Annotated in this window: 40 protein-coding genes, 1 tRNA gene and 1 pseudogene (1 of these 42 cut by a window edge); 17 read left to right on the forward strand and 25 right to left on the reverse strand. The window is 45.6% G+C overall.

Features of this window, described 5'->3' with window-relative positions; translation table 11 throughout:
- Nucleotides 1-7: 7 nt before the first annotated feature.
- Nucleotides 8-92, forward strand: a tRNA-Tyr gene (locus AB4180_RS07550).
- 180 nt (nucleotides 93-272) lie between these two features.
- Here AB4180_RS07550 and AB4180_RS07555 read toward each other — a convergent pair.
- Together AB4180_RS07555 and AB4180_RS07560 are read right to left on the reverse strand one after the other, a co-directional pair.
- Entirely contained in the window at nucleotides 273-428 is a 156-nt protein-coding gene (locus tag AB4180_RS07555; RefSeq protein WP_198592260.1) for a hypothetical protein, read from the reverse strand.
- Nucleotides 429-761: 333 nt separating this feature from the next.
- Nucleotides 762-1685 carry a Tim44 domain-containing protein gene (locus AB4180_RS07560; RefSeq protein WP_009847262.1) on the reverse strand — a complete coding sequence of 308 codons (924 nt, stop codon included), beginning with the start codon at nucleotides 1683-1685 and terminating at the stop codon, nucleotides 762-764.
- 197 nt (nucleotides 1686-1882) lie between these two features.
- Between AB4180_RS07560 and AB4180_RS07565 the strand changes: the two genes are divergently transcribed.
- From AB4180_RS07565 to AB4180_RS07575, 3 genes are all read left to right on the forward strand, one after another.
- Nucleotides 1883-2473 (forward strand): TetR/AcrR family transcriptional regulator, encoded by a 591-nt coding sequence (locus tag AB4180_RS07565; RefSeq protein WP_012604487.1) that lies wholly within the window; start codon nucleotides 1883-1885, stop codon nucleotides 2471-2473.
- 17 nt (nucleotides 2474-2490) lie between these two features.
- Nucleotides 2491-4365 (forward strand): MFS transporter, encoded by a 1875-nt coding sequence (locus tag AB4180_RS07570; protein ID WP_017100593.1) that lies wholly within the window; start codon nucleotides 2491-2493, stop codon nucleotides 4363-4365.
- A 143-nt stretch (nucleotides 4366-4508) separates the two neighbouring features.
- Complete coding sequence (locus AB4180_RS07575) at nucleotides 4509-5429, forward strand: YeiH family protein (RefSeq protein WP_029224038.1); 921 nt, start codon at nucleotides 4509-4511, stop codon at nucleotides 5427-5429.
- A 161-nt stretch (nucleotides 5430-5590) separates the two neighbouring features.
- Here AB4180_RS07575 and AB4180_RS07580 read toward each other — a convergent pair whose 3' ends face one another.
- The 7 genes from AB4180_RS07580 to AB4180_RS07610 all read right to left on the reverse strand — a co-directional run bounded on the left by AB4180_RS07580 (nucleotide 5591) and on the right by AB4180_RS07610 (nucleotide 13305).
- The gene (locus tag AB4180_RS07580) at nucleotides 5591-5758 is read right to left on the reverse strand and encodes a hypothetical protein (protein ID WP_009847266.1); all 168 of its coding nucleotides are present in this window, start codon (nucleotides 5756-5758) and stop codon (nucleotides 5591-5593) included.
- Nucleotides 5759-5923: 165 nt separating this feature from the next.
- Nucleotides 5924-7354, reverse strand: a complete 1431-nt coding sequence (menE, locus tag AB4180_RS07585; RefSeq protein WP_102249855.1) for an o-succinylbenzoate--CoA ligase — start codon at nucleotides 7352-7354, stop codon at nucleotides 5924-5926.
- 51 nt (nucleotides 7355-7405) lie between these two features.
- Nucleotides 7406-8413 carry an o-succinylbenzoate synthase gene (gene menC, locus AB4180_RS07590; protein WP_102249856.1) on the reverse strand — a complete coding sequence of 336 codons (1008 nt, stop codon included), beginning with the start codon at nucleotides 8411-8413 and terminating at the stop codon, nucleotides 7406-7408.
- 75 nt (nucleotides 8414-8488) lie between these two features.
- Complete coding sequence (gene menB, locus AB4180_RS07595; RefSeq protein ID WP_010439547.1) at nucleotides 8489-9355, reverse strand: 1,4-dihydroxy-2-naphthoyl-CoA synthase; 867 nt, start codon at nucleotides 9353-9355, stop codon at nucleotides 8489-8491.
- Between the two features lie 102 nt (nucleotides 9356-9457).
- Nucleotides 9458-10258 (reverse strand): 2-succinyl-6-hydroxy-2,4-cyclohexadiene-1-carboxylate synthase, encoded by an 801-nt coding sequence (menH, locus tag AB4180_RS07600; RefSeq protein WP_102249857.1) that lies wholly within the window; start codon nucleotides 10256-10258, stop codon nucleotides 9458-9460.
- Between the two features lie 9 nt (nucleotides 10259-10267).
- Nucleotides 10268-12001, reverse strand: a complete 1734-nt coding sequence (gene menD / locus AB4180_RS07605; protein WP_102249858.1) for a 2-succinyl-5-enolpyruvyl-6-hydroxy-3-cyclohexene-1-carboxylic-acid synthase — start codon at nucleotides 11999-12001, stop codon at nucleotides 10268-10270.
- A complete protein-coding gene (locus AB4180_RS07610; protein ID WP_102249859.1) occupies nucleotides 11998-13305 on the reverse strand; it encodes an isochorismate synthase MenF in 1308 nt (435 codons plus the stop codon). Before AB4180_RS07610 ends, menD begins: the two co-directional genes overlap by 4 nt.
- 296 nt (nucleotides 13306-13601) lie before the next feature.
- Here AB4180_RS07610 and AB4180_RS07615 point away from each other — a divergent pair, with 296 nt between their 5' ends.
- The 3 genes from AB4180_RS07615 to AB4180_RS07625 all read left to right on the forward strand — a co-directional run bounded on the left by AB4180_RS07615 (nucleotide 13602) and on the right by AB4180_RS07625 (nucleotide 16986).
- Nucleotides 13602-14834 carry a pyridoxal phosphate-dependent aminotransferase gene (locus AB4180_RS07615; RefSeq protein WP_017110067.1) on the forward strand — a complete coding sequence of 411 codons (1233 nt, stop codon included), beginning with the start codon at nucleotides 13602-13604 and terminating at the stop codon, nucleotides 14832-14834.
- Between the two features lie 168 nt (nucleotides 14835-15002).
- The gene (gene yfbR / locus AB4180_RS07620; protein ID WP_065113353.1) at nucleotides 15003-15587 is read left to right on the forward strand and encodes a 5'-deoxynucleotidase; all 585 of its coding nucleotides are present in this window, start codon (nucleotides 15003-15005) and stop codon (nucleotides 15585-15587) included.
- A gap of 55 nt (nucleotides 15588-15642) precedes the next feature.
- Nucleotides 15643-16986, forward strand: coding sequence for an anti-phage deoxyguanosine triphosphatase (locus AB4180_RS07625; RefSeq protein ID WP_102249860.1), 1344 nt, complete (start codon nucleotides 15643-15645; stop codon nucleotides 16984-16986).
- A gap of 26 nt (nucleotides 16987-17012) precedes the next feature.
- On the opposite strand, the gene AB4180_RS07630 is transcribed toward AB4180_RS07625, so the two are convergent.
- Nucleotides 17013-17612, reverse strand: a complete 600-nt coding sequence (locus tag AB4180_RS07630) for a tRNA-uridine aminocarboxypropyltransferase (protein WP_102249861.1) — start codon at nucleotides 17610-17612, stop codon at nucleotides 17013-17015.
- A 9-nt stretch (nucleotides 17613-17621) separates the two neighbouring features.
- On the opposite strand from AB4180_RS07630, the gene rrtA reads away from it, so the two are divergent.
- Nucleotides 17622-18170, forward strand: coding sequence for a rhombosortase (gene rrtA, locus AB4180_RS07635; protein ID WP_102249862.1), 549 nt, complete (start codon nucleotides 17622-17624; stop codon nucleotides 18168-18170).
- Here the strand turns inward: rrtA and AB4180_RS07640 are convergent.
- The 8 genes and pseudogenes from AB4180_RS07640 to AB4180_RS07675 all read right to left on the reverse strand — a co-directional run.
- Nucleotides 18161-18460 carry a ComEA family DNA-binding protein gene (locus tag AB4180_RS07640; RefSeq protein ID WP_102249863.1) on the reverse strand — a complete coding sequence of 100 codons (300 nt, stop codon included), beginning with the start codon at nucleotides 18458-18460 and terminating at the stop codon, nucleotides 18161-18163. The two genes, rrtA and AB4180_RS07640, sit on opposite strands and share 10 nt — an antisense overlap.
- A gap of 225 nt (nucleotides 18461-18685) precedes the next feature.
- Nucleotides 18686-20551, reverse strand: a complete 1866-nt coding sequence (gene ppiD / locus AB4180_RS07645) for a peptidylprolyl isomerase (RefSeq protein WP_102249864.1) — start codon at nucleotides 20549-20551, stop codon at nucleotides 18686-18688.
- A gap of 220 nt (nucleotides 20552-20771) precedes the next feature.
- Nucleotides 20772-21065, reverse strand: coding sequence for an HU family DNA-binding protein (locus AB4180_RS07650; RefSeq protein ID WP_012604504.1), 294 nt, complete (start codon nucleotides 21063-21065; stop codon nucleotides 20772-20774).
- 171 nt (nucleotides 21066-21236) lie between these two features.
- Nucleotides 21237-23588, reverse strand: a complete 2352-nt coding sequence (gene lon, locus AB4180_RS07655; RefSeq protein ID WP_017110085.1) for an endopeptidase La — start codon at nucleotides 23586-23588, stop codon at nucleotides 21237-21239.
- A gap of 132 nt (nucleotides 23589-23720) precedes the next feature.
- Nucleotides 23721-25001, reverse strand: coding sequence for an ATP-dependent protease ATP-binding subunit ClpX (gene clpX, locus AB4180_RS07660; protein WP_017110086.1), 1281 nt, complete (start codon nucleotides 24999-25001; stop codon nucleotides 23721-23723).
- A gap of 81 nt (nucleotides 25002-25082) precedes the next feature.
- Nucleotides 25083-25709, reverse strand: coding sequence for an ATP-dependent Clp endopeptidase proteolytic subunit ClpP (clpP, locus tag AB4180_RS07665; RefSeq protein WP_004736080.1), 627 nt, complete (start codon nucleotides 25707-25709; stop codon nucleotides 25083-25085).
- 105 nt (nucleotides 25710-25814) lie between these two features.
- On the reverse strand, nucleotides 25815-27113 hold the full coding sequence (tig, locus tag AB4180_RS07670) for a trigger factor (protein WP_017110087.1): 1299 nt from the start codon (nucleotides 27111-27113) through the stop codon (nucleotides 25815-25817).
- Between the two features lie 293 nt (nucleotides 27114-27406).
- A pseudogene (locus AB4180_RS07675) lies at nucleotides 27407-27589 on the reverse strand (hypothetical protein); the annotation flags it as partial.
- A 161-nt stretch (nucleotides 27590-27750) separates the two neighbouring features.
- Between AB4180_RS07675 and AB4180_RS07680 the strand changes: the two are divergent.
- The 3 genes from AB4180_RS07680 (at nucleotide 27751) to AB4180_RS07690 (ending at nucleotide 31221) form a co-directional block, all read left to right on the forward strand.
- Nucleotides 27751-29559 (forward strand): ATP-binding protein, encoded by a 1809-nt coding sequence (locus AB4180_RS07680; RefSeq protein ID WP_102249865.1) that lies wholly within the window; start codon nucleotides 27751-27753, stop codon nucleotides 29557-29559.
- A gap of 60 nt (nucleotides 29560-29619) precedes the next feature.
- Nucleotides 29620-30969, forward strand: coding sequence for a sigma-54 dependent transcriptional regulator (locus AB4180_RS07685; RefSeq protein WP_102249866.1), 1350 nt, complete (start codon nucleotides 29620-29622; stop codon nucleotides 30967-30969).
- Nucleotides 30970-31047: 78 nt separating this feature from the next.
- Nucleotides 31048-31221 (forward strand): hypothetical protein, encoded by a 174-nt coding sequence (locus tag AB4180_RS07690; protein ID WP_170960631.1) that lies wholly within the window; start codon nucleotides 31048-31050, stop codon nucleotides 31219-31221.
- A gap of 61 nt (nucleotides 31222-31282) precedes the next feature.
- On the opposite strand, the gene AB4180_RS07695 is transcribed toward AB4180_RS07690, so the two are convergent.
- From AB4180_RS07695 to AB4180_RS07705, 3 genes are all read right to left on the reverse strand, one after another.
- Nucleotides 31283-32644: a TRAP transporter large permease gene (locus tag AB4180_RS07695; protein ID WP_004736074.1), complete on the reverse strand. Its 1362-nt coding sequence runs from the start codon at nucleotides 32642-32644 to the stop codon at nucleotides 31283-31285.
- A gap of 2 nt (nucleotides 32645-32646) precedes the next feature.
- A complete protein-coding gene (locus tag AB4180_RS07700) occupies nucleotides 32647-33402 on the reverse strand; it encodes a TRAP transporter small permease (protein WP_102249867.1) in 756 nt (251 codons plus the stop codon).
- Between the two features lie 65 nt (nucleotides 33403-33467).
- Nucleotides 33468-34463, reverse strand: coding sequence for a TRAP transporter substrate-binding protein (locus tag AB4180_RS07705; RefSeq protein ID WP_102249868.1), 996 nt, complete (start codon nucleotides 34461-34463; stop codon nucleotides 33468-33470).
- A 346-nt stretch (nucleotides 34464-34809) separates the two neighbouring features.
- Between AB4180_RS07705 and AB4180_RS07710 the strand changes: the two genes are divergently transcribed.
- Nucleotides 34810-35217 carry a thioesterase family protein gene (locus AB4180_RS07710; protein WP_102249869.1) on the forward strand — a complete coding sequence of 136 codons (408 nt, stop codon included), beginning with the start codon at nucleotides 34810-34812 and terminating at the stop codon, nucleotides 35215-35217.
- 20 nt (nucleotides 35218-35237) lie between these two features.
- Here the strand turns inward: AB4180_RS07710 and AB4180_RS07715 are convergent, their stop codons facing one another.
- Complete coding sequence (locus tag AB4180_RS07715; protein WP_102249870.1) at nucleotides 35238-36074, reverse strand: 4'-phosphopantetheinyl transferase superfamily protein; 837 nt, start codon at nucleotides 36072-36074, stop codon at nucleotides 35238-35240.
- 527 nt (nucleotides 36075-36601) lie between these two features.
- On the opposite strand from AB4180_RS07715, the gene AB4180_RS07720 reads away from it, so the two are divergent.
- The 5 genes from AB4180_RS07720 to pfaD are packed head-to-tail and all read left to right on the forward strand — an operon-like array spanning nucleotide 36602 to nucleotide 54322.
- The gene (locus tag AB4180_RS07720; protein WP_017098773.1) at nucleotides 36602-36793 is read left to right on the forward strand and encodes a hypothetical protein; all 192 of its coding nucleotides are present in this window, start codon (nucleotides 36602-36604) and stop codon (nucleotides 36791-36793) included.
- Nucleotides 36793-44637, forward strand: a complete 7845-nt coding sequence (locus AB4180_RS07725) for a type I polyketide synthase (RefSeq protein ID WP_102249871.1) — start codon at nucleotides 36793-36795, stop codon at nucleotides 44635-44637. Before AB4180_RS07720 ends, AB4180_RS07725 begins: the two co-directional genes overlap by 1 nt.
- A complete protein-coding gene (locus tag AB4180_RS07730; RefSeq protein WP_102249872.1) occupies nucleotides 44637-46685 on the forward strand; it encodes a PfaB family protein in 2049 nt (682 codons plus the stop codon). Before AB4180_RS07725 ends, AB4180_RS07730 begins: the two co-directional genes overlap by 1 nt.
- Nucleotides 46682-52654, forward strand: a complete 5973-nt coding sequence (locus AB4180_RS07735) for a beta-ketoacyl synthase N-terminal-like domain-containing protein (protein ID WP_102249873.1) — start codon at nucleotides 46682-46684, stop codon at nucleotides 52652-52654. The genes AB4180_RS07730 and AB4180_RS07735 overlap by 4 nt, the downstream gene beginning before the upstream one ends.
- A gap of 30 nt (nucleotides 52655-52684) precedes the next feature.
- Complete coding sequence (gene pfaD, locus AB4180_RS07740; protein WP_102249874.1) at nucleotides 52685-54322, forward strand: eicosapentaenoate synthase subunit PfaD; 1638 nt, start codon at nucleotides 52685-52687, stop codon at nucleotides 54320-54322.
- A gap of 94 nt (nucleotides 54323-54416) precedes the next feature.
- On the opposite strand, the gene rnd is transcribed toward pfaD, so the two are convergent.
- The 3 genes from rnd to AB4180_RS07755 form a co-directional block, all read right to left on the reverse strand.
- Nucleotides 54417-55535 carry a ribonuclease D gene (gene rnd, locus AB4180_RS07745; protein WP_069591626.1) on the reverse strand — a complete coding sequence of 373 codons (1119 nt, stop codon included), beginning with the start codon at nucleotides 55533-55535 and terminating at the stop codon, nucleotides 54417-54419.
- 144 nt (nucleotides 55536-55679) lie between these two features.
- Nucleotides 55680-57374 (reverse strand): long-chain-fatty-acid--CoA ligase FadD, encoded by a 1695-nt coding sequence (gene fadD, locus AB4180_RS07750; RefSeq protein ID WP_009847299.1) that lies wholly within the window; start codon nucleotides 57372-57374, stop codon nucleotides 55680-55682.
- Between the two features lie 106 nt (nucleotides 57375-57480).
- Nucleotides 57481-57671, reverse strand: partial view of an alpha/beta fold hydrolase gene (locus tag AB4180_RS07755; protein WP_102249875.1) — the end only. Its footprint extends 661 nt past the window's final position; the window shows 191 of its 852 coding nt (coding positions 662-852); its start codon lies beyond the right edge, outside the window; its stop codon occupies nucleotides 57481-57483.

Here is a 57671-nt window from a genome sequence, read left to right on the forward strand (position 1 = left end):
ACACCCTGGAGGGGTTCCCGAGTGGCCAAAGGGAGCAGACTGTAAATCTGCCGGCACTGCCTTCGATGGTTCGAATCCGTCTCCCTCCACCATATTCTCCTTAATTGGAAAATCGAAAAGCCAACTCATTGAGTTGGCTTTTTTCGTTTCTGAGCTTTATATCTTTCTAAACGTATCTTGCCGAACCTATCTTTCTAAACACGGTCCTCAACTTCCTAAACACTAACCCGTTACAACCCAAGAAAGGCTAAGCGATCTAGCCCATTCAAACATCAGTGTTCCCATACTTCTGCATGACGCTGACAAGCCAGATAAGCAGCGCAGCCTAAGCAATTGGTCGATACATGTTCTTGGCATTCATTCGCTATTCTCTGTTTCTGCTGCAAAGTAATTTCAAGCTCCAATACGGGTTCAAAGAACTTGGTCATTACTCATCACATCCAAATAGAATCAATTAGTTAGCTCTAGGTTAATCCAACCTTTGAGCAAGATACATCTCTTAATATTTGTCGTGATGACACATTTCCGCTACTCATGTTCTTTGTCGGCTCACCACGTGTTAGTCATATTGGCATTGTTCCTTGAATCTAAACCCCTTCCCCCCACCCAAAAAAAGCTCAAAGCCAATTTCCCTGCTGCGACTTATAGATACATATCATTAGACGCAAAAAAGCCCCTGCTAATTTCTCAGCAGGGGCTTTCAATTATTTGGTGTCATTCCGAATAACTACATCATATTGATGTTGAGTCAAATCGTGGAATTAACCTTGAATACCAACAATTAACCAAGGTGCATTTTGAGTCGTTAGGTCACGCTCTAAGTGCCAGATATCAGTGATATCTTCTTCAATGCCGTCTGCGGTGTCACGGTAGCGACCGCTAAACTGAAGGCTTAGCTGTGCTTTACTACCATCGTGATCTGCGCGAACGATTTCAGCATCAACGTACATTACGTCTGTATGCTGATCACCGTCTAGCTTGTTACGCTCAGCTTTTAGGTCTTCAAATAGGCTTGGAGATACGTATTCTTCAATCGTGTTTAGCTCGTTGTGATTCCATGCACCTTGCAGTGTACGGTAGTGCTCACGAGAACCGTTGATGAATGCCGCTTGATCAAAACCTGGTGGGTAGTTATGTGGAACATCGCTTTGTGCACCAAAACCGAAACCACCAGCGCTATTTTGCGAATGAGGTTGTGATTGAGGCTGTGCTTGCTCGAAGTTATGAACATTTGGTTGTTGCTTAGGTTGTTCAAACTTGTTCTGACCCATGCCGCCGAATGCTGGCTGTTGGCCACGTGCATTCTGCTGATTCATTGAGCCCTGCTTCGCGCCCAACATTCCGCGTAGGAATTTAAACGCTAGGAAAGCAATCAGACCCATGATCAGAATATCCATGAACTGGATACCTTCAAATGCGCCACCAAAGAATGCAGCTAAAAGACCACCAGCAAGTAAACCACCTAGCAGACCGCCCATAAGGCCTTTCTTGCTAGAGTTAGCTGCTGCTGTTTTCTTGCCAGTTTGATCTTGTCGGATCGAATTTGTGTTTTGTTGTTTTGGTGCTGGAGCCGTTTTAAAGCTTTTGCCAAATGACTTACCACCACCAAACTTTTTCGCTTCCGCGATTGGCGTCACCGCGACTGTTACCAACAGGATCGCGACTAGTGAGAAAAATCGTTTCATTATTATCCTTTATAGGTTTTTTTATCTTTCGACACCTTAATCATACTCGTTAACAAAGAACAATGAAATATTCACGACGTTTACACATGTATCATAATATTGCGGCTATTAATTGATTACTAAACTAGCGAAGGGATTGACGGCACTCTGGGGCAGCATTAAAATATTGAACGATGTTCATTTAATAGAAAGTACTCATGGCAAGACGAAACGATCATACTCGCGAACAATTAGTGCAATTAACCTTAAAGACGGTAACCGACTTCTTAGAAGAGCACTCTTATCACGAGCTAAGTCTACGTAAAATTGCCAATATGATTGGTTATGTCCCTAGCACCTTGGTGAATGTATTTGGTAACTACAACCTACTCCTTTTACACGTTGTTGCTCAAACATTAGATGAACTGTCGTCCCAATCTGCTTCTGCGGTTGAACAATCGAGCAACCCTCAACAGGCTCTTTTCAATCTTGCATACTGCTATCACGATTTTGCACAAAAACACCCTCACCGTTGGCAGCTTATCTTTGAGCACAACATGAATGGTGAAAACCTTCCTGAATGGCAATCGAACCGTATTGATAGAATGACAGGTATGTTAGAGCAATTGCTGGTAGCTATTGCGCCTGAACACACAGAAAGCGAAGTCATTAAAGCCAGCCGTGTATTATGGTCTGGAGTACATGGAATTACTCTACTTAGCGTTGATGATAAATTTTTCGCCTCTGAACCTATCGATGGTAAAGAGTTGATCAATAACCTAATCTCAAACTACTTAACCAACTGGTAATCATTCAAGGAAAGACAATGAACAACAGCAGCCAATCTTCGCTGTTAACTCAAAAAAGGTTCCTACCCTACTTTATTACTCAATTTCTAGGCGCCTTTAATGACAACATATTCAAAAATGTTCTGTTACTGTTTGTTGCTTTCGCAAGCGTAGATACGCTGCCTATTTCCAGCAATCTATTCATTAATTTGGCCGCTGGTCTTTTTATTCTGCCCTTCTTCCTGTTTTCTGCTTTGGCTGGTGTACTGGCTGACAAATACGAAAAATCTTGGTTTATACGTAAAGTTAAGCTCCTTGAAGTGGCGATCATGTCACTGGGCGCGATCGGGTTTATCTACGAAAGCTACGGGATACTACTCCTACTTCTGTTCCTAATGGGAACGCAAAGTGCCTTCTTTGGCCCGGTGAAATACGCACTGCTTCCACAACAGTTAGAAACAAAAGAGCTGGTATCCGGCAACGCTTTAGTCGAAACCGGCACATTCTTAGCCATCCTTATTGGTACTCTTGGTGCCGGTATTATTGCATCTGAAGAAAGCGCGAAGCTCATTGCTGCGGTATGTATTGTTTCTTTCGCCGTGCTTGGCTATGTATCAAGCTGCTTTATTCCACAAGCGCCAAGTAACGCACCAGATCTGAAAGTGAAGTGGCAGCCAGTAAAGCTAACCCGCGCGACACTGGCGATTGCAAAAAAAGATCGCCCAACGTTTCAAGCACTGATGTCTATCAGCTGGTTCTGGTTCCTTGGCGCTGCTTACCTAACTCAGTTTCCAAACTTCACAAAGCTCCACTTGAACGGCACTGAAAGCTCGGTTGCCTTTTTGTTAGCTCTTTTCTCGGTCGGTATTGCGATAGGTTCTTTGGCTTGTGATAAGTTGTCAAATCACAGAATTGAAATCGGCATCGTACCAATGGGTAGCCTAGGTATGTCGATTTTTGGGCTATTGATGGCGATATCCATTCCTGAGTCCTTGCCTGAATTTACTTCTTTCCATCAATTCGTGACGTATTCAGAGCTGTGGCCGCTGTTTGCTTATCTTCTGCTCTTAGGTGTCTCTGGCGGTATCTTCATTGTTCCTCTGTATTCTCTGATGCAGTTACGAGCGAAACCAGATGAACGCGCTCAAGTGATTGCCGGGCTCAACATTTACAATTCACTATTCATGGTGGGAAGCGCCGTTTTGGGTATTGTTTGCCTGAGTGTTCTCGATCTTTCTATTCCACAGCTGTTTGTGTTGCTCGCGATAGGGAATACTTTGGTTATGCTGTACCTGTTTTATCAGGTGCCTATCTACGCTTTCCGTTTCTTTACATGGGTGGTCACTCACACTATGTACCGAGTTAAGCACAAGAACTTACACCATCTTCCAGAGAATGGCGGTGCACTGATCGTTTGCAACCATGTGAGTTATATGGATGCACTGCTTCTAAGTGCGGTTTGCCCTCGCTTGATTCGGTTTGTGATGGAAGAGGATTACGCCAAACTTCCTCCACTACGTCGATTCTTAAAAAGAGCAGGAGTTATTCCAATCTCCGCAACCAACCGAAACTCGATTAGAAACGCTTTCAAAGAAGTTGAACGAGCCCTAGATGAAGGGCACATCGTCTGTATTTTCCCTGAAGGTAAGCTAACCGCTGATGGCGAAGTAGCCGAATTCATGCGTGGCATGGAGTTGATTATCAAACGTTCTCCTGTACCTGTGATTCCAATGGCACTTAAAGGGCTATGGGGCAGCTACTTCAGTCGTTATAAAGGTCAAGCTTTTAAGGGGCTACCCACCCGTTTCAGGGCCAAGTTAGAGATAGAAGCTGCCGAACCTATGCTAGCCAAGGAAGCTTCATGCGACACGCTTCGACAGTCAGTCTCTGATCTTCGCGGCTCACTACGCTAAATAACCAACCTTTATTCATATCAGCTGAATAAACGTTTAGTTTTACTTAACGTTTGTTCAATTCATTTAGACTTACTTACCATTGCGTTAAGCGTATAGTCTTCCACTACGCTGCCAATACTAGACGCGACGAATTAAATATAATGAATCTAAAAAAGTCTGTTCCATTTTATCTTGCTGCTCTGTTTTGCTTAACCCCATGGGTGAGTTCACCGACGGCACTCGTGATCGGTTTCCTTCTTGCGAGCTTAGGTTTAGTCCCTGAGCATCTAGAAGTAGGCAAACTCACCAAGAAGCTACTGGCCTACTCGATTGTCGGCTTAGGCTTTGGCATTCAGTTTGAGAAAGCATTAGCGGTCACAGGCGATGGTATTGGCCTCATTGTCACGACGATTATTGGTACCTTGGTCATTGGTTGGTTCTTGGCAAAACGCATGGGATTAGATCGCACCACGGGTTACCTTATCTCTTCTGGTACCGCAATTTGTGGTGGTAGCGCCATTGCCGCCGTAGCACCGGCCATCAAAGCTGATGATGAACAGATTGGCTTGGCGTTAGCCACTGTATTTGTGTTGAACTCGGTCGCCCTTTTCTTGTTCCCAATGATTGGCCATGCACTAGAGTTAAGCCAACAAACTTTCGGAACATGGGCAGCCATCGCGATTCATGATACCTCCTCTGTAGTCGGCGCAGCATCAGCATATGGCGAAGAAGCACTGACCACAGCAACCACATTGAAGCTCGCTCGCGCACTTTGGATTATCCCAATCGCGTTAGTCAGCGCAATGATCTTCAAGAACGATCAAAAGAAGATTACGATTCCTTACTTCATTTTCTTCTATTGCGCTGCTATTGCTGTTAGTGACTTATTGCCACAATTTGAGATGGTCTATCAAGGTATCTTTGATGTGTCTAAGCGTGCATTGGTGGTGTGTCTATTCTTGATTGGTTGCGGTATTTCAGTTGAGAAGCTTAAAGCTGCTGGGCCGAAGCCATTGATGTTTGGTATTACAATGTGGACGATGATTTCGACAGGCTCATTAGCGTGGTTAACGCTTACCTGATGCATCTAATACGTAAAGAAGCGCTGTAGATTGGTTAACTTGTTAAGCAGACAAACAGATTAGCGAATGACAAAATAAAAAGGCAAAGCTCTAATGGGCTTTGCCCCTATCGTTTTTAGTGAAAATATCGTTTGTAGTAAAGATTTTCTTTATTGCAACAATCACAAATCAAACAGGGGCTTATCACTCTTTTTGCTCTCTCTTTTCATTAAAACAAGTACCACAACCAGCACAAATGCAGTGAGTTCAGCCAATGAACGAGTCAGTCCTGACGAAACGAGCGCTTGGCCTATCTGCAGTAAAACCGCAATGATGAGGGCAACTTTCATAATAAGACCTTATTCTATAATCCGTTATTTATAGAGCTTATTATGATGGATGGTTATAAAGATAATAAATTCTGTTTTGAACTATCTAATTGCTAAATTAACTAACCGCCTGACAACTTAGTCACCTAACAACTTCGCAAATAACGTCGAGGTAAGCGCTTACCTTTAACTCCTATGCTGAGACAACCAAGATGCCAATCCAGCGCGTGAAACCTTAATACCCTGCTGTTCTTGCTTAGGCATTCGATAATACTCAACAGGAAATTTGAACCGCTCAAGACGGCCATTCAATTGCTCGGCAAACCATTCTTTGGTTGGTAAATCCGTACAATCCACAATAGCGACAGGTCGAAACCCGAATTCATCATCTTCAATCGGAACGATAAACGCCTGATTGATTAAAGACAACTGATTCAGTGCTCGTTCAATTTCTTCACAGTGGATATTCTCTCCCCCAGAAATAAACTGATTATCAGCACGACCAATTATCGACACTTGTTCGCCATCCCATTCGCCGAGGTCTTTACTGTCGAACCAACCGTTCTCATCCACCAACGGTGTTAACTCGCCCTGATAGTAATAACCAGCAGCAAGCGTATTGCCGCCAATAAAGATACGTTGATCTTCAATTTTTAACTGGCGTTGGTCGAGAACAAAACCTGCAGTATTACTAGAATCGACTGGCTTCGCGGTCACTGTTGAAGCCGCTTCTGTCATGCCATATCCAAGCCAAGTTTCAATGCCCATTTGTTGAGCTTCAAGCCCTAGCGCTTCTGGGATATGGCTACCGCCTAAAAGCACATGAGTTAAAGTAAGTGCTTGCTTACTCTGCAATAACCTATGTAGTTGAGTAGCCACTAAAGAGGCATGACTGCAACCTTCGATGTCTGACTCAAGCTTACCTGACCCTATTTTGATGCAGCCACCAGCCGCCAACCAACGATGGACAATCGCCAATCCCGACACATGGTACATCGGCAAGCTAAGCAACCAAGTGTCAGCTTGTTCAAAGTTGAAAACGTCTAATAACCCCTGAGCTGAACATAAGTGTTGCTGCAATGTGTGAGCCACCGCTTTCGGGTTTCCGGTAGAGCCAGAAGTGAATACGATGCTCGCAAGGTTTTGAGGATTAAAGTTAGGATTTTGCGATGTTGTTGGTTTGTCATCACCATCGACCTTAACTTCGTTCAAGCAAGGTAGCGTCACCAATACCGTCTTGAGGTCAACAGCATCAGAATGATCTAACCCACAGCTATCTAATAGCCAAAGGTAACGTCTGTCTAGCTGACCATAGAGGGATTCAAGCTTCTGCGTTAAACGAGCTTTCGGCTGAGGCATGGTAAACGCACAAACCACACCTAAATTGAGTGCGGCAAGATAAGCCGGAATCACTTCAGCTTGATTCTTACCGACAATCGTCAGTACATCACCTTCAGATAGGCCTTGATGAGATAGCTGTTGTTGGTACTCACTCACCAGCACAAACACTTGCTGCCAAGTGTAAGCACGGTTAGGAGTCACTAACGCTGTTTGATGTGGGTTCTGCTGCGCCCACTGTACCCAGAGCGGGTGATGATTAGATTGTGGGCGCATCATAAGATAACCAAGTTATAAATTGAGAACGGTCTAAGCCAATCGAACGCCAGCCTAAGAGGACCAAATCAATTGCTGCTGTTCAAGCGTTGAAACTGGAAGCTGACAACCCGGCCAAGAGACTTCTAGCTGTTGCTGATACAAGCCAATCGTATCAAGCCCCGGAACTTCATTAGGCAAGTACTGCTGTGCCAATCGAGCAATCTGAGTTAAGCCAAGGCTAGACTCTATGCTTGAGCTTAGTACAGGTTTAATACCAAGTTGTTGCGCGCGTTCAATGATAGCAACACAACGCTCTACTGAACCAATTAAGGTTGGTTTAATCACAACCGCCTTAACACCTGTTAAATCACTAAGATTAAACTCAGGGCTTCGCACCGCTTCTTGCAGTGTTTCGTCCCATGCAATCGCAACACCGTGGTCAATAGCAAAAGCTAAGCTATCTTCTGGCTTCTGACAAGGCTCTTCAATAAAGCTAATACGTTGACGCAGTGAAGGCGAAATGTACTTGATGAACTGCTTGGCTTTTTCTGGTTTCCACGCACGGTTGGCATCAAGCCTTAGGGTCAAATCAGGGATCGACTCAAGGAATAAGCTGACAAGCATGCCATCACGAATCGCTTCGTAGAGGCCGACTTTTACTTTGGCGACCTTCTCGCCTTTCATCTCATTCAGCACAGGGATCAATTCATCTGGATCTCCTGTACACAACGGTGCCGCTTGGTAGTTACCTTCAGCGCTGAGTTCGCCTCGTAATTCCATCATCGCCATCGAAAAACCGAAGGCAACAGAAGGATATAACTCATCAAAAGGCGTTTGAGGGTTATTGTGGCTCCAAAGCTCTAATTCGTGTTGCAGCTGAATGCCAGCTTGTTCGGCATCTTCTTGGCTAAAACCCGGCAGAGGCGCAACTTCACCAAAACCAGTTTTACCATCACACTCAAGTTGGATGATATAGCCAACGCGTTCGTTCAACTTATTGTCACGAAGAATCACACCACTATCCATAGGTAATTGATAACGGTAGAGTTTAGCGTGACGCTGAGAATTCACTGAGTTCATAAAGTTTCCTAAAAAACGGGGAACATCAAAACAAAACGAGCCGCTATTAGCGACTCATTTTAAAGAAGAGAAAGACTATGGGTTACGCGGGAATTTGTCGAAATCAGGTCGACGCTTCTCGTTAAATGCGTTTCGGCCTTCTTGACCTTCTTCTGTCATGTAGAACATCATGGTTGCGTTACCCGCCAACTCTTGTAGACCGGCTTGGCCGTCACAGTCTGCGTTTAGTGCGGCTTTCAAGCAACGCAGCGCCATTGGGCTGTGTTGAAGAACTTCACGACACCAACGAACCGTTTCTTTTTCTAGGTCAGCAACAGGCACGACTGTGTTTACCAGACCCATGTCCAATGCTTCTTGAGCATCGTAGAAACGACACAAGAACCAGATTTCACGCGCTTTCTTTTGGCCAACGATACGAGCCATGTAAGAAGCACCCCAACCGCCATCGAATGAACCTACTTTAGGACCCGTCTGACCAAACTGTGCGTTTTCAGCTGCAATGGTCAGGTCTGCCATCATGTGAAGTACATGACCGCCACCGACTGCCCAACCCGATACCGCTGCGATAACCGGTTTTGGACAAGTACGAATTTGACGTTGGAAATCAAGTACGTTCAGGTGATGTGTACCTGAATCATCTTGATAACCGCCGTAGTCACCACGGATACTTTGGTCACCGCCAGAACAGAACGCCTTCTCACCAAGACCCGTCAAAATGATTACGCCAACTTTCTCGTCATAACGAGCATCAGCCAGTGCATTGATCATCTCTTTTACGGTTTGTGGACGGAACGCATTGTGGACTTGAGGACGAGCAATCGTGATTTTCGCAATACCGTCGTCAGACTTATGGTACTGAATATCTTCAAATTGACTGCTTTCATCGCGCCAGTTAACTGCTGCGTAAAGTTCTTCTTCTGTGATGCCTACTGTTTTAGCCATGGTGATTCCCATTGTTCTATTAGAGACCACGACTAACGAATAGTCGTGACGGTGTTGCTCTGCTTTTGATAGTGCTTGATACGAGAGAACCGCTCAGTCAGTTTAACGACGACTGGCGATACATTGGATGATCAGGTTTGAAAACAACTCTGGTTGCTCAAAATGAACATTATGACCAGCGTAATCAACCTGACTATATTCAAAGCCACTATTCTCAGCTAGCTCCATGAATTTACGATCTTTTTCACCACACACATAATGCAATTGATGCTCATGAGATTTCAATGTGGCACGTAAATCCGGTTGCTTAGCTAACGAAGTAGATAACAACATATTTGCTACGGATACTCCAAGGTTACCACTACGCTTTATGACCAAAGTTTGTCTTTGCTCATGATTTAGTGAAGAAAAGACGCTTTGTTGATACCAATCGTCTAAAACATCTTCAATCGACTGCTGCGCAAAGCGGACAGCCCATTGCGTATCATGTACTAACCTTTGTGCTCGTTCTTCATCACGCTCCAGACCAAAGTTGCCACCTTCAATAATGACTTTCTCAAGATTGAGCGTTTCGAAGCAAGGGCTTGTCACCCCATACATGGCAAGCCTGCCACCCATAGAGTAGCCAATCACCACGATAGGGTAATCCGCAGGAAGATCGTTGAGAGCAAGTTGAGAAATGATGCACTGAACGATTTTCTTGCAGCAATGATCAAAGCCTACCGGATCGATAAAGCGACTTTGTCCGTGCCCGGGCAAATCTATGCAAAGACGAGGAAAATCCTCTAGATATGGATGACATGCGCTCCAATCATCCCCGCTTCCGAGTAAACCATGTAGAAAAACAAGCAAAGGTTTGTCAGAAGATTCTTGTACAGCTGGGTAATAATTGGAGTAGAGCATGTAAAGTCCTTAGGCTAATGCCTCGGTGAGCATTGAACTGAATTGTTTCAGCAAAGTAGACGCTTGTTCGGGAGGCGTCTTAACTTCAACGAGCAAGGTACCCTGACCTTGTTCGAAATGTTGTTCGACAATCGTTTGATAGCAATTCAAAGTTTCTGGTGCCGCATAACCAAGCTGGAATTGCGCAGCGGCATGTTCAAAACCGAAACCATGGGGCATTTGATATAGAGATTGTTTTTGTTGCTCAGGAACCGGCAACAAGTCAAAGATCGCACCGCCATCATTGTTGGTCACAACAATCACCATCGGCGTTACATTGTGAGTAAGCAGAGCCAGTGAATTGAGGTCGTAAAGCAAAGAGGTATCGCCAATCAACATTATCAAGGGGTTCTGGTTAGCTTTTACCACGCCCGCAGCCGTTGCTACCAAGCCATCAATGCCCGATGCGCCACGATTACTGTAAACTTGATTTGCAGATATTGATGACAGCATATCCACCAGCCTTACCATCAAGCTGTTTCCCACAAACAACTCTCTGTCTTTAAGTCTAGTCGACAAGTCAACTGCAACGCTCAACTCGGTCAACTCGGTCAACTGGTCATTATTGGATATTTGCGCCAATGCCAATTGTTGAACCGTATTCGCGATTTCTATCAAAGGTGCTGCCCAACCCGCATGTTGACCTAACAAGGTGGGTAAATGCTGCTCTGACACCCATGATTCGATATCAACAACGATATGGGTTTGAGGCAGATGATCTTGGTTGATTCGGTGCGCATCTGGTGACACAACAATGTATTGTGATGAGCAGAATGATGATGCTTGCGATTTTATCCAATGATTAAGGCGCTTAGAAACAATGCGCTCACCGAACTGAAGGATGAAATCACATTGGTTGAGTTGCGCTTTAGCTGCGTCACTCTGCATCCACAGATCATAATGTTTCCAATCACTTGTGACACCTGATTGAGGATCGCAAAAAACTGGCCAGCCTAATGCAGTGGCAAACTGCTGAGCTTTTGTCGCTTGTTCAATATCGAGCGAACCGAGAATAACCACACCCTTACGTCCAAGATACTCACCTGGAGCAATCGGTTGTGTATTCACTTTATTAGGTAAAAACGTTTGGCTGTAACAACCTGTTCCCGACTTCCACCCAGAGATACTGGATGTGTATTCCACATACATTTCCGCGCTATTCGCAGAATATAGAGGCTCTGGGAACGGACAGTTGATATGAATCGCACCGCCAACATTGCGTTGTCTCGCTAGCGCGTTATCAACGGATGTCAGAAGCCAATTCAATGAAATCTGTGTGGTTGGACTTGGTAGATTTAAAGCACTTTCAACATGGGAAGAAAAGATGCCTTGCTGTTGAATCGCTTGATTAGCGCCACAGTCGACTAAATCGATAGGTCGATCAGAGGTCAGCAAAATTAGCTTCTCTCGTGTCAGTCCAGATTCAGCCGTCGCAGGAAGAAGGTTTGCAACAGCAGTACCAGAGGTGACAATCACGGCAACTGGCTTATCGCTGGCTTTCGCTAAACCTAAAGCAAGAAAACCAAGCCCACGCTCATCAAAGTGCGTGTGCAGCGTCAGTTTTGGATTGGCTTCGGCTTCGAGTGTTAACGGCGTTGAGCGCGAGCCTGGCGCGACACATACATGTTCAACACCACTCCGGGCTAGCTCTTCAAGTAACGTGTGACACCAAACTCTGTTTAATACGGCTTGGTCGTGATTCATGACGCCACACCCAGAGGTGGGTGATCTGAAATTAAGCTGAGCAGAGTCGACATTTTCTTATTCAACTCTTGCCACTCATGTTCAGCAACCGATCCCGGCACGATCCCGGCACCCGCAAACAGTTGTACTTGATCGTTTACAATCAAGGCACTTCGAATCGCGACACAGAATTCAGCGCGTTGATGGCTAATATAGCCAACAGAGCCTGCGTACCAACCTCTCGCAAACGGTTCATGTTCAAGTATGAAATCCATCGCTTCTTTACGAGGCAGTCCCGCAACGGCAGCTGTTGGCTGTAATGAAGCCAGTAGCTGGACACCATTAACACCAGTATTGAGTTGAGCATGAATATTACGCTTAAGATGCTGTACCTTACGCAAACGCACAAGTCGCGCCTCTTTTTCAACGTGTACCGTTTGAGAATGAGGGGTGAGACGCTCAATGATATCGTCAACCACATATTGGTTTTCATTGAGGTTTTTACTGTCTTGAGAAAGCCAGTTGGCTAACTCCATATCTTCTGTCGCGTTTTCTCCGCGACCAATGGTTCCCGCTAGCGCTTCAGTATTAAGCTCAGTGCCATATCGACTGTACAAACGTTCTGGCGTTGAGCCAATAAAGCTGTGTTTGGAATCCAATACCAACATAAAGTGAAAGCTGTGATGGTTTTGCAGGTAACTGGCCTTGAGCAACTGAGCCGCGCAGATTGGCGCATCCAATTGCAATGTGGTTCTACGAGCTAATACGACTTTCTTATATTCTTCATCGCTGATGCCCTGAAGCACTTTATCAACCAAATTGCCCCACTGTTCTCGTTCTGGAACATGGTTAATTTGCTCAATGTGCGCCGACAAGGGTGCCAATATCGCCGCTTCGACAGAAAGCTTATTCAAAGCATTAATGGAAGCAACGCGATCAGGAGACAAATTAACCGCCAGCGACCAAGTGTCGTCAAAGCGAATTAATTCAACCTGAGGAAGAAAGAAAAATGATTCCATGCAACGGCGGTTCTTTGCGGTATGTCCGTCAAATGAACGTCCACCCCAAATTCGTTGGTCTTCACCAAGAATGGCATACGCAGGAGCAGGATCGGAGAAAGTATGCAGTTGACCGAGCGCGACCACTTCTTCACGAGTGTCGCGTGACTGCCAATAGAACTTTGGAAAGAGCGGTTGAGCATGAAGCCATTCTATAAATGCAAACGATGGTTTTTGCGTTAGAACTTCAACACAACGAACTTCACTTGCTTGGGCATTTTGTACTCGCTCAATCAAAGCGGAGATAGTTTGCTGGAAATGTGACAAATCGACCTCGTTCACATCTAAATTATTATTATATTAGTTTGATACTTTATGGGCAGTACCCACTTAGATCAAGAATGTACTATATCTTTTGAACATTCCTGTGATTCTAAGCGATCCAACCTCTTTATTCATCTTAGCCAATAACAAAGAAAGCGATTAATTAAAATTTAGAAAAGAGTGACAACAAAAAGACCAAACGTGACACTGAAATGCGACATTCATCAGATTTTTATTCTATCAAACCCCGTTTTGCGGTACTTTAATAAAGTATTTAAATTAATTTCAGGAAATCGGCAATGCAAAATATCGGGATGTCGTCAAAACTCAACAGCGTATGCTACGAAATCAGGGGACCTGTACTCAAACATGCTAAGCGCATGGAAGAAGAAGGGCATAAAATACTGAAGCTTAATATCGGTAACCCCGCCCCATTTGGTTTTGACGCCCCTGATGAAATCCTTGTTGATGTAATCCGTAACCTACCGACATCTCAAGGTTACTGCGACTCAAAAGGCATCTATTCAGCCCGCAAAGCGGTTGTTCAGCACTACCAGAAAAAAGGCCTCCGTAACCTTGATGTAGAAGACGTTTACATTGGTAACGGCGCATCAGAGCTTATCGTTATGTCTATGCAGGCGCTACTGGATAATGGTGATGAAATCTTAGTTCCCGCTCCGGACTACCCACTATGGACAGCGTCTGTTGCGCTTTCTGGTGGCACACCGGTTCACTACATGTGTGATGAAGATGCTGATTGGTATCCAGATCTAGACGACATGCGTGCGAAGATCTCACCAAAGACTCGCGGCATCGTTCTTATCAACCCGAACAACCCAACAGGCGCGGTATACAGCCGCGATTTCCTATTACAAGTTGTTGAGATTGCGCGTGAGCACGGTTTGATCATCTTCGCTGATGAAATCTACGATAAAGTACTTTACGACGGTGCAGTCCACACGTCAGTCGCAACGCTGGCTGAAGACGTACTCATGGTGACATTCAACGGTCTGTCTAAGGCTTACCGTGTATGTGGTTTCCGTGGCGGCTGGATGTTCTTAACGGGTCCGAAACACATTGCGAAAGGCTATGTCGAAGGGCTAGAAATGCTCGCCTCGATGCGTTTGTGTGCCAACGTACCAATGCAGCACGCCATCCAAACGGCACTGGGTGGTTATCAGAGTATCAACGAACTGATTCTTCCTGGTGGTCGACTGCTTGAGCAACGTGACCGTGCATGGGAACTGATCAACAAGATCCCTGGTGTTTCTTGTGTGAAACCAAAAGGCGCGATGTACCTGTTCCCTAAGATCGACACCAACATGTACAACATCAAAGACGATCAGAAATTCGTACTCGACTTCCTTAAGCAAGAGAAAGTGTTATTGGTTCAAGGTACTGGCTTCAACTGGCCGAAACCGGATCACTTCCGCATCGTGACTCTGCCGCACATCGAAGATCTAGAAATCGCGATTGGTCGCCTAGAGCGCTTCTTACAGACTTACAGCCAAGATGAGCTCACAGTCGATTAATTAACGCAAAAAGTTATGACTACAATTTGCTGTTTTAAAAGACTTTAACTTGTAATCAATCACTTCTATGCTTAAAAGGCTCCTGTTTGGGAGCCTTTTTTGTATCCGCTGTCTCGTATCACTGTGTTGAGATCAATACGAGTGGAGCATTGTTTAGAAAGGACTCTTATGAAACAAAGCCATTTCTTTGCCCATCTTGCCCGTATGAAGCTGATTCAACGCTGGCCTTTGATGCGATCCGTCTCAAGTGAGAACATTTCAGAACATAGCCTACAGGTGGCTTTCGTCGCACATGCCTTGGCATTAATTAAAAATAAGAAGTTTGATGGTCAGCTCAACCCCGAGCACATTGCTCTGCTTGGCATGTACCACGATACGAGCGAGGTACTGACTGGTGATTTACCAACTCCGGTTAAATACTACAACCCAGACATCGCCCAAGAGTACAAGAAGATAGAAGCCGCAGCAGAACAAAGACTACTTTCAATGCTACCGGAAGAATTCCAAGACGATTTCGCGCCCTTCTTAATATCCGGAACAGCAAACAAAGAAGAACAAAGCATCGTCAAGCAAGCCGACACTATCTGTGCTTACCTCAAATGCTTGGAAGAACTCAGCGCGGGAAACCACGAATACGAACAGGCCAAACGCAGGCTTGAAGAGACGCTATCACAACGCAAAAGCCCGGAGATGGATTACTTTCTGACGACATTTGCACCCAGTTTCGAATTATCACTAGACGAAATCAGCTAGCTAGGTATAAGTTGAGTGTAATTATCTAAATAAAATCAATTTGATAGGTGCTATTTTGACTTCTCCAATCGAACCACCATTTGTACTCGAGCAAGAATGGCAAGATCGAAACAACGATGAGCATAAGATCAGAAGAGACGATCACCGTAGCCCATATCAACGCGATCGTGCTCGCGTGCTTCACTCAGCTGCATTCCGTCGTTTACAAGCCAAGACACAAGTACATGGCACCACGGTGAATGATTTTCACCGTACCCGCTTAACCCACTCACTAGAAGCTGCTCAGCTTGGTACGGGGATTGTCGCTCAGCTAAAGAAAAAACAACCCGAGTTTCGAGATTTGTTGCCTTCAGACAGTTTGATCGATTCATTGTGTCTGGCTCACGACATTGGCCACCCACCTTATGGGCACGGTGGTGAAGTCGCGTTGAACTATATGATGCGCGATCATGGTGGCTTTGAAGGCAATGCCCAAACGTTTCGCATTGTCACACAGCTAGAACCTTACACTGAACATCACGGGATGAACCTGTCTCGACGAACTCTGTTAGGTCTGATTAAGTACCCTTCTCTGCTTAGTGAAGTTCAAGCTAAATTGCAGTCTGAGCCCGTTAAGCATCAACGACAACTTCGAGCTAAAGATTGGATGCCAGCAAAAGGCATCTACGATCATGATGAAGAACTGTTTAACTGGGTACTGGAGCCGCTTTCAAACAATGACCAGCAGCTACTCAAACAGAAAAGAAAATCACACACCGAACCACTTGAGCACAACAAAACCAAGTACAAATCACTCGACTGTTCGATCATGGAATTGGCCGATGATATCGCTTATGGCGTGCATGATTTAGAAGATGCGATTGTGCTTGGTTCTGTAACCAAAGCACAATGGGTTGAATCGGCTTATCCTCAATTGAAAGAGATGGCTGATCCTTGGATCTGTGAGCATTTAGATTCGATTACTGAAATGCTTTTTTCGGGAGAGCAATATCGTAGAAAAGATGCGATAGGTGGGATAGTTAACGCACTACTCACCAGTATTTCTATCAAGCCCGTTGATACAAAATTTGAGAACGTGCTGCTGGCTTATAACGCTTTTCTTGAGCCGAGCATGGATGCGACGTTGGATAGGCTTAAGCGCTTTGTCAGTGAATTTGTAATCCAAGTTCCACAGGTTCAAGTGATTGAATATAAGGGTCAGCAGATCATCATGGACATGTTTGAAGCATTCAGTGCTGATCCTGAACGTTTGTTGCCACTGCCAATCAAGAAGCAATGGCTGCAGCATGAAGATGAATCAAGAAAGATGCGCGTGATAGCCGATTACATTTCATCGATGACCGATGATCTTGCTCAGAAAATGCATCAGCAACTGTTCTCGGCGCATACCGAGTTTTAATTCCTGACTAACTCGACTGAAACAGCTTAATCTAAGTAGTTTTTCTCAAACACGCCCGGCGGCATTTGATTGATTTGAAACTGAATCATTTGGTCAAATGCCGTTAGCAAAGGACTAAAATCGACGTCATCCTCTAACAAGCTAAGCAAATGATAGCCAGCTTCAACGGTTGAAAGGCTGTTTTCACTTGGTGCTTTGCGGATCCGGTAATTACCTTTAAGGTCTTTGGGTAAATGAACGGTTTGTAGCGCGTGCAAGTTACTCGATACCTGCCACATTTTGAACGCTTTCTTCCATGTCCCGTCTAATAAAATCACACGCAGTTTTTTACGTGGGCAGATTGCAGACTCAACAGAAACAGAATGTTCGCTAGGGTACAAAATCACGTGTTGATACTGCTCATCAGCTAGCAACTCGTTAAGTTGTGTATTCTCTGAAAAGTCTTCACCCACAAGCGTCACACTGTTTTTTAGAGACAACGAGAGAATACGCGCTGTTCCCATTGGACGATGCTCTTCTGATGGATGCTGAAGAATGATAAGCTCAACGTTCGATTCTAGTGGCGTAACCCACTGACATATACAAGCTTTTAAAGCCTTGCTGCATTGGCGGCAATAACGAGACATGGATTTAATGTGTACCCTGTTTTAATTTTCACTTCACTTTTATGCGTCTTATTCCAACTAGAGCCTGTGCAGGCTTGGGTAGTTTGGGATAAAAATGCGATCGCCGATGGGCAATGGTGGCGGATCCTAACAGGAAACTTTTCACATACCAACTACTCACACCTGCTGATGAATCTAGCCGGCTTATGGATCATCAGTTATATGTTTCAACCCAATAAAAAACAACTACTCAGCGCATTGCTTTTCATTAGTTTAGTCACTGGATTCGCTCTGTTGCTGTCAAGTATTCAAATCTATGTCGGTTTGTCAGGGACTTTGCATGGGCTGTTTGGTTTATTCGCGCTCAGAGAGGCGCTAAACGGCAGGAATTCTAGTTGGCTGTTGGTGTTCGGATTAATCGCTAAGATAGCGTGGGAGCAGTTTGTTGGCCCTTCTAGCACGACTGGCGAACTGATTAATGCTCGTGTCGCCATTGAAGCCCACCTAGCAGGTGCACTGGCTGGAGGCTTCATGGCTGTCGTTTTATTTATAACGAATAGACAAACAAATCAAAGCTGAATTCTTTCACGGTTCTTTTCGACCGTGGCTTCACCTATCCCTTTCACGTTAACCAAACTGTCAGCGGTGGCAAACTCACCGTTCTTCTCTCTGTAATCAACAATCTCTTTTGCTTTCTTATCGCCCACACCTACTAATAAGGCTGATAGCTCTTCTGCTGTCGCTGTGTTGATGTTTACCGTGATCTCAATGCCATCGTATAGCTCAGCTTTAGTTGGGCTATCAGCAAGCACTGCAGAGCTCAGGGTAATAAGAAATGAAAGAAGTAGTGTTGAATATATCGCGCGCATAAACCGTTCCTTTGTACAAAAAAGGTAACTTATGTATTTGCCGCTGCAGATAACACAAACGCCAGATAAAAATAAAGCGGGTCACCGAAGTGACCCGCTTTGTTATACATCTTGTTTTCATCAGCTTGTTTGTTGGCTCACAAATCTGAATTGGAGCTTAACAACCATATGTTGATCCTCAGTAGTAAACTCTAACTTGAGCTTGCTACTGAGGTAATCAAACGCTTACTGACCTTGACCCACTACGTAGTATTCAACGTCTGCATTTTTGCGCAGTACGTTTAATACGTTAGTTAGATCTTGTTGGTTACCAACTCGCTCTAACTGAGCACCGATTTGAGTGCTGTAAGCTGGGTTGATTTCAGCCGTCACTTTAGAAAGCTCAACAACGACGATGTTACCGTCTTGGTCTTTAGATTGACCAAATACCGCTTGGCCTTCTTCTGGTTTCGATAGTGCGAATACAGAAGCGGCAAGTGGAGAGTTACGGTCAATCGTTTCAAGTTCAGTGAACTCAAAGTTGTTGTCTGAAAGTACCGCTTCGTTGCCTTGCTTAAGTTCGTTAACAAGAGACACACCAAGCTCAACTGCTTGTTGCTCAGCTTGTACCGCAGACAATGCAGCGACAACTTGATCTTTCACTTCAGCTAGAGGAAGAACTGTTTCGTCACGAGTCTCTTCTACACGAACAACAATCACGTGCTCAGGTGCAACTTCGATAACTTCAGAGTTCAGACCGTCTTCTTTCACTTCAGGGCTCAAGATAGCTTGCATTACTGCAGGCGTCATCAGAACTTCTGGAGCGTCAGCTTGAGAGATGAAATCAGTCGTCGTGATTTTCGCGTTGATAGCTTCTGCAGAATCATCTAGAGAATCTGGGAATTCAAACGCTACTTTTTCAAGTTCAGTTTGTTGCTCGTAGAACTGATCAACTGCGTGTTGGTCTAGAAGCTCTGTCTTAATCTCTGCCGCTACTTCAGTGTAAGGCTGAGCTTGAGATGCTTTTAGTTCGTCTAGCTTGATGATGTGGTAGCCGAAATCAGATTTAACTAGACCAGTCGTATCGCCAATATTCTCAAGAGCGAAAGCCGCGTCTTCAAATGCTGGGTCCATAACATCACGTTCAATCCAACCTAGGTCACCGCCAACATCCGCACTACCGAAGTCATCAGATTTCTCTTCTGCTAGCGTAGCAAAATCAGCGCCTGCATTTAGCTCGTCTAGGATAGACTGAGCTTTCGCTTCGTCATCGCCTTGAACTAGGATGTGGCTAACTTTACGTTGCTCTTCAGTTGAGTACTTGTCTAAGTGCTCTTGGTAGTATTTCTGAGCTTCTTCATCGCTAACTTCAAGCTGAGACTTAAGCGCTTCAGCAGAGAGTTCAATGTAAGACACCTTAGCTTGCTCTGGACGAGTGTAAGCCGCAGGGTTCTCTTGGTAGTACTGTTCGATTTGTTCGTCAGTTAACTCGATGTCTTTTGCTAGGTCAGCAACAGAAAGAGTCACAGTACGAATGTCACGAGTTTGAGCAATAAGCTTGCTTTGCGTATCGATCTCACCTTGAAGAACGAATTCGCTGCCTTGTAGGGCAGTAACAAGCTGGTTGCGCATTAGATCACGACGCATGTATTCAGCGAAGCTTTCTGCGCTGAAACCTGCACGACGTAATGCCGATTGGTAAACTTCTTGGTCGAATTGACCAGCCGTTTGGAATTGAGGCATTTCTAGAATCATGGTACGGATTTGAGTATCACTGATTCGTAGACCTAAAGACTCAGCTTGCTGTTCAAGTAGAACGTCATTGATCATGCGATCAAGAACTGATTTACGGAAAGACTCTACGTATGCAGGGTCTGCAAGCATTTGGGCAAAGTAATCGCCTAGTTGAGACTGCATGCGATTACGTTCGTTTTGGTAAGCCTGTTCGAACTCACCACGAGCGATTTCTGTATTGCCAACTTTAGCTGCTGCGTTGTTACCGCCACCGGTGATGTAGCTACCTACACCTGCGAATACGAATGACAGGATAATCAACCCAAGGATAATTTTTACCGCGATGCTATTCACGCCTTCGCGTAATCGATCCATCATAATTTAAGTGCTCTCCGGATATGAAGCATTGGCTTCAAAATAAAAATCTATTCACGCGATATTATCAGAAAAAGAAATGCGCATCAGTAGGATGCGCATAATTTAAATAAGTTCAATGTGCTTTGCACACATACTGTCTAAGAATGAAACATCATTTTTCAAACAGTAAACGCATTTTACTGCCTTCCCCTCTTAAAACTCGAGGTTTCAGCAGTGAAAATTAGTTACATGCGTCTTTAAGTGCTTTACCCGCTTTGAAGCCAGGTACTTTAGCTTCTGCGATTTGGATCTCTTCACCAGTTTTTGGGTTACGACCTGTACGAGCAGCACGAGTACGAACACTGAAAGTACCAAAGCCAACAAGTGCAACTTGGTCACCAGATTGTAGCGTTGTGCCAACTGCTTCGATGAATGCGTCTAGAGCGCGGCCAGCTGAAGCTTTAGAGATGTCTGCGTTTTCTGCGATTGATTCTACTAGTTGTGTTTTATTCACTGTTTTTCCCCTATGTGTCATCTGTGACTACTTCTCGATGACTGTACGTTCCATTTTGGTTTTAATTTAGCCGCAAGCCTTATTACAAAAGGGATTGCCGCTTTAGTGGAATAACTTAGCGTCCAAAAAAAACGCTGACAAGCCTTTTCGGGCCTATCAGCGTAATTCTTTACTAGTTTTTGCTACGCATCACTATTTTTTCACGTCAAACTCGACCCCTGACGGATCTCGTTCTAGCGCGACTTTAAGTACTTCATCAATCCACTGGACTGGGATCACTTGTAAGTCAGCAATAACATTGTCTGGAATCTCTTCCAAATCACGCTCATTGTCTTTTGGAATCAAGACCGTTTTGATGCCACCACGGTGTGCAGCAAGCAGTTTTTCTTTCAAGCCACCGATAGGTAAAACTTCACCACGTAGGGTAATTTCACCTGTCATACCCACTTCCGCTTTCACAGGGTTACCCGTTAAGCTAGAAACAAGTGCAGTACACATTGCGATACCCGCACTTGGGCCATCTTTTGGTGTTGCACCTTCAGGTACGTGAACGTGAATATCACGCTTCTCGTAGAAATCTGAATTAATACCCAGATTTTCCGCACGAGAACGAACCACCGTCATTGCCGCTTGAATCGATTCTTTCATCACATCGCCAAGAGAACCGGTTTGCGTTAGCTTACCTTTGCCTGGCATTGATTCAGTTTCGATAGTCAGCAGATCGCCGCCAACTTGAGTCCACGCTAAACCAGTCACTTGACCGATACGGTTGCTCTCATCCGCCTTGCCGAAGTCATGACGTTGAACACCCAAGTACTCTTTCAGGTTATCAATGTTAACCGTTACAGACTTAAGGCTGCTGTCTAGCAGGATGTTCTTAACTGCTTTACGACAGATCTTAGAGATTTCACGCTCTAGGTTACGCACACCCGCTTCACGCGTGTAATAACGAATAATGCCGACAATTGCAGAATCTTCGATATTAATCTCGTGAGGCTTAAGACCGTTACGTTGAACCTGCTTGTCCAGTAAGTGGCTCTTAGCAATATTCAGCTTTTCGTCTTCTGTGTAACCCGACAGACGAATCACTTCCATACGGTCCAGTAGCGGGCCAGGAATGTCCATTGAGTTAGACGTTGCAACAAACATCACATCTGACAGATCGTAATCAACTTCTAAGTAGTGATCGTTGAATGCAACGTTTTGCTCTGGATCGAGCACTTCAAGAAGCGCTGAAGATGGGTCACCACGCATATCAGACGACATCTTATCGATTTCATCTAATAGGAACAGTGGGTTCTTAACACCAACTTTAGACATCTTCTGGATCAGTTTACCCGGAAGTGAGCCGATGTAAGTACGACGGTGACCGCGGATTTCCGCTTCATCACGTACGCCACCTAGAGCCATACGAGTGTACTTACGACCCGTTGCAGCGGCAATCGAGCGACCTAGTGAGGTCTTACCTACACCAGGAGGACCAACAAGACAAAGGATTGGACCTTTTAGCTTGTTAATTCGGTTTTGTACTGCCAAATATTCAAGGATACGTTCTTTAACACGCTCTAAGCCGTAGTGGTCTTCATTCAAGACCTCTTCCGCTTTCGCTAAATTCTTCTTAACTTTTGAACGCTTAGCCCAAGGAACACCAACCATCCAATCAATGTAGCTACGTACTACTGTTGCTTCAGCAGACATTGGCGACATCATTTTCAGTTTTTGCAGTTCTTGCTCGGTTTTTTCACGAGCTTCTTGAGGCATTTTTGAATCTTCGATCTTCTTCTTCAGAGTCTCGAATTCATCAGGTGCGTCATCCATCTCGCCCAGTTCTTTCTGAATCGCTTTCATTTGCTCATTCAGGTAGTACTCGCGCTGAGATTTTTCCATCTGCTTCTTAACGCGGCCACGAATGCGTTTTTCAACTTGCAGGATGTCAATTTCTGACTCCATTTGGCCCATTAAGAATTCCAGACGTTCAGTCACATCTGCAATTTCTAGAACGTGCTGCTTATCTACCAACTTAAGTGGCATGTGCGCTGCAATCGTATCGGCTAGGCGTGCAGCCTCATCAATACCGTTCAGAGACGTTAGAACTTCTGGTGGGATTTTTTTGTTTAGCTTAATAAAGCCTTCGAATTGGTTGATCGCGCTGCGAACAACCACTTCTTGTTCTTTTTCGTCAAGTTCTGAGGTTACAACGTATTCGGCATCCGCTAGGAAAAATTCACTTTCTTTAAATTGGTGAATTTTTGCACGCTGCTGACCTTCAACAAGTACTTTTACAGTACCGTCAGGGAGCTTAAGTAACTGAAGAATGGTAGCAACGGTACCTACATTAAATAGGTCTTCGATTGAAGGCTCATCAGTGTCCGCTTCTTTCTGCGCTACAAGTAGTACTTGTTTGTTAGCTTCCATTGCCGATTCAAGGCAAGTAATCGATTTTTCACGACCGACAAACAATGGAATAACCATGTGTGGGTAAACCACTACATCACGTAGAGGTAGCACGGGGATTTCGATACGCTCGGAACGTTCCAAGTTCATATATTTCTCTCTTCCGCTTTAACTTATAAAGCAGTATATGGGGCTTAAACGACTGGATTCAATGGAAGAATAAAAAAAAGGAGGTAATTGCTTACCTCCTTTTTCAATTTGAGTGACTTGTCTAAAAAAGACCTACTCTGCAACCGCGGCTTGGTTATCTGAGTTGCTGTAAATCAATAGTGGTTCTGACTCACCATTAATTACCGACTCATCAATCACAACCTTGCTTACATCTGTCGAAGATGGCAGTTCGTACATAGTTTCTAGTAGAACACCCTCCAAGATAGAACGCAGACCACGAGCACCCGTTTTACGTTCCATTGCTTTCTTAGCAATCGCACGTAGAGCATCTTCGCGGAATTCTAATTCAGTATCTTCGATTTCAAACAATGCTGCGTACTGCTTAGTAAGCGCATTCTTCGGTTCACAAAGAATTTGAACTAGAGCTTCTTCGTCAAGTTCTGTCAATGTCGTTGTCACGGGTAGACGACCAATGAATTCCGGAATTAGACCGTACTTCACCAAATCTTCAGGCTCAACTTGAGTGAACAGTTCACCCACAGTTTTTGCTTCGTCTTTTGAACGCACTTCTGCGCCAAAACCAATGCTCGAACCTTTTTCTACACGTTGTTCAATCACTTTATCTAGGCCAGAGAATGCTCCGCCACAAATAAATAGGATCTTAGACGTGTCCACTTGCAAGAACTCTTGCTGTGGATGCTTACGACCACCTTGAGGTGGAACTGAAGCAACTGTACCTTCAACAAGTTTTAGTAGAGCTTGCTGTACACCTTCACCAGACACGTCACGCGTGATTGATGGGTTTTCAGCTTTACGAGAAATCTTGTCGATTTCATCGATGTAAACAATGCCACGTTCCGCTTTCGCTACGTCATAATCACATTTCTGAAGCAACTTCTGGATGATGTTTTCAACATCTTCGCCCACGTAACCAGCTTCGGTTAGTGTTGTTGCATCTGCCATTGTGAATGGAACGTCTAGGAAACGAGCCAGTGTTTCAGCCAGTAGCGTTTTACCACTACCAGTTGGACCGATAAGAAGAATGTTACTCTTACCTAGCTCTACGCCTTCAGCTGTCGTGTCACCATTACGCAAACGCTTGTAGTGGTTGTATACCGCAACTGCTAGCACTTTCTTCGCGTATTCTTGACCGATTACATAGTCGTCAAGATGCTCACGAATCTCACGCGGCGTTGGCAGCGATTCCGATTCTTTCTTAGGAAGAACATCTTTAATTTCTTCACGAATAATGTCGTTACAAAGATCGACACATTCATCACAAATGTAAACAGAAGGACCTGCGATTAACTTGCGAACTTCGTGTTGGCTTTTGCCACAGAAAGAGCAGTAAAGCAGTTTACCGCTACCACCCTCTTTGCTTTTATCTGTCATTCGCTAACCTCTTAGCCTTTACTCTCTATGCTTGAGTGTATATCAATTTGAATCACTTTGCGTTAAACAATTGCCGTGCAATTATTGACCGCGGTGATTAAGAACTGAATCCACTAAGCCGTATTCTACTGCTTGATCAGCAGACATGAAATTGTCACGATCTGTATCACGCTCAACAACTTCTAAAGGCTGACCTGTATGCTCTGCCAATAGTTTGTTTAGCTTTTGCTTGATCGTTAGGATCTCTTGCGCGTGAATTTGAATATCAGACGCTTGGCCTTGGAAGCCGCCAAGTGGCTGGTGAATCATTACACGTGAGTTTGGAAGCACGTGACGCTTACCTGGAGTACCACCCGCTAGTAAGAATGCACCCATAGAGCAAGCTTGACCCATACATACTGTGCTCACGTTTGGCTTGATGAACTGCATTGTGTCGTAGATAGACATGCCCGCTGTTACGCTACCGCCAGGTGAGTTGATGTAAAGATAGATATCTTTGTCTGGGTTTTCTGATTCCAAGAAAAGCAGTTGAGCCACGACAAGATTTGCCATGTGGTCTTCCACTTGACCTGTTAAGAAAATGATACGTTCTTTTAATAGACGAGAATAAATATCGTAAGAACGTTCACCACGGGAAGTCTGTTCAACCACCATAGGAACTAGTGCGTCCATAATCGATGGCATTGTGTTTTTTTCTTGGTAGCTCATATTCTTATGTCCCTAAAATAAATGGCCCGAATGATTAAATCATACGGACCATTGTTAGCAGAATTGTTGACCGTACGTCAACCTTCTACGTCAGATATTACTATATTAAGCAGGTTGCTGATTCATTAGCTCGTTGAAGCTAACTTCTTTATCAGAAACTTGAGCTTTAGCGATGATTGCATCAATAGCTTGCTCTTCTAGAGCAACATTGCGCATGTTGTTCATCATTTGCTCGTTTTGCTCGTAGTAAGCAATAACTTCAGTTGGATCTTCGTATGCTGTAGCCATCTCTTGGATGATAGCTTTAACTTTTTCGTCGTCAGCTTTTAGTTCTTCAGTCTTGATTACTTCACCAAGAAGAAGACCTACAACTACGCGACGTTTAGCTTGCTCTTCGAACAGTTCACGTGGAAGTTGGTCAGCAGCTTCAGTGTTGCCACCAAAACGTTGAGCAGCTTGTTGACGAAGAACACCGATCTCTTGATCGATAAGAGCAGAAGGTACGTCGATGTTGTTTTCGTTAACTAGACCGTCGATTGCTTGCTCTTTGATGCGGTTCTTAACAGCTTGCTTAAGCTCACGCTCCATGTTCTTACGAACTTCAGCTTTAAGACCTTCAACACCGTCAGCAGCGCCAAACTTAGAAACGAATTCTTCGTTTAGTTCTGGAAGTTCACGAGCTTCAACTTTGTTGATCTTGATTGCGAACTTAGCAGCTTTACCTTTTAGGTTTTCTGCGTGGTAATCTTCTGGGAAGTTTACTTCGATTTCAAATTCCATACCTGTTGTTTTACCAACGATACCGTCTTCAAAACCAGGGATCATGCGACCAGCACCCATCTCTAGTGGGAAGTTCTCAGCTTTGCCGCCTTCGAACTCTTCACCGTCGATAGAACCAACGAAGTCGATAGTTGCACGAGAACCAGCGTCAGCTGCAGTTTCAACTTCAGTCCAAGTTGCTTGTTGCTTACGTAGAGTTTCGATCATCTCTTCAACGTCAGCTTCTTTAACTTCTACTGCTGGTTTCTCAACAGTGATGTTTTCTAGACCTTTCAGCTCAACTTCTGGGTAAACTTCAAAAGTTGCGTTGAATACTAGGTCAGCGCCTGCGTTGTTTTCAACTGGTGCGAAAGTAGGTGCGCCAGCTGGGTTGATTTTCTCTTTAACGATCGCTTCGATGAAGTGACGTTGCATTACTTCGCCCATCACGTCTTGACGTACTGCTTGGCCGTACATTTTAGCAACCATCTTCATTGGCACTTTGCCTTTACGGAAACCATCGAAACGACGGTTTTTCGCGATGTTGCGTAGTTCAGCTGTAACTGCATCTTCGATGTTAGCAGCAGGAACAGTAATATTAAGACGGCGCTCTAGGCCTTCTAGCGTTTCAACAGTAACTTGCATTATATAAACCTCAAAACTGGCTCAGTAATCTGAGCATATGAGCCGTAACTTAGCTTTTATTCAAAGCCGACGTTGTTAGCTTCATTCTTGTGTAGTGCTCTATCCGAACACCTAATTTAAAATCGAGCATTGATGTCTGAATTGATTATTCAACCAAACACCAGACTAATCAGCGATATCTTCGTTCTTCACGCGTCGATTAAAACGCAATAAAGCTTGTTTTCAGAAACAAGAAAGGTATCTCCGATTAGCCTCAGGACAGAAATTTTAGACGCGACATTCTAGCGATCTGTTTAATCTCTGTCGAGCCGTTCACCTCTGCTTGATGATGAATGCTCTAAATTCGTCCAACTAAATGATACAAAAACGATCAAATCATCACTTAGCACATCAGAAATGGGGACAATAGCGACTTTTTCAAGGGAATGGAGGGCTTTTTTTGCTAAAAACCTTAAAAAGAGATCTTGCTCTTGTTTTACCCCTCAGAGTCGATAACTTTTTCAACAATCTCCATTACAAGGCCTTAACCTATTCTGATCTGCTAACTCTTAAATTTCCGTAAAAAAACTATTGTCTACGGTCATAAACCAGAGAATGCAGGCTTGTTGATTTTGCCCAGATTTAGCGGAGATCCACCATGTTTCAAGCTTTAAGAGTGCCTGTTTTATTGTTGATCACTTATAGCTTGTTGATGATTGTCGGTGGCCACTGGGTATGGAACACCAGCCATCAAAGTTTGTTAAATGATCATCAATCCAAACTCGACCGCTTTTCGGTCCATATTTCAAGCCAACTCGACAAATTCGCGCACATTCCAGAGCTCTTATCAAAAGACAAAGAGTTGATTGATGCCCTGCATTCACCCAGTAACTCTGCTCAAATTGAACTCACCAATCGCTACCTACGCCATGTAAACACTGTCATTCAAGCATCAGACACGTATTTACTCGACAGCATCGGCACCACGATTGCGGCCAGTAATTGGAATCAACAGCGTTCTTTTGTTGGACGTAACTTTGCTTTTCGCCCCTATTTCCAACAGGCCATTCTTGGTCATGAAAACCAATACTTTGCGTTAGGTTCGACCTCAGGAAAACGCGGCTATTACTATTCCTACCCTGTATCCTATGCCGCTGAAATTATTGGCGTTATTGTCGTAAAGATGGATTTATCGCTGATTGAAGCCAGTTGGAAGGGTAAGCAGAGCTTTTTTGTTGCTGACGATAAAGACCAAATTGTTTTTATGTCGAGCAATCCTGAATGGCTGTTCAAAAGCCTCCAACCTTTGGGCGAAGAGCAACGATCTCGTATTAGAGAAAGCCAACAATATCTAGATACCAATATCGAGAGCCTCCATTTCTCCGGCGATTTAGAAAGCGCCACCAGCAGCATTAAGTCGTCTCATCCATTGGTAAAGGAACAGTTCTTTACCTCTTCACGCTTCCTGTCCGACCCTAGATTAACCGTCAGAGTGTTCTCTCCAACTCACCTAGTCTGGTGGGATTTGATCGCCTACCTCGTGGTGTTGAGCTTAGTATTCGCCATTATTTATCTGGCGATACAACTCAACACACATCGTCAACAAAGGCGTGCGCAGATCGACAGATTGCAGTCTGAAGCGAACCAGAAACTTGAATTTCAAGTGCTCGAAAGAACTTCTGAGCTTCATATAGAGATCAAGCAACGTATCGAAACAGAGCGCGTACTCAGACAAACCCAAGATGAACTCATACAAGCCGCAAAATTGGCCGTTCTGGGGCAGATGTCAGCAAGCATCAGTCATGAGCTGAACAACCCGTTAGCGGCTATTCGTAGTTATGCAGACAATGGTCGACTGTTTCTCGCCAAAGAAAAGACCGACCGTGTTGATGACAACTTATCGCGGATTTCAGCGCTCACCGATCGAATGGCTAAAATCAGTCACCAACTTCGCTCCTTTGCTAAGAAATCGACCGCGGAAGAACTACATACATTACAAATTTTACCGGTTCTTCATTCCTCAAAAGAACTGATGAAGCCTCAACTCAAGAGCGAGAGGGTAAAAATTAATGAGTTACCCGATGCTTTTGATGTTCGTGTGGTCGCCAATGCTATCCAACTGGAACAAGTCGTTATTAACTTGCTGACCAATGCCATTCAAGCAATGGATCAACAAGAAGACAAGCAATTGTCCATCTTGTTGGAGATACGACCACCAAGCACAGACACAACGAGTACACTGCTTATTCATATCGATGACAATGGCCCGGGGTTTTCCTCACCTTCGAACGGCGATTTTTTCGAACCTTTCCATACCACGAAGAAGAATGGGCTTGGGTTAGGCCTGTCGATCTCTCAACAAATAATCAGCGGAATTAACGGAAAGCTTATTACAGGTACCAGCCCTCAAGGTGGTGCTCGATTTAGTATCGAGTTACCTATCGTTCCAACAAAAGAATCAGATTAGTCGCCAAGCAAACCAGTACACCTTCACCAATAATAAAAATAAAAGATTAAAGGAATAACTATGTGTCACGTCTATTTCATTGATGATGAATCCGATTTAAGAATGGCTATCGAGCAGAGTTTTGAGCTTGCTGATATTGATGCTGAATTCTTTCCCGATGCAGAATCCGCCTTGCTCGCTATCCAAGCGGATGGTCTTCCCCATGTCATCATCACTGACATTTGCTTACCGGGTATATCAGGGCATGATCTACTCAATACCCTGATGCACAAAGATAAAGAACTTCCCGTCATTATGATCACAGGCCACGGTGACATCTCCATGGCAGTGCAAGCCATCCAAGACGGTGCCTATGATTTCATTGAAAAGCCGTTCGCCAATGAGCGCTTAATCGAAACAACTAAACGTGCGATAGACAAACGTCAACTCACCCTTGAGAACCTTGAATTAAAGCGCTCGCTCAAGGCCAGTAAAACACTTGGACCAAGAATCATTGGTGACACACAATCCATGACTGAGCTGCGTTCTATCATCACTCATGTGGCAGACACTAACGCTGACATTTTACTCTTTGGTGAAACTGGCACAGGCAAAGAACTGGTCGCACGTTCCCTGCATGAACAAAGCAGCCGACGAGAACAAAACTTCGTCGCCGTCAATTGCGGTGCGGTTCCAGAGAACCTGATTGAAAGCGAACTCTATGGACATGAGAAAGGCGCGTTTACTGGCGCAGAAAGCAAACGTGTCGGTAAATTTGAATTTGCTCAAGGCGGAACCCTATTCTTAGATGAAATTGAATCCATGCCAATGCAAGCACAAATACGCCTACTGCGTGTATTGCAGGAACGCGTGATTGAGAGAGTTGGATCCAATAGCTTGGTGCCTCTCGATATTCGTGTGATTGCCGCCACCAAAATCGATCTAAAGAAAGCCGCTGAAGAAGGGACGTTTCGACAAGACCTCTATTACCGACTCAATGTCGTCACCTTGGATTTACCGCCGTTAAGAAGCCGCCAAGAAGACATCCCTGCACTATTTCACCACTTCTTACTTGTTGCAGCAGCTCGCTATGGGAAAACAGCCCCTGCGCTTCCACAAAAGCAGCTACATGAGCTTCTAGCCCATGATTGGCCGGGAAATGTACGTGAATTGCGTAATACTGCAGAACGTTTTGTGTTGTTAGGTAAGCTTTCTCACATGTCAGAAAACAGCACTGACACCGCACATGAAATGTCACTCACCGAGCTGGTCTCTGATTTTGAAAAAAATACCTTAAAGCAAGCACTTATTGAGTGTAACGGCAGCATAAAAGAGACAATGGAAAGGCTACAACTTCCCCGAAAAACACTCTACGACAAGATGCAAAAACACCAGCTCACGAAAGAGTCTTATAAGGTAGAACAAAACTAGATTAGATTTGGGAGCAAGATCACCTATACTTATTTTGATAACAGGATGTTATGCAATAAATGGGATAAGGAAATAGGTATGGGTGAGAAAACGAAAGTACCATCGATTACTGATACGTTTGAGATAGACGGTATCTACTACACCGATCAGCATGTCGACTTAAACACACCAGAATTAGAAGCGAAGCGAGCACTGTATGAGCAGATTAATCCTCATTCGAGTCGCGGTAGAAATATAGATGAGGAGGTCTAGTGACCTCCTCATTTTTTATTCCAATGAGACTTTTTCAATTCTAATCACATAGAACGAACCGCTATTTGGTTATGATCTCCGGTCCCATCAAGGTGGTTGGTAACCATGTTGATACCCAAGGCACATACGTTACGATAATTAAGAATAAGAACATCACGCCAACCCATGGCAGTGCGGCTTTTACTACGTTCATCATCGACATCTTCGCGACCCCTGCGGTCACAAACAAGTTGAGCCCCACAGGCGGTGTTATCATCCCTATCTCCATGTTCACCACCATCATGATACCAAGGTGAATTGGGTCGATGCCCAGTGCAATTGCAATTGGGAAAACCAACGGAGCAACGATGATCAGCAAACCTGATGGCTCCATGAACTGCCCACCAATCAAGAGTAGAACGTTCACCACAATCAAGAAGGTGATTGGACCTAAACCTGCAGACAACATCGATTCCGTGATCATCTGAGGAATACGTTCTTCTGTCAGTACATGTTTAAGAATCAGAGCATTGGCAATGATAAACAGCAGCATGATGGTCAGCTTACCCGCATCATAGAGCGTGTCTTTGGTGTCTTTATGGAAAAACGTTTGGAACACTTTCACCAAAGCAGGCTTTGTATTTTTCTTGTCCGCAAACGGCCCCATATCTTTGTAGATAAAGTTAGCAATGAAGAACGCGTAAACCGCTGCAACAGCCGCCGCTTCTGTCGGAGTAAAGATACCGCCGTAGATACCACCTAAAATGATAACAATCAGCAACAAGCCCCAGCTCGCATCCTTCGCGGCTGCGAACATCTCACCCCAGCCCACAAATGGCTGTGCAGGAATTTTCTTAATACGTGCTGCAATGTAGATAGCTATCATCAACATCACACCCGCCAACAGGCCAGGAATCACGCCGCCTAAGAACATACGACCCACAGATACATCCGTCGCCGCCGCGTAAACCACCATAACGATGGATGGTGGAATCAAGATACCCAACGTACCCGCGTTACAGATAACCCCTGCCGCGAACTCTTTTGTGTAGCCGTTTTTGATCATACCCGCGATAACAATACTACCGATTGCCACTACCGTTGCTGGAGACGACCCAGATAACGCTGCGAACATCATACACGCCACAACCGATGCCATTGCTAAACCGCCGCGGAACCAACCCACCATTGCAATAGCAAAACGGATAATACGTTTCGCCACACCACCAGTAGACATAAAGCTAGAGGCCAAGATAAAGAAAGGAATCGCTAAGAGAGTGTAGTGGCCTGCAAATGCATTAAACAGCGTTTGTGCAACGGATGCCAAAGAAGCATCTGAATGCATCAATAAGAATATGACGCTTGATAAACCGAGGGAAATCGCAATTGGCACACCGACCAACATGAAAGCAATTACCATTAAAAATAGAAATAACATTGCCATGATTAGTCTTCCTTACCGTTAGATTTTGTGCCCGACTCGTTCGCCTTGTTTGGCTTAGTCGAATCCAATACCGCTGTCGCGTCTTCATCAGAACCCGCTAAAACATCAGCTTTCAATGCGTCCAGCTCTTCTTCGGCTTCATGGCCTGCAATCATGCGGTCAAGTTTGCCCGTCGCCACTTGATAAGCGATTTGAATGAATCGGAACGTCAGCATTGCCATACCAATCGGCAGTGCCATGTAAGGAATAAAACGTGGCAATTTCTCGTATCGTTCGCCTTCATTCAGCCAGTCGGCAAGAAACTGAAGCATCTCTGGCATTGGAATATCATCGGTTTCATACCAAGCGCGCTCAGTCGCGAATGGGTACCAATAATTCCAAGAACCGATAAGAAGTAAGATTGAGAATGCTAGGCAGCTTGTGACGGCGATTAACGCATACACTTTACGTAGCTTTTCTGGGGCAAGGTTAATGATCACATCAACGCCAATGTGGAAGTGCTTTTTGACGCCATAAGATGCGCCTACTAACACCATCCAAGCGAACATGAACACGGTCAGTTCCAGTGCCCATAAGATGTTGTCGTTGAATGCGTATCGAAACACCACATTGGCAAAAGTAAGTAGCGTCATTGCGCCAAGGAAAAATGCGATTAATGACTCTTCAATCACATCCGTAACTCTTCCGACTTTGGAAAAAAGAGAGGTTTCCAGTGCTGATTCGCTAGAATTTGGTTGTTCCATTTGAGGATTATCCATAATTGACTCCGCTTATAGTTATTTTAATAAGGAGTGGCGAAATGTACGCCACTCCTTTAGCGGTGTTATTGGTTTGAAGCTAACGCTGCATCGATAAGATCTGAACCGATGTCTTTTTCAAACTTCTTCCATACTGGTTGAAGCGCAGTTACCCATGCTTCACGCTGTTCAGGCGTAAGCGTACGAACCTCACCACCCGCTTCGATGATGTTGTTTTTGTTCGCTAGGTTAACTTTTGAAGATTCTGCGTTACGAGTCTCAGACACTTCTTGAACGATTGTGCCAAGTTGCGTACGTACATCTTCAGGTAGGTCTTTCCAGAAGTCGTTCGACGTTACTACCAGGTAATCAAGGATGCCGTGGTTAGTTTCTGTCACGCCGTCTTGTACTTCAAAGAACTTCTTACCGTAGATATTTGACCATGTGTTCTCTTGGCCATCGATAACCTTAGTTTGTAGGCCACCGTATACTTCTTTGAAAGACATCTTCTGTGGGTTAGCACCCAGTTGTTCAAACTGAGCAACCAATACGTCTGATGCTTGAACACGGAATTTCAAACCTTCCGCGTCTTCAGGATTGATAAGAGGTTTGTTTGCTGACATCTGTTTCATGCCATTGTGCCAAAACGCTAGTCCTTGAAGGCCACGACGCTTCATCGCGTTCTTCAGCTTTTCGCCAGACTCTGAGTTTTGGAAACGGTCAACAGCTTCTACGTCTTCAAATAGGAAAGGAAGGTCAAAAATGCGGTATTTCTTAGTGAACTTCTCAAATTTAGACAGCGATGGTGCCGCCATTTGAACATCACCATTTAACAGGGCTTCCAGTACTTTATTATCATCGTAGAGTGTTGAGTTAGGGAAAACTTGCATACAAGCTTTGCCATTCATTTCCGTGTTTACTCGCTCTTCCAGTAAAGAAGCGGCAATGCCTTTCGGGTGCTTGTCGGTATTGGTTACATGACTGAATTTAATCACGATTTCACCTGGATCACAGTTTGCAGCAACATTAAAACTTGTGAGCGCCAGAGCAGATACAGACAGCAGGGTAAGAGGCTTAAACATTATTATTCTCCTTAGTAAACAAAGCAGCCCTTCAATGGGAACTGCGTGCTTTCACTAAGGCAATTAGCGCGCCACATTGACACAAGACATTAACAAACCTTTAACCACAAGGCTTCATCATAGTTGCCAACATGAGTCGTCCACTCTTTGCAAAATTTAATGGGTGGAAAATGACACATAGAATATTTATAAATGGGTGGGAGTTGACCAAAGCATCAGTGATAAATGAGGTCTGACCAAAAGCCCCTTTCACGATGATGCCTTGAAGTAATTTCTACCTATCCTGTAGAGTGCTGCACAACTTAGTCAGATTTACTGATCCACTATTTACCAAGAGTTGATATCAATGAGCCAGATCTACCACCACCCAGTACAAATTTACTATGAAGATACCGATCACTCAGGTGTGGTTTATCACCCTAACTTTCTTAAATACTTCGAGCGTGCGCGCGAGCATGTATTGGGTAGCGATAAACTGGCGACATTGTGGAATGAACATGGGTTAGGTTTTGCGGTATATAAAGCCAACATGACTTTTCAAGATGGGGTTGAGTTCGCTGAGATCTGCGACATCCGAACCTCTTTTGAACTTGATGGCAAATACAAAACGCTATGGCGACAAGAAGTGTGGCGTAAAGATGCCACTAAGCCTGCCGTGATTGGTGATATTGAAATGGTCTGTCTTGATAAAGACAAGCAACTGCAGCCAGTACCCGCTGAAGTATTAAAAGCGATGATTGGCGAAACGAGCTAATTTCGTCTCACCAAGCTAGTTTAAAAGAGGTGAGACGACGAAAAGGTTCTCATCTCTATCTGCATCATCTGCATCGGTAACAAATTTCCACCAAGCGTAACCGCAAAGCGATACTGCTCATCCAGCCGCCCTAAGCAACATTGCCAACTTGTAGAACTATCGGTTTGCTCAGTAACATCCAACCCAACTCCACTGTATATGCTGATTTCACCATGCAATCTAATTTCATCCTGCAAGTTTGGTTGAAAATCCGAAGAGTGAATTGGCAATGTTTGCTCCGTCAGATTGGAGAAATCGAACGAAAAGCTTCGCAATGATGTCGCTAGCCCCTTGCCCGTCGCTTTGATATACGACTCCTTCAGCGCCCAAAGATCGAAAAAGCGCTCTCTCTGTTTTTCTTTGTTGAGCTCAAGTAAATCCGTCAATTCCGTATCTGAAAAGTAGTGTTTCATAATCGAGTCGATATTGGTCGAGCTTCTGGCATGTTCAATATCGACGCCTAATTGAAGTGACTTCCCTTCTCTCTGACAAACTGCGATTAACAAATGTTCTTTGCTATGACTGATATTGAAATTCAGGCCGGTTTCTATTTGTTGTTTCTCAATTAATCTTGGCTTTCCTTTCTCACCATATTCAAAACGCCACTCTTCAGCCGACAAACAAGAGTAGAGAGATAAGATCGCTCTCAGATAATTTCGTACATACAAAGCTTGAGTCTGAGATGAAGGCATTCGATAGCGCTCAACTTTGGCAATCTCATCGGCTGTCAGTCTCTTTTTGAGCTGCGATACATTGTTTGGCTGGTCATTTAAATTACTCAGAGAACATAACCACAAATCAACAACGGAAGTTTTCATTTAACTCGAACTCACTTCTATAAATCACTCTTCAAAACACGATTGGAACAACCCAATCGAACAAATTTAACTCACCTATGAATTAAGTGGAACCTAGAGAATACGGGAGGGAAATCCCCTTCATATGAGGACTTAAAACTAATTTTTCAAATAATAACAAATTAAAACACAGATCACACTTAGCCTTACACAAGAGGCATCCATTAAATGTTACTTACAAAAATATGACATAGATCTCACCAAGTCAAAATATAGAGTAAAAAAACTAAAAAACAACCCATACCCATTAATTATCAATAAGTTAATTAAATTAAAAATACAAAAATCAAAACCATGCCAAATTCATCTGGTCTGAACAGATCATAGTGGCCTCTGGGAGCATTGTATCGACCACTCACCTCGGGTAGCCTGCTCAACCATTAAACAAATTCACACGTTTTCTTTGCGGATACCGACTTGTCGTTTAGTCAGACTTTGAACAGGATTTTAATGGACATCGCCTCAACATTTGAATGCCACCGTCGCGCATGAAACACCTCCCCTACTCTCGTAAGTCAACGCACTTCGAAAAACTAATTTCTATCTGGTTGCCGCCACTCAGCAACCTGAATTTTCAGCTGCGCTTCCCTAAGTCTGTTTCAGATTTTCTTTCTATAGCTTTAAAAGCGCAGCCTCAAAACACGACATCACTTTCTGTGATTTCTAGTGGAGACTCATAATGAGCCAACCCGAGACAAATACACCGGAATCAGTCGACGATTCTCGACTGAATAAACGCCTTAAAGATATGCCTGTCGCTATCGTTGGTATGGCGAGCATGTTTGCAAACTCTCGCTACCTGAATAAATTTTGGGATCTTATCAGCGAAAAGATCGATGCGATTACTGAAGTACCAGATACGCACTGGCGTCCAGAAGATTACTACGATTCAGATCGTACTACGCCAGACAAGTCTTACTGTAAGCGCGGTGGTTTCATCCCAGAAGTAGACTTCAACCCAATGGAGTTCGGCCTTCCGCCAAATATCCTAGAACTGACAGACACTTCACAGCTGCTTTCTCTGATCGTGGCAAAAGAAGTACTTGAAGATGCCAAGCTGCCTGAAGGCTACGATCGCGATAAGATCGGTATCACGCTCGGTGTTGGTGGTGGTCAGAAGATCGCTCAAAGCCTAAATGCTCGTCTTCAATACCCTGTTTTGAAAAAAGTCTTCAAGAGCAGTGGTATCAGCGACGACGACAGCGAAATGCTGATCAAAAAATTCCAAGACCAATACATCCACTGGGAAGAGAACTCATTCCCTGGTTCATTGGGTAACGTAATTTCAGGTCGTATTGCTAACCGCTTTGACCTTGGTGGCATCAACTGTGTAGTAGACGCTGCGTGTGCAGGCTCTCTAGCCGCAATGCGTATGGCTCTAAGTGAGCTAGTTGAAGGCCGCAGTGAAATGATGATCACAGGTGGTGTGTGTACTGATAACTCACCAACCATGTACATGAGCTTCTCTAAAACACCAGCATTCACTACTAATGAAACCATTCAACCTTTCGATATCGATTCAAAAGGCATGATGATTGGTGAAGGCATCGGCATGGTTGCTCTTAAGCGTCTTGAAGATGCAGAGCGCGACGGCGACAGAATCTACTCTGTGATTAAAGGAGTTGGTTCTTCTTCGGATGGTAAGTTCAAGAGTATTTACGCACCTCGCCCTGAAGGACAAGCAAAAGCACTAAAACGTGCTTACGATGATGCTGGTTTCGCACCGCACACACTTGGCCTTTTAGAAGCGCACGGGACAGGTACTGCAGCGGGTGATGTGGCTGAATTTGGTGGCTTAAACTCGGTATTCAGTGAGAACAATGACGAGAAGCAACACATTGCGTTAGGCTCTGTGAAATCTCAAATTGGTCACACTAAATCAACCGCGGGTACTGCAGGTTTAATCAAAGCTGCATTAGCACTGCACCACAAAGTACTGCCGCCAACGATCAACGTATCGGCTCCGAATCCTAAGTTGGATATCGAGAACTCACCGTTCTACCTAAACACACAAACACGTCCTTGGATGAAACGTGTCGACGGCACACCGCGCCGTGCAGGCATCAGCTCGTTTGGATTTGGTGGCACGAACTTCCATGTGGTATTGGAAGAGTACACACCAGAACACGCTCGCGGTGACAAATACCGTCAACGCCAAGTACCGCAAACTCTGTTATTCAGCGCGGAATCTCGTCAAGCACTGATCAATGAGCTCAAGCAGGTTTCAACTCAAGCTGCAGACGCTGCGTTCAAGCTAGAAGCGCTTGCTGAGCAGCACGCTCTACGCGAAGTAGACGCTAAGCACGCTCGCCTTGGTTTAGTTGTCACTGACCAAGCAGACCTTCAAGCGCAACTGACTCAAGCGATTTCTATGCTTGAGAGCCAAACCAAAGCACATTGGCAGATGCCAAACGGTACTAGCTACCGTGAGTCGGCACTGATTGCTGAAAATGGTGCAGGTAAAGTGGCTGCATTATTTGCTGGTCAAGGTTCGCAATACCTAAACATGGGTCGCGAGCTTGCATGTCATTACCCAGAAATGCGCCAACAGCTTGCTCAAGCGGATCAAGTATTTGGTCAGCACAAGAAAACGGCTCTGTCGCAAATTCTGTTCCCAATTCCAACCTTCACACCAGAAGCAACCAAAGCTCAAGAAGCGGTCCTAACCAACACGGCGAATGCGCAAAGTGCGATTGGTACTGTGTCTATGGGTCAGTTCGACATCATGACTCAAGCTGGCTTCAAAGCAGACATGGTCGCAGGCCACAGCTTTGGTGAGCTAAGCGCACTATGTGCATCGGGTGTTATCTCGCAAGACGATTACTACCAGCTAGCTTTCGCTCGTGGCGATGCGATGGCTGCAACACCAGAACAAGGTGACAGCGGTACTATGTTTGCGGTCATCCTAGACGCAGACAAACTTCCAGCCGTTGAAAGCTGCATCAGCCAATTCGAAGGCGTGAGCATTGCCAACTACAACGCTCCGACTCAATTGGTTATTGCGGGTCCAACAGCAACCGTTCAACAAGCAGCACAAGCGCTAACAGAACAAGGCTTCAAAGCGATTGCTCTACCAGTATCTGGTGCTTTCCACACACCGCTTGTTGCTCACGCTCAAAAGCCATTTGCTGCGGCAATTGATAAAGCTTCATTCAGCGCTCCAACGCTGCCGCTTTACTCAAACGCAACGGGCAAACTGCACAGCAAAGACGCTAAAGCGATCAAGAAAGCGTTCAAGCAACACATGCTGCAATCGGTTCGTTTCAGCGAGCAAATTGAAGCGATGTATCAAGCAGGCGCGCGCGTATTCGTTGAGTTCGGTCCGAAAAACATTCTTCAAAAGCTGGTTGAAAAAACATTGGCTGATAAGAACGAAGAACTTTACGCAATCAGCATCAACCCAAGCCCTAAAGGCGACAGTGACCAACAGCTTCGCTTAGCTGCGGTTCAACTGTGCGTGGCTGGTGTTTCATTAGACAACATTGACCCTTACCAAGCTGACATTGCTGAACCTGCGAAAGCATCACCAATGAACATCAAGCTGAATGCAACCAACTACATCAGCCCTGCTACTCGTAAGAAAATGGATCAATCATTGGCTTCGGGCAACGTCACCGAAAAGACTGAGATTGTTGAAGTGAAAGTTGAAGTCGAGAAAATCGTGGAAAAAGAAGTGATTAAAACAGAAATCGTTGAAGTACCTGTGGCTGCTCCTCAAGCTTCAAATGTACAACAGTCAGCTGCTCCAGCACCAAGTGCACAAGTGGCAACAGCAACTCCGCAATCACAAGTGGTTCAAACTGCCCCAGCGACTAGTCAGCCAACAGCTCAAGTAACGGTAGATGAGTCTTCATTGCAGTCGTTCTTCAATGCTCAACAACAAGCAGCAGAAGTACATCAGCAATTCTTGGCGATTCCTCAGCAATACGGTGACACGTTCAACACCCTAATGTCTGAGCAAGCGAAAATGGCAACAGCAGGCGTAGCAATTCCTGAGAACCTACAGCGTTCTATGGAGATGTTCCACCAGCACCAAGCTGAAACGCTAAAAGCTCACGCTCATTACCTAGAAATGCAAGCGCACAGCAACAACTCAGCACTTAATATGCTGACGCAAGGTTCAGTACAAACGGCACAACCAACCTTCGTTGCTTCTGTAAATGCTCAGCCAGCGATTCAAGCTCCAGCTACTCCAGCAGCTGTCGTTCAACAACCTGTAGCTCAAGTACAGTCGGCTCCTGTAGAAGCTGCGCAAGCTCCAACAGTAGTAGCTCAACAAGCTCCAGTACAGAAAGCCGTTCCTGCACCACAAGTAGCCGCTCAAGCAGCAGCACCGGTTGCAGCTCAGCCTGTGCCAGTAAAAGCACAACCAGCTCCTGTGGCTGCACCAGTAGCAGTACAAACAGCCGACGCTGAAAAAGTGATGCTAGAAGTGGTTGCCGAGAAAACGGGCTACCCAACAGAGATGCTTGATCTAGAAATGGACATGGAAGCAGACCTTGGTATCGACTCAATCAAGCGCGTAGAGATCCTTGGTACCGTTCAAGACGAAATGCCAAACCTACCTGAGCTGAACCCTGAAGATTTAGCTGAGTGCCGTACGCTTGGCGAAATCGTCGGCTACATGAACAGTAAAAGCATGAACAGCAAGATGCCAGCATCAGCGCCTGTTGCCGCACAGCCAAGCGCAACTGCTCCTGTTCAAGCCGCTAACGGTCTTGATGCGAAAGTCGTTCAACAAACCATGCTAGAAGTTGTTGCTGAGAAGACAGGTTACCCAACGGAAATGCTTGATCTAGAAATGGATATGGAAGCAGACCTTGGTATCGATTCAATCAAGCGTGTTGAGATCCTTGGTACGGTTCAAGATGAACTGCCTACTCTTCCGGAGCTAAACCCTGAAGACTTAGCAGAGTGTCGTACTCTTGGCGAAATCGTTAACTACATGAACAGCAAGCTTCCAGCGTCTGCACCAGTTACAGCACAAACTGAAGTAGTTGCTCCGGTAATATCTAACAACGGACTAGATGCCGCTGTCGTTCAAAAAACCATGTTAGAAGTAGTCGCAGAGAAAACGGGCTACCCGACTGAAATGCTAGACCTAGCAATGGATATGGAAGCTGACCTTGGTATCGACTCAATCAAGCGTGTTGAAATTCTAGGTACGGTTCAAGACGAACTACCGACTCTTCCAGAGCTAAACCCTGAAGATCTCGCTGAGTGTCGTACTCTAGGCGAGATCGTCGACTATATGAACAGTAAGCTTCCGGTGTCTGCTCCAGTAGCAACTCAAGCATCTGCACCAGTACAAGCAGTCTCAAACGGTTTAAACGCAGAACAAGTTCAAAGCACAATGTTGAGCGTAGTGGCGGATAAAACGGGCTACCCAACAGAGATGCTAGACCTAGCAATGGACATGGAAGCAGACCTTGGCATCGACTCAATCAAACGTGTTGAGATCCTTGGAACAGTTCAAGACCAGCTACCAACATTGCCAGAGCTGAACCCTGAAGATCTAGCTGAGTGTCGTACTCTTGGCGAAATCGTTGACTACATGAACAGCAAGCTAGGCGCGAGTGCAGCATCTGCTCCAGAAGCACAAGCAGATACAGCGGTAGAAAGCGCAAGCAACGACCTAAACCCAGCTCATGTTCAATCAACAATGATGGAAGTGGTTGCCGATAAAACTGGCTACCCAGCAGAAATGCTCGACCTAGCGATGGACATGGAAGCAGACCTTGGTATCGACTCTATCAAACGCGTTGAGATCCTAGGTACAGTTCAAGACCAGCTACCAACGCTGCCAGAACTAAACCCTGAAGACCTAACTGAGTGTCGTACGCTTGGTGAAATCGTTACTTACATGCAAAGCAAGCTATCCGCTGCTGCACCCGTAGCGACTCCAAAAGCTGAATCAGTAACGCCTATCGCAGAAACAGCGACAGCGGAACTTCCTCCACACAATGAGGTAGCGCTAAAAAAGCTACCAGCGGCAGATAAACTCGTCGATTGTTTCTCAAAAGACGCTTGTGTCGTGATCACAGATGATGGTCACAACGCCGGTGTTCTAGCAGAAAAGTTGACCGCTAACGGCATTCAAGTGGCTGTAGTGCGTAGTGCTCTTTCTGCCGCGTCACCTTTAAACAGTGAAATCGCAAGCTACACACTCAACAGCGTCGATGATGCTGGTGTCACTGCGGTTATTAACGACATCGAAGCAGACCTTAAAACATCGAACAAAGTGATTGCAGGCTTCATTCACCTACAAGCTATCGTTGATGCAAAACAAAGCAACGAGCAAGCGGTTAACTTGAATGCAGATTCAAGAGCTTCGCTAACCACTGCGTTCTTGTTCGCCAAGCACCTAAATGGTCAGCTGAATACCGTTTCTGGTCGCAGCGTGTTCTTCACACTAAGCCGTATCGATGGTGGCTTTGGTTACCTAGATACTAAGCAATTAGCGAATGCAGAACTTAACCAAGCCGCGTTGTCTGGTCTAACGAAGACACTGAGCCATGAATGGTCAAACGTATTCTGCCGTGCATTGGATGCTGACGCTTCTATTGATGCTCGTCACCTAGCTGAAGCTATCACAGGCGAACTGTTCGATGTCGATACCAACACGGTTGAAATCGGCCTTAGCCATGCGGAAAACGGTGAATCTGGTCGTGCAACACTGATTGCGGCAACACCAGGTGCTGCACAAACTAAAAACACAGGCGCTCAACTCACCAAGAGCGACAAAGTACTTGTGACGGGTGGTGCTAAAGGCGTAACGTTTGAATGTGCACTGACGCTTGCTAAGCAATGCAAATCTCACTTCATTCTTGCAGGTCGTAGTAAGCATATTACTTCAGCCGAGCTACCTCAGTGGGCACAAGGCAAGCAAGAGAAAGAGCTAAAACCTGCTGCAATTGCGCACCTACAAGCTACGGGCGATAAGCCAACGCCGAAAAAAGTTGATGCCTTGCTAAAACCGGTATTGAGCAGCCTTGAAATCAACGCAGCACTTACCGCTTTCAACGAGATTGGCGCGAGCGCTGAATACCTAAGCTTAGATGTTTCGAACCATGAGTCAGTAGCGAAAACACTGGCAAATTTCGACGACATTACAGGTCTTATCCACGGCGCAGGTGTACTGGCTGACAAACACATTCAAGACAAAACGCTTGATGAACTAAACATGGTTTACGGCACGAAAGTAGGCGGATTAGAAGCCGTTCTTGGTGGTCTTGATAGCAGCAAGCTAAAACTGATTGCGATGTTCTCTTCGGCAGCGGGTTTCTACGGAAACACAGGCCAAAGCGACTACTCGATGTCTAACGAGATCCTAAACAAAGCGGCTCTGCAACTGTCTGCGCGTAACCCTCAAGCGAAAGTGATGAGCTTCAACTGGGGACCGTGGGACGGCGGCATGGTAAACGCAGCGCTGAAGCGTATGTTTACAGAGCGCGGTGTGTACGTAATTCCTCTTCAAGCGGGTGCAGAGCTATTTAGCTCTCAACTACTGAACGAAACTGGCATTCAACTGCTGGTTGGCACGAGCATGCAAGGTTCTGACAACAAGGAAGCTGCTGTAAAAAAGCTTAATGCGGAGTCTGTGCATCTTGCAGAGAGCCCGCTGAATACAAGCATTACTGTGACACGTCATCTTGATCCTAAGGCATTGCCTTTCATTCAAGATCACTGCATTGCCGGTAACCCAGTGTTACCGACAGTGTGTGCCATCCAATGGATGCGTGAAATCGCTGAGCAACTGTTAGGGGTGAACGTTAGCGTTCACAACTACAAACTGCTGAAAGGTGTGATTTTTGATACTGATGAAGTGCAAGAGCTAAGACTGGTTCTTTCCTCTGATGCTAAATCAAAAGGTCACCTAAAAGCAGTGATCAGTTGCCAAGGACGACCACAGTATCAAGCTCAGTTGCAAGTTGCCTCTGTGCAAGTTTCTGAAGATGTTCAACAAGCGTCGACAAAGCGCTTTGAAGCCAACACTTCAGCTCCTGTAACAACGGCACAAGCTCTATACAGTGACGGCACTCTGTTTCATGGACCAAGATTGCAAGGTATTACCTCAGTCGAATGCTTTGACGACTTAGGTTTATTGGCTCAATGCCAGTTGCCTCAGATTGAAAACAGCGACTGCGGATCATTTATTCCTAAGCAAGGTTTTGGTGATAGCCAGCCATTTGCCGAAGATTATCTGTTGCAAGCCATGCTGGTATGGGCTCGATTGAAGTACGGCGCGGCAAGCCTACCGTCTGCAATTGGTGAGTTTGTTTGTTACGCACCGATGCACAATGGTGACCAAGGTTGGCTAGAACTGAGCGTGATAAAAAGCACGGCTCGTTCACTGCAGGCTGATATCTCGCTTTACCACCAAGATGGTCGTTTAAGTGCGGTAATGAAAGGTGCCAAAGTCACCATCAGCAAGAGCTTAAATGACGCATTTTTGCCGAAATCTAGCTCAGCAGTATCAAAGAAAGAGACTACTAAGAACCCAGAAAAGGAGCAATTGTCATAGTGACTGTTCCTACTAATAAAGCGATGCCATTGCGCATCGCTCTTTTAGCTCAGCCAGCAAACGCGGCTGAGCTTTCTGCCGACTTATTTTCCTCGTTCCCAGAGATGATAACTGTTGTGGTTGATGGCAATTTTAATCAAGCACTTGCTCACGCCATCGAGACAGTCAATCAAGGTAATGTCGTTAAGCTCTGTTTGGATCATCACTCACCATCATTGTTGATGTTAAGTGCGCTGAATGCTGCTCAGAATAAGATTCACCCACACGCGAATTTGGCGAGCTTTGTAGATACAGCTACCGGAAATAGCATTCAGCTAGCTCTGGATATTGCACGCCGCCCCGCTTCAGATTTAAGTCATCAACAGCAACACTCTGACTTATCGGCTTCGCAGCAGTTTGATGAATTGTTGAATATAGTTAATGCGATATCGAGCCGTTCATTACCGAGCCATTCATTACCTAACCATTACTGGTTCACTGAGCCAAACAAAGCACGTGTTGCTGCGTTAACTTTCAGTGACGATAGCCCAAAAGCCACCAGCCTGATATTGACTCAAGCGACCGGTTTGCACGAACCAAAACCCTTGCTATCCAGCGAACGTTTGATGTTTGTGGTTTTTGGCTGCGAGCAAACTGAATTGGTTTCTCAGCTAACCTCGTTAAGAGAAGAGCTAAAATGCGTTAGTGATTCAACGGACAGCGAACTTGCTATCGCCACCTTGATGCATTCAAACCTAAGCCACTTTCAAAGCGTTCAACACAATGTTGACCTTGGCGCAAACATCGTGATTCAGGCGGCTTCAATTGAGGCTGCACTACAAGAGATCACCGCGATAGAAAATGCGTTGCCAAAAGTAATGGGTGACAATAGCCACTACAAAACGCCAGCGGGCAGTTGTTTCTCACCGAAGCCTCAAAGCAAAGGTGGCGTTGCATTTGTTTACCCTGGTGTTGGCACGGTTTATCCCGGCATGTTGCGCGAGTTTCACCACCATTTCCCACAGTTATTTGCTCGTTTAGAACGTGAAGGTAACTTGAAAGAGATGCTGCAGGCTGACAAAACCTACGCAGAAAACTCGCAAGAAATGTCGCTCAGTGAATTGGCCATTGCAGGTGTCGGCAGTAGTTATTTACTAACGCAGCTCTTGTGTGATGAATTCAAAGTGCAGCCAGATTTCGCTTTGGGTTACTCCAAAGGTGAAGCCTCGATGTGGGCGAGCTTGAATGTTTGGAAAAATCCGCATGCGCTGATTGAGATGACTCAAACCAGTCCTATCTTCACCACGGCTATTTCTGGCGAACTGACAGCAGTGCGTCAAGATTGGCAGCTGAACAGCGACGAAATCATCCAATGGAACAGCTTTGTGGTTCGCAGCGATGCACAAGCGATTGAGGCACTGTTACCAGAGTTTCCGCGCGCTTATCTCGCTATCATCCAAGGTGATACTTGCGTACTGGCCGGTTGTGAAAGCACATGTCGTGCTCTGCTCAAGAAACTGGGTAAACGTGGCATTGCCGCTAACCGTGTTACTGCAATGCACACCACACCAGCACTAAGCCAGCATAGCCAAGTACGCGATTTTTACACACAACCACTGTTCGACGAGTTGCCAAAGCATATCCGCTTTATCAGCGCAGCAGGTCTACCGACTGGCGCACCAATCAATATCGACAGTGACAGCATCGCCCTTTCGATTGCCGACACTTTCTGTTCAACGCTGGATTTCACCGCGTTGATCCAGAGTGCGCGTCAACAAGGTGCTCGTCTGTTTGTAGAAGTAGGTGCCGATCGTCAAACCAGCACATTGATCGACAAGATCAATCGTAGCGACAACGTAGCAGACCAGTACTGCACAATCGCTTCCAATGCCAAAGGCGGTGACGATGTTGTCACGCTCATCAAATGCATTGGTCAGCTCATTACTCATCAAATTCCACTGTCTGTCGAGCCACTTATTCAAGGGCTAAAACAACAGATCACCACCGCTAAGCAATTAAGTGGTGTGTCTCAAGGCAGCGCAGTGAATCATCAAGGAGAGCTAGTATGAGTTCTCAATCGAACCAGTATCAGGCTCAGAACAAACAACAAGTAAAGTGCAATAAGATCGCGATTGTTGGTATTGCAAACCAATACCCAGAAGCTGATACGCCAAAAGACTTTTGGCAAAACTTGCTGGATAAAAAAGATTCTCGAACCACATTAAGCGCTGAAAAGTTAGGCGCTAAACCTGAAAACTATCAGGGCGTGCAAGGTGATTCAGACCGCTTTTACTGTGACAAAGGCGGTTACATCGAAAACTTCAATTTCGATAGCAATGGCTACCGCTTAACAGCAGAATCGTTCAACGGTGTTGACCAAAGTTTCCTATGGGCTTTGGATACCAGTCGTAAGGCGTTAGTCGACGCTGGCATTGATCTGAATGCCGATGTTTTAGAGCGCACAGGCGTGATCATGGGTGCCCTTTCGTTCCCAACCACACGTTCAAACGACCTGTTTCTACCGATTTATCACTCGGTGGTCGAGAAAGCATTTAAAGATAAATTAGCTAATGACCAATTTTCATTGCTACCAACCAATGAAACCGCGCAAGACCTCAACCCTATCAATGGTGCAGCGGCACACAACGCCTCTAAGTTAGTGGCTGATGCATTGGGTTTAGGTAACGTACAACTGAGTCTAGATGCCGCATGTGCAAGCTCTGTGTATTCATTGAAGTTAGCGTGTGATTACTTGAATACAGGCAAAGCCGACATGATGTTGGCAGGCGCGGTATCCGGTGCTGACCCATTCTTTATCAATATGGGTTTTTCGATCTTCCACGCTTACCCTGATCACGGTGTGTCGGTTCCGTTTGATAGCAACAGTAAAGGTCTGTTTGCTGGCGAAGGTGCCGGTGTTTTAGTCCTAAAACGCTTAGCTGATGCAGAACGTGATGGCGACAATATCTATGCAGTTGTCAGCGGTATTGGCTTGTCAAACGATGGCCGTGGCCAGTTCGTATTAAGCCCAAACAGCAAAGGACAAGTACAAGCCTTTGAACGCGCTTACGAGGCTTCAAACCTATCACCAGACAGCATTGAAGTGATTGAGTGTCACGCAACTGGCACACCATTAGGTGACAAGGTTGAGTTAACCTCAATGGAGCGTTTCTTTGCTGACAAATTGAATGGTTCTAACCCGCCATTGATTGGCTCTGCGAAGTCAAACCTCGGCCACTTACTGACTGCTGCGGGTATGCCGGGGATTATGAAAATGATCTTTGCGATGAAAGAAGGCGTGCTTCCTCCAAGTATTAATTTGGACAAGCCGCTATCGTCGCCAGAAGGTTTATTTGGCTCACAGACTCTACCAACGCAGGTTCAACCTTGGCCAAGTAAAGCGGGCAATCCAGAGCGCTGCGCGGGTGTTTCTGTATTTGGTTTCGGTGGCTGTAACGCTCACTTACTGCTTGAAGCGTATTCAGACACCAGTCATGTAAACCAGACTTTAGAGTCAGCGTCTCCAAGCCTACAGCCGTCTAATTTAAGCATTACTGGTCTCGCGTCTCACTTCGGTTCTCTGCAAAGCATCAATGCGCTAAGCACTGCGATTGAGACCAACAACGATGCTTTCATTGCCTTGCCTAAGAAGCGGTGGAAAGGCTTAGACCAACATCCAGAACTACTGAATCAGTTTGGTTTACACGGTATTCCAAATGGCGCGTACATCGATCAATTCGATCTCGATTTCCTGCGCTTCAAAGTGCCGCCAAATGAAGATGACCGTTTGATCTCTCAGCAGTTGCTACTGATGAAAGTTGCAGACGAAGCCATCAAAGATGCCAAGCTTGTTGCAGGCCAAAAGGTTGCGGTTTTAGTTGCGATGGAAACAGAGCTTGAGATGCACCAATTCCGTGGACGCGTAAACCTGCATAGCCAATTGGCTGACAGCTTTGCCAACATGGGTATCGAACTAACTCAAGACGAATACCAAGCGCTAGAAACCATCGCGATGGACAGTGTGATGGACGCAGCCAAGCTGAACCAATACACCAGTTTCATCGGCAATATCATGGCTTCGCGTATCTCTTCATTGTGGGACTTTAATGGTCCTGCCTTTACGATTTCAGCTGCTGAACAGTCGGTTGCTCGTTGTATTGATGTTGCACAAAACCTAATGTCGCAAGAATCGATGGATGCCGTTGTGATTGCAGCCGTCGACCTAAGCGGCAGTGCAGAACATGTGATTCTGAAGAACAGCGTAAGCCCAGTGACGCTAGCTCCAAAATTCGGACAGCTGCAAGATGGCAGTTGGAATGTCGGTGAAGGTGCAGGTGCGATTGTTCTTGTTGAAGAAAACCAAGTAGCGAGCAACCAAGATGCGGCTTACGGCAGCATCAACGCATTGGCTTTTGGTTCAAGCGAGAATAACAACGCCGTTGTTGATGAGTTACTGACTCAAGTCGGTATGAGCTCGAACGATGTTTCTCTGCTTGAGCTTAACCATGCACCAGAATCTTCATCTCATCAGTTTTCGTCTCTAAGTTTAGGGAACACAAAGACTACTCAAGCAAGTCAACGTGTGGGTCATTGCTCTGCTGCTTCTGGTATGGCAAGCCTGCTACACGGTCTGCTCAACCTGAACCTTGCACCTCTGAATCCGAATGTCAGTTCTAAGAGCGCGATTGTTGCCAACATCAGCGAAGGACAATGTTCACAGCTGCTACTAAGCCAATCGAGTGTTGAATCTCAATCACTTTCCGTTCGTTTAAGCAATGAACTGGCGAGCGATGCTAAACGTCAATTAGTTAAGCAAGTGACTCTTGGTGGTCGTGATATCTATCAACATATTGCCCAAACCCCAGTGACCAACTTGGCAACGATTCAACAGAAAGCTTCTGGTAAACAAGCAGCAAGAGTGGCGTCGGTTCCAACGACAGCAAGCATTCAAGCAGCCCTTGCACAAAAAGAGTTAGAGAAGAATGCATTAGCGCAAAACGCGATAGAGCCAGTCATCGAAACTCCTACATCAGTATCCCCTACTCTGGCGCCAACTCGCCACAGTCAGCTAACAGGTAACCACAGCAATATGACTCATGTCCTATCCGCTAAAAATGGCGCGTCTCAAATCGACGCAGCTTCACAGCAGCCGCAAAATCTAAGCCAAAACCAAGCTTTTGCTCAAAACCAGCAAGCGGCTCAACAGGTACACAAAGCATTCCTGCACACACGAGCCCAAGGCATGCAGATGGCTGATGCGTTATTAAAAGCACAGCTAAACGCAGTGACATCTGGTTTAGATAGCTCAAGTTTAGAGAACAATGCCATTTCTCAACAAACGAATGGTCAACAAACGACTGGTCAACAAACGACTGGTCAGCAAACATCAGCTCAGCCTGTGCAAGCTCAACCGGTTCAGGTTCAGTCAGTGCCAGTAAACGTACTTGCGACGCCAGCACCAGTAAAACCTATCCGTAAGCCATGTATCTGGGATTACGATGATCTGGTTGAATACGCTGAAGGCGACATCGCTAACGTATTTGGTCCTGATTACGCGATCATCGATAGCTACTCGCGCCGCGTTCGCTTACCAACCACTGACTACCTATTGGTATCTCGTGTAACCAAGCTCAACGCGACCGTTAACGAGTACAAGCCAAGCACAATGACCACCGAATACGACATCCCAGTTGACGCGCCGTATCTTGTTGATGGTCAGATCCCTTGGGCTGTTGCAGTTGAATCTGGTCAGTGTGACCTAATGCTGATCAGCTACTTAGGCATTGATTTTGAAAACAAAGGCGAGCGTGTTTATCGCCTGCTTGATTGTACGCTGACCTTCCTCGGCGACTTGCCTCGTGGTGGCGATACACTGCGTTACGACATCTCAATCAACAACTTTGCTCGCAATGGCGACACATTACTGTTCTTCTTCTCGTACGAGTGTTTCGTTGGCGACAAGATGATCCTGAAAATGGATAACGGTTGTGCGGGCTTCTTCACTGATGAAGAGCTAGCAGACGGCAAGGGTGTGATTCACACTGAAGACGAAATCAAGGCTCGTAAACTTGCAACTAAGCAACGCTTCGACCCTATGCTGCACTGCCCTAAAACGCAGTTTAACCACCAAGAACTGCGTCATCTACTGACTGCCAACATTGCAGAGTGTTTTGGTCCAACTCACCAATCCAATAGCCACCAGCCTTCTTTGTGCTTCAGCTCAGAGAAGTTCATGATGATCGAAAAGGTTAGCCGTGTTGAACCGCAAGGCGGCACATGGGGACTTGGTCTGATTGAAGGTCATAAGCAGCTAGAGCCTGAGCACTGGTACTTCCCTTGTCACTTCAAAGATGACTCAGTAATGGCTGGTTCTTTGATGGCAGAAGGTTGTGGTCAACTACTTCAGTTCTTCATGATGCACCTTGGCATGCACACGCTTGTTCAAAATGGTCGTTTCCAACCGCTTGAAAATGCGCCTCAACAAGTACGTTGCCGTGGTCAAGTGCTACCACAATCGGCAGAACTGACTTACCGCATGGAAGTGACTGAGATTGGTCTAAGCCCTCGCCCATACGCGAAAGCTAACATCGATATTTTGCTGAATGGCAAAGTGATTGTTGATTTCCAAAACTTGGGTGTGATGATCAAAGAAGACGACGAATGTACTCGTTATCTGCCTTCTTTAGAATCAGCTGTCGCGACCCCTGTTATCGAAAGCTTGGACCATAAAAGCTTGGGCCATACACCAGCAGTGAACCAACAGGCTTCAGCGAATGCACCATTGATGGCACAAATTGAAGACCTAGAAACGGCGCCTAACAAAGGTGTGGTTCCTCTTCAACATGTGGAAGCTCCGGTAACGCCAGATTACCCGAACCGTACACCCGATACGGTTCCGTTCACGCCTTATCACATGTTCGAATTCGCGACTGGCGACATCGAGAAATGTTTCGGTCCTGATTTCTCAATCTATCGTGGAATGATCCCACCACGTACTCCGTGTGGCGACTTGCAGCTAACCACTCGTGTCGTAGAGATTGATGGCAAGCGTGGCGACTTTAAGAAGCCTTCATCGTGTATCGCAGAATACGAAGTGCCAGAAAATGCATGGTACTTTGATGAAAACAGCCACCAGACCCTAATGCCTTACTCGGTACTGATGGAAATTTCACTGCAGCCAAACGGCTTCATCTCTGGCTACATGGGAACAACACTGGGTTTCCCAGGTGAAGAACTGTTTTTCCGCAACCTAGATGGCAGCGGCAAAATGTTGCGTAACGTCGACTTGCGCGGCAAAACGATTACCAACGATTCTCGTCTGCTTTCAACAGTAATGATGGGCACCAACATCGTACAGAGCTTCAGCTTCGAACTGAGCACTGACGGCGTGCCGTTCTACCAAGGTACAGCGGTATTCGGTTACTTCAAGGGCGCAGCACTGAAAGACCAGCTTGGTTTGGACAACGGTAAAGTGACTCACCCTTGGCATGTTGATAACAACCGCACGCCGGATGTAAACATCAACCTACTAGACAAAACGACTCGTTACTTCAATGCTCCTGTTTCTGCTACTGGTGAAGTGCAAGAGCACTACCAACTGGCTGGCGGTCGCTTGAACTTTATCGATACGGTGCAGATCACCAGCGATGGTGGTAAAGACGGTCTGGGTTACCTATACGCTGAGCGTACGATTGACCCAAGCGATTGGTTCTTCCAGTTCCACTTCCATCAAGATCCGGTAATGCCAGGTTCTCTAGGTGTCGAAGCGATCATCGAACTGATGCAAACCTATGCGCTAAATAAAGATCTTGGTGCTGGCTTCCGCAATCCTAAGTTTGGTCAAATCCAATCTGAAGTGAAATGGAAATACCGTGGTCAGATTAACCCTCTGAACAAACAGATGTCACTGGATGTACACATCACTGCAATCAAAGACGAAGACGGCAAACGCATCATCGTTGGCGACGCAAACCTGAGCAAAGATGGTCTACGTATTTACGAAGTGAAAGACATCGCGATTTGTATCGAAGAAGCATAAGCCTGACAGAGAACTAGGAAAGAATTTAGTATGACAACTCAAACTACAATCAATAACGAAAAGCTATCTCCGTGGCCTTGGCAGATCGAAGAGAGCACAACTCGCTTTGATAACGCAGCAATGTCGACAATATTGAAAGACTTAAGCCTTGCTTGTTACGTCGTGAACCACCCAGAAAAAGGGTTAGGTGTTAGCCAACAAGCAGAGATTGCATCGGGCGATTCAGCAAGCTCAGCGAACAGCCAACCTGTTAGCGCCTTTGCTCCTGCACTTGGTACACAAAGCCTAGGCGACGAAGATTTTCGTCGCTGTCACGGCGTGAAATACGCTTACTATGCGGGCGCAATGGCAAACGGCATTTCATCTGAAGAGTTAGTGATTGCGCTTGGCCAAGCTGGCATTCTTTGTTCATTTGGCGCGGCGGGCTTAATCCCGTCTCGCGTTGAGCAAGCGATCAACCGTATTCAAGCAGCACTGCCAAACGGCCCTTACGCGTTTAACCTGATTCACAGCCCGAGCGAACCCGCGCTAGAACGTGGCAGTGTAGAGCTGTTTTTGAAGCACAAAGTGAAAACGGTTGAGGCTTCTGCCTTCTTAGGTTTAACACCGCAAATCGTTCACTACCGTGCAGCTGGCCTTAGCCGCGATGCACAAGGTGAGATTCAGATTGGCAACAAAGTTATTGCCAAGGTAAGCCGTACTGAAGTCGCAAGTAAGTTCATGCAGCCCGCTCCTGTAAAAATACTGCAAGCTTTGGTTGATGAAGGCCGAATCACAGCAGAACAGATGGAGCTAGCACAGTTGGTTCCTATGGCTGATGACATTACTGCAGAAGCGGATTCAGGTGGTCACACCGATAACCGTCCACTGGTTACCCTACTGCCAACGATTCTAGCGCTGAAAGAGCAAATCCAAGCACAGTACCAATTCAAAACTCCGCTGCGTGTTGGCTGTGGTGGTGGCGTAGGTACGCCTGATGCTGCTCTAGCGACGTTTAACATGGGTGCTGCTTACATTGTTACCGGTTCAATCAACCAAGCGTGTGTTGAGGCTGGCGCGAGCGAACACACACGTAAGCTGCTTTCGACAACTGAAATGGCTGACGTGACTATGGCTCCGGCAGCAGACATGTTCGAAATGGGCGTGAAACTGCAAGTAGTTAAGCGCGGCACTTTATTCCCAATGCGTGCGAACAAGTTGTACGAACTTTACACTCGCTACGACTCAATTGAAGCGATTCCAGTAGAAGAGCGTCTGAAACTTGAGAAGCAAGTCTTCCGTTCAACACTGGATGATATTTGGGCAGGGACTGTGGCGCACTTTAACGAGCGTGATCCTAAACAGATTGAGCGAGCTGAAGGCAACCCTAAACGTAAAATGGCACTGATCTTCCGTTGGTACTTAGGGCTTTCTAGCCGTTGGTCAAACACAGGTGAACAAGGTCGTGAAATGGATTACCAAGTATGGGCAGGCCCTGCACTTGGCGCATTCAACGCATGGGCGAAAGACAGCTACCTAGATGATTACCAGCAGCGTAATGCAGTCGACCTAGCAAAACACCTAATGCACGGCGCAGCCTACTTGGCTCGTGTTAACCTGCTGACTTCGCAAGGTATCAAGCTTGATCCTGAACTAGCACGCTGGAAGCCGACGCAAAGAATGGCTTAAGTGCCGAGTAGCTAGCTAAATTTTACGAAATAAAAAAGCGACCTTAATTAGGTCGCTTTTCTTTGAATCATCGAAATTTCATTGCAGTCGTTGGCTATTTGATCGCCTTATTTAGCTTCTCGCCAACCACATCTAAACGCCAACCTTGCATAACATCTGGCAGCTTTTCAGGATTACGATCGTGCTTCCATATCCAGCTTAACACTTGGTTAAGTTGCTTCTTCGACGCCAAAAACTCAGTCGCTAAACCACTGTGTTGCGATGCTGTTTTCACTTCATCTTTCAACACTTTGAAGAGTTGTTTGTAACCTGGGTAGTCCATTAGACGCTCTACTGGCGCTGGGTATTCTTCTTCTGGTGTATGCTCAGCTAACTTAACGATTGAACTGATTTTAGCGCCATGGCGACGTACAGAGCGGTAATCAAAACCTTCTTGCTCCATGTGCTTAGGGTCTTTCATCGCAAAACGCGCCACAGCCCATAGGTCTTGTTCTTTGAAGACAAAGTTCAGCGCTAAGTCACGCTTAATCGCTTCTTTTAAACGCCAAGTTGCTAGCGGTCTTAAAATAGCTAGCTGCTGAGGCTTTAGCTGCCACGCGCCTTTAATATCAAGGTAAGCGTTATCTGGGTTTGCTTTACGGATGCGCTTAGCCACTTGTAAATCAGACTCTTGCTGTGCCGCTTCCCACCAGCCCGCTTCCATCACTTTTTCTAGAAGCTTGTTGTACATTGGCATCAAGTAGTGAACGTCTGCTGCTGCGTAGTCGAGTTGCTTTTGAGAAAGCGGACGCGCTAGCCAGTCGGTGCGAGATTCACTCTTATCTAGGTCAACGCCTACAAACTCTGAAACGAGAGCTGCAAAGCCAGTTGAAAGACCATGACCTAAGAAGGCTGCCATGATCTGCGTATCAACCATTGGCGTTGGCGTACAGCCAAATGCGTTCTGGAACACTTCTAGATCTTCGCCACACGCGTGCAAAACTTTGAGCACTGAAGTGTCTTTCAACAGCCCAACAAACGGGGTCATTTCATCAAGAGCAATAGGATCAATCAGTGACAGCGTTTCACCATCAAATAACTGAATTAAGCCTAATTGAGGGTAATAGGTTCTTGTACGAACGAACTCTGTATCAAGCATAACAACATCGGCTTCACGTGCTTGTTGGCAAACTCGCTCAAGGTCTTTCACTTGGGTAATGATTTGATAATCCACAAAAACTCTCACTGATTTTACTTTGATCGCCGGATACAAAAACGCCGACATTAACTGTCGGCATTCTAACACCATTTTTCAGCGCTCGCTTAGATTAAGCGCTGCTATGGCTTATGGTGCATCATCTTCTCGTAAATGAGCTCGTTACTCGCTTGCGCGTTTAGCAAGCTCAGCATCGTTCTCTTCACGAAGCACTCGGCGTAAGATCTTACCTACATTGGTTTTTGGTAGTTCTTCACGGAACTCAATCAATTTAGGGATCTTGTAGCCCGTTAGGTGCTCACGACAGTGCGCGATAATGTCTTCTTTGGTTAGGCTCGGGTCACGTTTCACAACGTAAATCTTAACCAGTTCACCTGACACTTCATGAGGTTGGCCGATAGCCGCAACTTCTAACACTTTGCCGTGTAGAGCCACTACATCTTCAATCTCGTTCGGGTAAACGTTGAAGCCCGACACTAGAATCATGTCTTTCTTACGGTCAACGATGTACAACAAGCCTTCGTCATCAAACTTAACGATGTCACCTGTCGATAACCAACCGTCTTGGTCGATCACTTCTTTGGTCGCTTCTGGACGCTGCCAGTAGCCTTGCATCACTTGAGGACCACGGACCTGCAATTCACCCACTTGGTCATTGCCCACTACTTTCCCTTCGTCATCAACAATACGAACTTCCGTCGATGGTACAGGTAGACCGATTGCACCTGTGTAGTCTTTCAAATCGTATGGGTTACCTGTGACCAAAGGAGCACATTCAGTTAAACCATAGCCTTCAAGTAGGTGGACACCTGTCGCTTTCTTCCATTGCTCAGCAACAGCGCGCTGAACCGCCATACCACCGCCAACAGACAGACGCATGTTACTGAAATCCAACTCGTGGAAATCTTCGTTATTGACTAGCGCATTGAACAAGGTGTTTACGCCAGTAATCGCGGTAAACGGAACTTTTTGTAGTTCTTTAATAAAGCCAGGAATGTCACGAGGGTTAGTAATCAAAAGGTTACGGCCACCCATCTCAACAAACAGTAAGCAGTTCACTGTCAGTGCAAATACATGGTAAAGCGGCAATGCCGTTACCACCAATTCACGGCCTTCTTGTAGCACAGGGCTGTATGCCCCTTTCGCTTGAAGTACGTTCGCAATCATATTGCGGTGCGTTAGAATTGCGCCCTTCGCTACACCCGTTGTACCACCTGTGTACTGTAGGAATGCGATGTCATCACCCGCCATAAACGGCTTCACATATTGAAGACGACGGCCTTTGTAAAGTGCCTTTCTGAATGAAATGGCACCCGGTAGATCGTACTTAGGCACCATCCCTTTCACGTATTTCACTACGAAGTCGACAATCGTACCTTTCGCTCGTGGCAACATTTGCCCAAGGCTAGTGAGTACAACGTGTTTAACCGGAGTTTTATCAACGACTTTCTCTAGTGTGCTCGCAAAGTTAGAAACGATAACAATCGCCTTTGCACCAGAGTCATTCAGTTGGTGTTCAAGTTCGCGAGGCGTGTACAGTGGGTTGACGTTCACAGCAATCATACCTGCACGCAGCACACCAAACAGTGCAATTGGGTATTGCAGCAAGTTTGGCATCATCAGCGCGACACGATCGCCTTTCTTCAGTTTTAGATCATTCTGCAAGTAAGCAGCAAAAGCACGACTGCGCTCTTCAAGCTTACGGAATGTCATAATCGATCCCATGTTCTCGAATGCAGGTTGGTCGGCGAACTTCTGTACCGACTGTTCAAACATTTCAATGAGAGATTGGTACTGATCTGGGTTGATCGTTTCTGGTACGTCACTTGGATAACGTGAAAGCCAAGGTTTATCCACGATGTTACTCCTCGTTTATCAGCTGACGACTGCTTCGCCGCTTTTTATCATTGCGGTATTACAGCACAGCTTTAGTGCATGAGCACTAAAAGGCTCAAACACTTGTTTAAATTTTGTTAACTACACCAAGAATTAGCTCTGAAACTAGCTCTGGGCTCTCTAAATGACAATGATGTCCGCCAGGAATCGTCTCTATATTTAGAGGACTATGCGCTGATTTGTAGCGATTATGCTGCAAATGTCGGTATCCATCATTCCCTAGGATTATTAATTGAGGGCATTCAATAGCCGCCATGA

It is taken from the genome of Vibrio sp. 10N.286.49.C3, from assembly GCF_041469545.1.
In the GTDB taxonomy this organism is placed as follows: Bacteria; Pseudomonadota; Gammaproteobacteria; order Enterobacterales; family Vibrionaceae; genus Vibrio; species Vibrio tasmaniensis_A.

Bases quoted from the DNA above. Each gene is read 5' to 3' on its own strand.
- AB4180_RS07555 (WP_198592260.1), bottom strand. From the start codon at position 428: ATGACCAAGTTCTTTGAACCCGTATTGGAGCTTGAAATTACTTTGCAG.
- AB4180_RS07560 (WP_009847262.1), bottom strand. From the start codon at position 1,685: ATGAAACGATTTTTCTCACTAGTCGCGATCCTGTTGGTAACAGTCGCG.
- AB4180_RS07565 (WP_012604487.1), top strand. From the start codon at position 1,883: ATGGCAAGACGAAACGATCATACTCGCGAACAATTAGTGCAATTAACC.
- AB4180_RS07570 (WP_017100593.1), top strand. From the start codon at position 2,491: ATGAACAACAGCAGCCAATCTTCGCTGTTAACTCAAAAAAGGTTCCTA.
- AB4180_RS07575 (WP_029224038.1), top strand. From the start codon at position 4,509: ATGAATCTAAAAAAGTCTGTTCCATTTTATCTTGCTGCTCTGTTTTGC.
- AB4180_RS07580 (WP_009847266.1), bottom strand. From the start codon at position 5,758: ATGAAAGTTGCCCTCATCATTGCGGTTTTACTGCAGATAGGCCAAGCG.
- menE (WP_102249855.1), bottom strand. From the start codon at position 7,354: ATGATGCGCCCACAATCTAATCATCACCCGCTCTGGGTACAGTGGGCG.
- menC (WP_102249856.1), bottom strand. From the start codon at position 8,413: ATGAACTCAGTGAATTCTCAGCGTCACGCTAAACTCTACCGTTATCAA.
- menB (WP_010439547.1), bottom strand. From the start codon at position 9,355: ATGGCTAAAACAGTAGGCATCACAGAAGAAGAACTTTACGCAGCAGTT.
- menH (WP_102249857.1), bottom strand. From the start codon at position 10,258: ATGCTCTACTCCAATTATTACCCAGCTGTACAAGAATCTTCTGACAAA.
- menD (WP_102249858.1), bottom strand. From the start codon at position 12,001: ATGAATCACGACCAAGCCGTATTAAACAGAGTTTGGTGTCACACGTTA.
- AB4180_RS07615 (WP_017110067.1), top strand. From the start codon at position 13,602: ATGCAAAATATCGGGATGTCGTCAAAACTCAACAGCGTATGCTACGAA.
- yfbR (WP_065113353.1), top strand. From the start codon at position 15,003: ATGAAACAAAGCCATTTCTTTGCCCATCTTGCCCGTATGAAGCTGATT.
- AB4180_RS07630 (WP_102249861.1), bottom strand. From the start codon at position 17,612: ATGTCTCGTTATTGCCGCCAATGCAGCAAGGCTTTAAAAGCTTGTATA.
- AB4180_RS07640 (WP_102249863.1), bottom strand. From the start codon at position 18,460: ATGCGCGCGATATATTCAACACTACTTCTTTCATTTCTTATTACCCTG.
- ppiD (WP_102249864.1), bottom strand. From the start codon at position 20,551: ATGATGGATCGATTACGCGAAGGCGTGAATAGCATCGCGGTAAAAATT.
- AB4180_RS07650 (WP_012604504.1), bottom strand. From the start codon at position 21,065: ATGACACATAGGGGAAAAACAGTGAATAAAACACAACTAGTAGAATCA.
- lon (WP_017110085.1), bottom strand. From the start codon at position 23,588: ATGAACTTGGAACGTTCCGAGCGTATCGAAATCCCCGTGCTACCTCTA.
- clpX (WP_017110086.1), bottom strand. From the start codon at position 25,001: ATGACAGATAAAAGCAAAGAGGGTGGTAGCGGTAAACTGCTTTACTGC.
- clpP (WP_004736080.1), bottom strand. From the start codon at position 25,709: ATGAGCTACCAAGAAAAAAACACAATGCCATCGATTATGGACGCACTA.
- tig (WP_017110087.1), bottom strand. From the start codon at position 27,113: ATGCAAGTTACTGTTGAAACGCTAGAAGGCCTAGAGCGCCGTCTTAAT.
- AB4180_RS07680 (WP_102249865.1), top strand. From the start codon at position 27,751: ATGTTTCAAGCTTTAAGAGTGCCTGTTTTATTGTTGATCACTTATAGC.
- AB4180_RS07685 (WP_102249866.1), top strand. From the start codon at position 29,620: ATGTGTCACGTCTATTTCATTGATGATGAATCCGATTTAAGAATGGCT.
- AB4180_RS07690 (WP_170960631.1), top strand. From the start codon at position 31,048: ATGGGTGAGAAAACGAAAGTACCATCGATTACTGATACGTTTGAGATA.
- AB4180_RS07695 (WP_004736074.1), bottom strand. From the start codon at position 32,644: ATGGCAATGTTATTTCTATTTTTAATGGTAATTGCTTTCATGTTGGTC.
- AB4180_RS07700 (WP_102249867.1), bottom strand. From the start codon at position 33,402: ATGGATAATCCTCAAATGGAACAACCAAATTCTAGCGAATCAGCACTG.
- AB4180_RS07705 (WP_102249868.1), bottom strand. From the start codon at position 34,463: ATGTTTAAGCCTCTTACCCTGCTGTCTGTATCTGCTCTGGCGCTCACA.
- AB4180_RS07710 (WP_102249869.1), top strand. From the start codon at position 34,810: ATGAGCCAGATCTACCACCACCCAGTACAAATTTACTATGAAGATACC.
- AB4180_RS07715 (WP_102249870.1), bottom strand. From the start codon at position 36,074: ATGAAAACTTCCGTTGTTGATTTGTGGTTATGTTCTCTGAGTAATTTA.
- AB4180_RS07720 (WP_017098773.1), top strand. From the start codon at position 36,602: ATGAAACACCTCCCCTACTCTCGTAAGTCAACGCACTTCGAAAAACTA.
- AB4180_RS07725 (WP_102249871.1), top strand. From the start codon at position 36,793: ATGAGCCAACCCGAGACAAATACACCGGAATCAGTCGACGATTCTCGA.
- AB4180_RS07735 (WP_102249873.1), top strand. From the start codon at position 46,682: ATGAGTTCTCAATCGAACCAGTATCAGGCTCAGAACAAACAACAAGTA.
- pfaD (WP_102249874.1), top strand. From the start codon at position 52,685: ATGACAACTCAAACTACAATCAATAACGAAAAGCTATCTCCGTGGCCT.